Raw genomic sequence first — 51,440 nt, 5'->3', positions numbered from 1 at the left:
GTACGTCCCGGATCGCTGGCCTTGCCCGGCAACTGTGCGGCGATCCGCTCAAATTGATCATCCCGCAGCCACATGCGTACCATCCTGACTCCACTCAAAAGTCAGGATATGAGCACAAGCAGCCATGCGTGAACAGCCCCTTTGTAAGCGATTGAACGTAAACGGAAAATTTGCGAATGCATCCCGATGGCATTTCGACGTCAAGTGATTGTCAACAGCCCCTAGTACGCAAAGGCTGGATCACCGCTGCGCGTCTTTGAGGAATTGCAATCGCGATAGCCGCCGTGCTTTGGTTCGGCGTGCTTCGATGGCTACCCGCCAGGACGGCTGCACCGTTTGCCAACCTGACTGTGATTAGTGGGCGAGTTGTTGTGGATCGCTGCTATTTCGGCGGTCGAAATCCCGTGAATTCGTGCTACCGATTAATAAGAGATGGCAAACGCGCCGCGCCGTTCGTTTCGAAAGAACTCGTTGATCGAAGTCTCGGTAGAACAATAGACATTGCCACCTCGCCCGTAGGGACCATGTGGATCGATCCGGCTGTCGCGCAGAAAGATCCTCGCGGGAGCGTCTATCAGCTAGCCATTGACGGTGTAGTCGTTCCGAATATGTCCTACGACCAAATTGTCGGGCGTATTCGGACATTCGAAATGCTTGGGCGGACCCTCGATCGGGCACTTGGCTCTCTTGTTGCTCTGCTCGTGATTGCAGCATCGATTGCGTTTTTAAAGTGCCGTCGGCTGGGCTGAGCACGGCGAAGCCCTGCGATTCGGCTTGCGATTAGCCGTATCGCGTTGCCACGGCCTGCCCGCTCAAGCCGGGTCCCGCCCCGGCGGGCGTCTTACTTTCTGGCAACAGCACCAGAAAGTAAGCAAAGAGTGCCGCCCGGCGTTCGCGGTCAGACACTGCGTGTCTGACTTCCCTGCGCTGCTCGCGAAGTCGGGCGGCTGCGGAACTCGCGCCGGACTAAGCCCGCCGCTCAGACAGTCCTCGCCGTCGGCGCTGCGCGCCGATCCCCCGACCCCGCTGCGCGGCTCGGCGCTCTCGACGGGACCCAAGGTCAAAACCGTCGGTGTTTCAACGTGCGTTGCGCATTCGTGGCGTCGATGCAGCGAAGCGGAGCCCAACTCAAACGCAGCTCCCGGATTCCGGCCGGAGGCCTGCATCCGCGCTGCATGAGGAGCACAACGGTTAAACGTCGACGCTTTTCCAATCCCCTCTGAAACGCCGAGCAGCGCAGAAGCATCGGGTTCCGACGCGTAGCGGCGGTGGCGAGGACTGTTTGAGGCCCACAGGGCCGAGTTCCGCAGCCACCCGATGCTTCGAGCAGCGCAGGGCACCCCTTGCGCAGCAAGGGGCGTTGAAGCGGGGCGACTTTCTTTGGGTACTTTCTTTGTTCGCACAAAGAAAGTACCCCGCCCGCCGGGGCGGGTCCCGGCTTGAGCGGGAAGGCCGCCGCAGACCGGCAGCGCAGATCGCAAGCCAAAGCGTTGAGCTTCGCGACACGAAGCACCAGCACGCGCCCAGCGCGCCGCTTGCTAGTCCCCCCAAGCCATGCCACCCGAAATCCAACAAGAAACCCAAGCCCCCGACCCCGTGCAGCGGGTAATCAAGATCCGCCGCGGCCGTCGCATTGCCGGCGAGGCGATGACGTGCTTCGCGCTGTCGGTCTCTGGCAGACCATCATGGCCGCCAAATCAAATGCTTACAGATTCTTCTTCAAGAAGGCTTCGACCCTAGCCCAGAAGTCGATCCGTGTTTTGCTCATTGCCCAACCGTGACCTTCATCCTGGTAGACAACGAGATCGGCAAGTGGATTGTGCTCGCGGATCGCTGCATACATCGCGTTGCCGTGCTCTATCGCGACTCTGGAATCCTCTCGCCCATAGGCCATGAGGAGCGGTTGCTTGATCTGCGCCGCAAAATTCACTGGAGAGACACTCTTCAACATGTCGGCATCGCGATCTGGATCCCCAATCAAAACCTTTAGGTCATAGTTCCGAGCATCCGACGAGATGTCACTCAGCCGATCCTGATACAGGTATCGAATGTCTGAAACCCCCACCCATTCAAAACCGCAGCGAAACAATTCTGGGTTCTTCGCCAACCCCATCAATGTGGCGTAGCCTCCGTAGCTAGCCCCTGCGATTGCCATGCGTTTAGGATCCGCGACGCCACTGGCAATGGCCCACTTGGCTGCATCAGCCAAGTCATCCTGCATTGCAAGTCCCCATTGCTTCCAGCCTGCTTTGAAGTGTGCAAAGCCAAAACCGGTGCTTCCGCGAAACTCGGGTTCAATGACGACATAGCCCCTCGATGCGAGGAACTGTGCCTCATCGGACCACTCCCAAGTAGCACCCCTCGCCCACGGGCCGCCATGGACAAGGACAACGGCAGGACGCGGTGCCTTGCTCTCACCAGCAGGCAGTGTCAGGTACACGGGGATCGATAGTCCGTCTCTCGCCACAAAGCGATGGAGTTCTCGGGTCCCAACCTGCTGCGGTTTGATTGACGGGCGTGATGCCCCAAGGAACCGCGGTTTGTCGTTCGCCCCGCCCACTAGCCAGAATGACACAGGCTGGCGGTCAGATACGGCGCTGATCAGATAGGCAGGCGACTCGCTGCAGTTACCACATGCGAGATGGTTGATCGTAGTCGGCAGGTACTCGTCCACGCTCTTCTGAATACTGACCATCTTGGGGTCGGTCCACGTTGTGCCCCACGCGTCGCTGAGATGGCGGAAGCCAAGCAATCGATTGGCGCGGCGATCAAATATGGGATATCCATTGAAGTCGTACCCTTCGATTTCGATGATCGCTTCACCTTCGGGTTTTCCTGCCTCTCGACCAAGTTTGTAAATTGCGCCTAAATCCCCTTTGGAGGCCGTTACATAAAGGTCCTTGCCGATTACGAATTTGGGCTGAAAGCCTTCACCCGAGAAGGCATCGAAATCCCCAATCGTGCGCCAAGCCTGGCCTTCTCTGATATGGATGCGATGACGCCCCTTATCCCATGCCTCGCCCGCCACCACTTCGTTTTGCGCATTTAAAGTCCAGCGAGAGATCCGCTCTGGCTGTTTTCCATCAAGCAGATCACGCAGTTCCAGCGTCTTGGTGTTTAGCCTGAACAAGCGTTCTGCCGTAATTTCCCAAACAGCCCGATCAACAATCAAGCGGCTCACCAGCACGTCGTCGGAACCATCGTGGAACGAGCCCTCAATCTGGTAATCCCACGGCAACATGCGTCGCTTGATCGTCGTTCCAGTAGTCTCTTGCTCATAGCCACCGCTCGCAGTTCTCAACTGCTTCCTGCTTTCACCATCCCGATTTACCGCGAACACCGCACCATTTGCTCGCCATGATGCGCCGCCCCGTACCGACGTCCGGTAGTACAAGCGGTCGTCGTTGATCCATCCCATATCGCTGACATCGGCGTCATTGAAGCTGGCAACTGTGTGCACCGATTTGAGCGTTGCGGTATCAAGAACAAGCAATGCTGTTCGGCCGTCACCGTTGATCCGTTGAATCGCGAGATGCTTGCCGCTTGGCGAAAGTTCAGCGCCGAGTACCGCGGACTCCGATTCGCCAAAGAAGTCCGGCACGCTCGGGGGTGAGACTTCAATCGAAGCGCCGTGAGTCGTCGAGTTCATGGCAAACAAGCACAGCGTCAGCGTGAAATACAGAAACCTCATGGGAGTTCTTTCATGGCCCGCCGATCGCCAGCATCCAGCGCATAGGCGGGCAAGGGTTGAAGGGGCGTGGGTGGCTCAACTTCCTGCTCAGACTGGATCTTATTGATGTGGCTATTGCTCCGCGCGGCAATGGATCACAAGCCGGCAGCATGGCCAAACGAATAGAGAAACCCGGCTGACATATTCAAACCTCGCGAAAGAGGCCACGACAGCGGAGGATGACCATGCAAGGGCCGTAGGTTGGGTTGGGTTGGGTTGGGCGCGGCGAAACCCAAAGTCAAATCCTCCCGCCACCAGATCACTACGGTGCGTTGTCCGGCGTCCCACCCCGGCTTGAACGGGAAGGCCGCCGCGAGCCGGCAGCGCACATCGCGAGCCAAGGCGTTGCGCTTCAAGAGGCCCAGCGCCAAACAGGCCAAAGCCCGGCGCGCCGCTTGCTAGTCCCCCCAAGCCATGCCACCCGAAATCCAACAAGAAGCCCAAGCCCCCGCTCCCGTGCAGCGGGTGATCAAGATCCGCCGCGATTACAACAGCTGGGTCGCGCGCGAAACCATGGAGGACTATGCGCTGCGCTTCACGCCGCGCAGCTTCCGCCGCTGGAGCGAGTTGCGGGTGGCGAACACGGCTTTTGGCGTGGCGTCCTTTTTGGTGCTTGAGGCGGTGGGCGCCACCATGTTGGTGCAAGCGGGCTTCATCAATGCACTGTTTGCGATCATCGCGACCGGACTGATCATCTTCCTCGCCGGCTTGCCGATCAGTTTCTACGCCGCCCGCTACGGGCTGGACATGGATCTGCTCACCCGTGGTGCAGGTTTTGGCTACATCGGCTCGACGATCACCTCGCTGATCTACGCTTCCTTCACCTTCATCTTCTTCGCGCTTGAGGCGGCGATCATGGCCTATGCGCTGGAGATGGCCTTCGGCATTCCGCCGGCATGGGGTTATGTGATCTGCGCGCTGGTGGTGATTCCGCTGGTGACGCACGGCGTCACGACAATCAGCCGCTTGCAGACGCTCACGCAACCGGTGTGGCTGGTCCTGCTGGCGCTGCCCTTCATCTTTGTGCTGTGGCACGAGCCGACTGTGCTCAAGGGGTTGGCGAACTATCCCGGGGCTGATGGGCAAGGTGGCAGCTTCAGTGTGCCGCTGTTCGGTACTGCCCTGGCGGTGGGCATCGCGCTGATTACGCAGATGGGCGAGCAGGCGGACTACCTGCGCTTCATGCCCGAACGCACGGCCGCCAATCGTTGGCGCTGGCTGGCGGGCGTGGTGATCGGCGGGCCCGGCTGGGTCGTGCTGGGCGTGGCGAAGATGCTGGGGGGCGCCTTGCTGGCGTGGCTGGTGCTGCGCAACGCGGTGCCCGCCGAAAAGGCGGTGGACCCGAACCAGATGTACCTGATCGGCTTCTCGCATGTGTTCAGCGCACCGGGCTGGGCGCTGTGGGCCACCGTGCTGTTCGTCGTGATTTCGCAGTTGAAGATCAACGTCACCAACGCCTACGCCGGTTCGCTGGCATGGTCCAACTTCTTCGCGCGGCTCACCCACAGCCACCCCGGCCGGGTGGTGTGGATGGTGTTCAACACGCTGATCGCGCTGATGCTGATGGAGCTGAATGTCTTTCAGGCGCTGGGGCAGGTACTGGGGCTGTACTCGAACATCGCAATCAGCTGGATGATGGCGGTGGTGGCGGATCTGGTGATCAACAAGCCGCTCGGGCTATCGCCGCGCGGCATCGAGTTCAAGCGCAGCCACCTGTACGACATCAACCCGGTGGGCGTAGGCAGCATGGTGATCGCCTCGGCGGTGAGCATCTCGGCCTGGGTGGGGCTGCTGGGCCCGGCGCTGCAGCCCTTCGCATCCTTCATCGCCATCACCACGGCGCTGGTCTGCTCGCCGTTGATTGCGTGGGCCACCGGCGGCAAGTACTACCTTGCGCGCGCGGCCGAACCGCGCAGCGCCGGCGCACACCGCTGCTGCATCTGCGATCGCGAGTACGAGTCGGACGACACCGCCCACTGCCCCGCCTACCAGGGGCCGATCTGTTCACTGTGCTGTTCGCTCGACGCGCGCTGTAACGATCTGTGCAAGCCGCACGCGCGACTCTCATCGCAGTGGAATGGCCTGCTGCGCAGCCTGTTGCCACGCGCCGTGCTGCCGTATGTGGATACCGGGCTGGGGCACTACCTGCTGCTGATGGCAGGTATCGTGCCTTTCCTCGCCTTGCTGATGGGGCTGCTCTACTACAACGAATGGGTGGTGATCAGCAGCGTGGATGCCGCCCTGCTGCCCCATCTGCAGCAGAGCTTCATCAAGGCGTTTGCCGCCTTGCTGCTGGTCAGCGGTGTGGTGGCCTGGTGGATGGTGCTCACGCACAAGAGCCGGCAGGTGGCGCAGGAAGAATCCAACCGCCAGACGGCGGCGCTGATGCAGGAAATTGCATCGCACCGCCGCACCGACGAGCAGTTGCAGAAGGCGCGGCAGGTGGCGGAACAGGCCAACCTGGCCAAGAGCCGCCACATCACCGCGATCAGCCACGAACTGCGCACGCCGCTCAACAGCATCCTCGGCTACGCACAGATCCTTGACGGTGACGAAGCGATACCGCCGCATCGGCGGCAGGCGGTATCGGTGATCCGGCGCAGCGGCGACCACTTGCTCTCATTGATCGAGGGCACGCTGGATCTGGCGCGGATTGAAGGCGGCAAGCTCACGCTCGACATCCGCGCGCTCGACTTCCCCGCATTCATTTCGCAGATCGTGGCGATGTTCGAACTGCAGGCCCACAACAAGGGCCTTGCCTTTCACTTCGAGCAGATCGGCGAGTTGCCTCCGGTGGTGCGGGCAGATGAAAAGCGGCTGCGCCAGATCCTCATCAACCTGCTTGGCAACGCGGTGAAGTTCACGCAGCGCGGCGAGGTGCGCTTCCGCCTGCGCTACCAGCGCGAGATGGCGCTGTGCGAAATCATCGACAGCGGCCCCGGCATCGCGCCCGACGAAGTCGAACGCATCTTCGAGCCTTTTGCGCGCGGCCGGGCGGCCAGCCAGGGGGGCGCCGGCGGCACCGGGCTCGGCCTGACCATCACCCGCATGCTGACCGACCTGATGGGCGGCGAGCTTTCGGTGAGCAGCAAACTCGGCCACGGCAGCACCTTCCTGGTTCGGCTCTTCGTGCCGCAGGTGCATGGCCTGCAGGCGGTGCGTGCGCGCGCGCATGCGCATCGCGTGGGCTATGTGGGCGTGCGGCGCCGCATCCTGATCGTGGACAATGAACGGGTCGACCGCGAACTGCTCAGCAGCATCCTCGCGCCGCTCGGTTTCGAGCTTGCCGAGGCGGCCAACGGCTACGAATGCCTCGAGCGTGCAAGCGAGTTCAAACCCCACCTCGTCTTCATGGATCTGGCAATGCCCGGCATCGACGGCTGGGAAACCCTTCGTCGCCTGCGCGAGCAAGGCTGCGACGCCAGGTTCGCCGTGCTCTCGGCAAACGCCTTCGACCGCGGACTCGAAAACGAGGTCGGTTTGCCGGCCGAGGACTTCCTCGTCAAGCCGCTGCGGGTGCAGCATCTGCTGGACTGGATCGGCAACAAGCTCGCGCTCGAGTGGGTCAGCACCGAGTCGCCGGCCCGGCCAGACTCCCCCAAACCCGCGCCCCCAACGCCGATGCGCTACCCTGACGAAGCCGCCCTCGCAGCGCTGGAATCAGCGATCACGCTAGGCTATCTGCGTGGCATCCTCGACACCCTGAGCACGCTCGAAAACCATGACGCGGCTTACCTTGAATTCGTTCGCGTGATGCGCGACCTGGCACGAAAATTCCAGTTCGAACCCATGCAGGAAATCATTCGCAAAGCGCGCAGCGCACAACACGGGCTGAACCATGCCGATCAGTGATCGCGCCGGCGTCGTGCTGATCGTCGACGACGTCCCCGAAAACCTTGCCTTGCTCCACGATGCGCTCGACGAAGCCGGCTACACCGTGCTGGTCGCCACCAACGGCCACGATGCGCTGATGCGCGCACGCCAGAGCCTGCCGGACGTGATCCTGCTCGACGCGCTGATGCCCGGCATCGACGGTTTCGAAACCGCGCGGCGCCTGAAGGCGGACTTCGCCACCCAGGCGATCCCGATCGTGTTCATGACCGGGCTGACCGAAACGGAACATGTCGTGGCGGCCTTCTCCGCCGGCGGCGCCGACTATGTGACCAAGCCGATCCGGCCGCAGGAAGTGCTCGCCCGCATCGCCGCGCACCTGCAGAACGCGCGCCAGATGCGCCAGGCACGCAGCGCACTGGACGCGTTCGGCCAGGCAACCGTCGCCGTCCGCGCGGCAGATGGCAAGCTGGTATGGCAAACGCCACTCGGGCGCGAACTGCTCCACGCCTACTTCGGCACCGAACGCAACGAAACGCCGCCGCGCCTGCTCGAATGGATCGCCGCCGCCGAGGCCGCACGCCGCGAGGGGCGGGAGTATGCCCCGCTACTCGTCAGCACCGAATCACGCCGCCTGCTCGCCAGCTTCCACGACCAGACCGGCGACGACGAATGGCTGGTGGTGCTGCGCGAAGAGAACGACGCCTCCGCGATCGAAGCACTGATCGCCGCCTTCCGCCTCACCACGCGCGAGGCCGAAGTGCTCTACTGGGTGGCGCAGGGCAAGACCAGCCCGGACATCGGCGCCATCCTCGGCAGCAGCCCCCGCACCGTCAACAAACACCTCGAACATGTGTTCGAGAAACTCGGCGTGGAAACACGCACCGCCGCGGCCAACCTCGCGCTCAAACGGATCCGCCTACGCGCTGACAACGGTGTTGGCTGAGATCAACAACGGCCAGCCAGTAGCCGCGGATTCCACACGATCATTGATCCGTGCTTTTGCTGGCCGACGTCGCTTTTGCGGTGAACAAGGGGTTGCGCCCGGCGCAGCGGCTGCGAGCCCACCGGACGCGACTTCGCACCATCTTCAGGTAAAGCGTTGCTGCGCAAGCGCAGCGCGCCGGCGGGGCGAAGGCTCAAACGCGCGGCGCGAAGCGGGTTTCAAGCCCGACGAGGACTGATCGAGGAAGGATCACGCCTGGGTTTGGGCAAGCGCGCTTTGTGCTCGGCGCAACCAGTCGCGGTTGATTGATCGTGCATGGGAATGCCAATGCGCAGCATCCGTAACGACCTCGCGGTACAAGGCGCTGGCGCGCCCGATCTCGCCTTGACTCACGAGCCAGTCTGCATAGCGGCACTTGGTCTCGGGCCCGTTTGCGACCCGAAGCGCACGCTCAAACGCATCGGCGGCACGATCAGGGCTTGCCAAGGCGCATGCGCGCGCAAACGCGAGCGACAGATCCGGATGGGCACGACGCTCTGGCTGCGCGGCAAAAAAGGCGTCGAGCACCCGCAACGCGGCAACGCCGTCATCGGTCGCCAACTGCGCGCAAACCAAGCCTTGAACGACAGCAAGGTCTTCCGCAAACGGCCCCTGCGCGGCCTGCTCATAGTGCTCGCGTGCAGCGCGGACATCCCCGGCATCGAGCAGGGCCCGCGCAAACTGCAAGCGGTTATCGACGGTCGGGGTGCGCTCAAACGCCTCACGGGCAATACGTAGCGCCCGCCCCGGGTCAATCGTTTTGACTACCAGCTTTCCTGCGGCCCGCGCACCACGACTATGGCGCGCTTCGGGCAAGTAGATCGCAAAGAAATAGGCAATGCTGCCGAGCAAGGGGAAGGCAAACAGGATCATCAGCCAGTAAAGGTTCTGTCCCCGCCGAATGGCGTGGATACCGAAGAACAGGGCAACGATCAGGTGGAATCCGATTCCGAGAATAGGCATGTTGTCAGCGTCCGCGTGGTCGGGACGAGATGGGAGGGAAGGCCTGAATGATGACAAAGATGCCGCGCCGGCGCTTGTGCGCAATCAACCCGCCCCATAGACAGTCAGCGCCGGATGCTCGGGCGCAACCTCCGCGATCGTCGCGTTGATCAGGCGCCGCGCGATCGTGATCTGGTGCGGCAGCGGCGGCAGCGCATCGATCGGGAACCAGGCGGCATCGAGGATCTCGGCCGGGTCGGCGACGATCTCGCCGCCCGCCCAGTCAGCCACAAAAGCGATCATCAGCGAATTTGGGAAGGGCCAGCACTGGCTGCCGAAGTAGCGCAGGTTCTTGATGCGCAGACCGACTTCCTCGAACACCTCGCGATGCGCGCAGTCCTCCACCGACTCGGAAGGCTCAACGAAGCCGGCCAACGCGCTGTAGATCACGCCGGGGAAGCGCGCACCGTGCGCCAGCAACAATTCACGCCCGGCAGGGCCGTCACGCTTGACCAGCACCATCATCGCCGGTGCAAGCCGCGGGTAGGCGATCTGCCCGCAGGCCGGGCAACGTTTGGCGCGGCATTCGTCGAAAGCTTCGTTTGCCGCGCCGCATGCGCCACAGAATCGGTGGCTGCGTTCGAAGTCGAGCAGTTGCTGCGCGCGCCCTGCGATGGCGAGCAAGGCTTCAGGCAAGCGATTGAACAGGCTGCGCAAGGGTTCGGCCGAAAAGCCCGGCGGCAGTTCTTCGCACTGCGTATGCGCAACCCAACAGCACGCCTTACCGAGACGGCCGACACCGCGCACCTGCGAAGCGTCCACCCCCAGGCTATGCAGCGCGGGGGCTGTCACCAGCTCAGCCGCCCCTTCTGCGCCGGTAATGACCAGCCCTTGGTGATGAAAGATGAACCAGAGCCCCGCCTCGGCAGGGCCGGCGTACGGAAAGCTCACCACTTGGAAAGTTTCAGGTAGCAGCATCGGGCTTGCGTGACGGGGTCGGCCTTACGGCAAACCTCGGATATTGCCTCAGGCGTATTCGTCCTGCCCGGCTAGCTCCACCCGCCCCTTGCCGGCGCCCTTGGCGCGGTACATCGCGGCATCTGCGGCGCGGACCAGGACGCGGGGATCGGAATGCCTTGACTGAGCGAGCGCGACGCCCACGCTGGCGCCCACCTGAACCGTCCCGCCGGCAAGATGGATCGGCTCGGAAATCGTGCGAATCAATCGCTCGGCGAGGGCGCGCGCTTCGCCGGCACCGTCCGAAGTGCTCGCAAGCAGCGCGAATTCGTCGCCCCCCAGACGTGCAACCAGATCGCCTTGACGCAAGGCACGCTGCAAACGCTGCGCGACCACCTTGAGCAGTGCGTCGCCGGTGTCATGGCCAAAGTTGTCGTTCACTGCCTTGAACCCGTCGAGATCGACAAACAAGACCGCAAACGGGCTGCCTTGCGCATGGCGCCGCTCAAGCTGTTGGTCATAGGCGCGCCGATTTGCCAAACCGGTGACGGTGTCGCTCAAGGCCGCATCGCGCAAGGCATCGGATTCAGCGCGTGCGGCCGATACATCCTGCGCCACATAGACGATCGACGCGGCACGCCCGGCACGCCCGACCGGCGTGCCCGACAGCAACAACCAGGTGTTGCGCTGGCTGCCGCGCACCCGCGCCTCGACGTTCTTGAGGCCGGAGGCTCCGGCAAGATCAAGCAATTGGCCAAGCGGTTGTCCAAGTACGAGTTTGCCGGGCTGATCGAGCAAACTCATCATGGCAGCATTGGCGTATTCGACCAGGCCTTCCGAGTTCGCAACGAAGACAGGTACTGCGACTTTGTCGATTGCGGCGCTGCGCCATGCGGCCAGGCGACGCGCCTCGAAAAACCTGCGCATTGCCCGCTCGGCCAGCAATTGCCCCGTAATCACAAACGCGGCAGCCGGAAATGCCACGCTGGAATACGCCACCACATGAAAACCGTCGGGGATCCCGCTGAGGGCATGCAACACAAGCGGCGCCACGGGCAACGCCAGGTTGAGGGTGAGATTGACCCGAAACGGGAACACGAAGCTCACGACCGGCGCGAGCAGGTAGAAGAACATGAAGCCCGGCATGCCAAGCAAGGCGCCCTGGGTGATCTTGTCGTGCACGACACAGAGCAGCAGCTCGATCAGCACGGTGCAAAGCGCCGCGAGCCAGGCCCCGACATCGCTGCGGGCATAGAGCTTGACGCTCAACGGCACCACCAGGCTTAGCAAGACCATCGCAATGCGCACATGCAGGGTGTCCATCGCATGGGGAGGGTCCACGCCCCATTCCCAGCCCCACATGGCCGCCGTCAGTGCAGGCGTGAACAGCGAGGCGTGGAAAGCCAGGCCGCGAAACTGTTCGTACTTTTCTGCAAGGAAGGGGTCGGAAAAACGTTCGCGCATTGGGCGGTTCGGCTACGGGTTATGCACATAACGACGCCTCGTCGCGTTTCTTGAGCGGCACCAGTGGCTGCATGGCAGGTGGCGCAAGGCACCGCGCGCCCCTACGCAATCTGACGTATTCCGCGATCCGGCCGCCGGCCCTACTGTGGCACCGCAGCATCCCCACTCACCCCGTTACTCCAAATCCGAATCGAGGAAGAGCGCTCATGAGCACCCGCCGCAATTTCGTCAAAATGACTGCGCTGTCCGCCGCACTGGCGATCAGTGGTTTCACCTCGCTTGCCGCACAGGCGGCCGACACGATCAAGGTCGGCATCCTGCATTCGCTGTCGGGCACGATGGCCATCTCGGAAACGGCGCTGAAGGAAACCGCGCTGATGGCGATCGAAGAGATCAACGCCAAGGGCGGCGTGCTGGGCAAGAAGCTCGAACCGGTGGTCGTTGACCCAGCCTCGAACTGGCCGCTGTTCGCCGAGAAGGCACGCCAGCTGCTGTCGAAGGACAAGGTCGCCGTCACCTTCGGCTGCTGGACCTCGGTGTCGCGCAAGTCGGTGCTGCCGGTCTACAAGGAACTCAACGGCCTGCTGTTCTACCCGGTGCAGTACGAGGGTGAAGAGCTTGAGAAGAACGTGTTCTACACCGGCGCCGCGCCCAACCAGCAAGCGATTCCGGCAGTGGAATACCTGATGAGCAAGGATGGCGGCGAAGCCAAGCGCTTCGTGCTGCTGGGTACCGACTATGTGTATCCGCGCACCACCAACAAGATCCTGCGCGCCTTCCTCAAGAGCAAGGGCGTTGCCGATACGGACATCATGGAGGAGTACACCCCCTTCGGGCACTCCGACTACCAGACCATCATCGCCAAGATCAAGAAGTTCGCCTCTGAAGGCAAGAAGACCGCGGTGGTGTCGACGATCAACGGCGACTCCAACGTGCCCTTCTACAAGGAACTGGGCAATGCCGGCCTGAAGGCCACCGATGTGCCGGTCGTCGCCTTCTCGGTGGGTGAAGAGGAGCTGCGTGGCGTCGATACCAAGCCGCTGGTCGGCCACCTCGCCGCATGGAACTACTTCCAGTCGATCAAGAACCCGACCAACGACGCGTTCATCAAGGCTTACCGCGACTGGGCCAAGAAGAACAAGCTGCCGAAGGCTGAAACCGTGGTCACGAACGACCCGATGGAAGCCACCTACATCGGCATCTACATGTGGAAGCAGGCGGTCGAGAAGGCCAAGAGCACCGATGTCGACAAGGTGATCGCCGCGATGGGCGGGCAGACCTTCAAGGCACCGTCTGGCTTCACGGTGAAGATGGACGAGAAGAACCACCACCTGCACAAGCCGGTGTTCATCGGCGAAGTGAAGGCGGACGGCCAGTTCAACGTGGTGTGGAAAACCAAGGGCCCGATCAAGGCGCAGCCGTGGAGCCCGTACATCCCCGGCAACGACAAGAAGAAGGACGAGCCGGAAGGCAAGTAATCGCCTGAACGCAGTACCGATGCCGCAGTGCAGTCGCGCTGCGGCCCTCGCGGCCGGTGCCCTCGTCAGGGTGCCGGCCGCCACCCCGAAATCGAAACGGCCCCATCATGATCAGACGCCTGATCCTGCTCGCGCTTCTTGCCCACCTGACCTGCCTGCCGGCCTTTGCGGCGCTCGATCCCGCGCAGCTTGCGCGCCTCGGCGCCGAAGACTCGGACGAGAAGATCGCCGCCATCGCAGCACTCGCCGGTGCCGACCCCGAAGCGATGCTGCCCATCTTCAAGGCGATGTCGGAAGACGCGCTCTACCTTGCCGGCGACACGCTGATCCGGGTTGAGGGCGACAACTACATCGACGCTGCCAGCGGCAAGACCCTTACTCCGCCGCCGGACAACATCGAATCGATCACGATCAACAACCGCGTGCGCCGCACACTCGACGGCGCCCTCGCCGGCCTGCGCCTGTTCGCGGCCGAGCGCGACGTGCGCCTGGCAGCGGCGAAAGAACTCACCGCTTCCGCCAGCGCTGAAGTGCTGCCCCTGCTCGACAAGGCGCTCGCCAAGGAAGCAGACCCGCAGATCAAGCAACTGCTCGTGCTCGCGCAAGCCAAGGCGAGCCTCGGTTCACCCGACGCGGCCGCGCGCCTTGCCGCGGTGAAATCGCTTGCCGACAGTGCCGACCCCGCGGTGCGCCAACTGCTCGCCGCGATGCTCGACAAAAGCAGCGGCAGCTACAGCGAACCGGACGAAGCCGTGCGCATCGCCGCCGTCGCATCGCTCACCCAGATCGAACGCCGCATCGCGATCGGCGAGAACCTCGGCCGCGTGTTCACCGGCGTCTCGCTCGGCTCGATCCTGCTGCTTGCCGCGCTGGGCCTCGCCATCACCTACGGCGTGATGGGCGTGATCAACATGGCGCACGGCGAACTGCTGATGGTGGGCTCCTACACCACCTGGGTCGTGCAGGGTCTGTTCCGCAGCTACGCCCCGCAGTGGATCGACGCCTATGTGCTGGCGGCGATCCCGCTCGCCTTCATGGTCGCCGCACTGGTGGGCGTCGCGATGGAACGCCTCGTGATCCGCCACCTCTACGGCCGCCCGCTCGAAACCCTGCTCGCCACCTGGGGCCTGTCGCTGGTGCTGATCCAGGCCGCGCGTGTGATCTTCGGGCCGCAGAACCAGGAAGTCGCCAACCCCACCTGGATGAGTGGCGGCATCGAGCTCTACGCCGGCGCCATGCTGCCGCTCAACCGCATCGCGATCATCGGCTTCGCGCTGTTCGTGCTGCTGATCGTGTGGCTGATGATGCAGAAGACGCGGCTCGGCATGTTCGTGCGCGCGGTGACGCAGAACCGCGCAATGGCCGGTTGCGTGGGCGTGCCGACGCGGCGCATCGATACGCTGGCCTTCGCGATCGGCTCCGGCATCGCCGGCCTCGGCGGCGTGGCGCTCTCGCAGATCGCCAACGTCGGGCCCGACATGGGCCAGGGCTACATCGTCGATTCCTTCCTCGTCGTGGTGCTCGGCGGTGTCGGCCAGCTCGCCGGCGCGGTGTGGGCAGCGCTCGGGCTGGGCATCGTCACGAAATTCCTCGAAGGCTGGGCCGGCGCGGTGATCGCGAAGATCCTCGTGCTGCTCTTCATCATCGTCTTCATCCAGAAGCGGCCCCAAGGTTTGTTCGCCCTCAAAGGGCGCTTCGTGGAGAACTGAGCATGCGCACGCCACTGACCATTCGATTCCTCACCGCCATGCCACGCAGCGGCTGGATCGCGCTGGCGATCTTCGCCCTTGTCGCCTGGGTGCTGGTGCCAGTCGCGCACCTGGCCCTGCCCGAAGGCCACCCGCTGCATGTATCGGACTACTTCGTCACGCTCACCGGCAAGGTGCTCTGCTACGCCGTGGTTGCGGTGGCGATGGATCTGATCTGGGGCTACGCGGGCATCCTCTCGCTCGGCCACGGTCTGTTCTTCGCGCTCGGCGGCTACGCCTTCGGCATGTACCTGATGCGGCAGATCGGGCGCGACGGCAGCTACAAGAGCGATCTGCCGGACTTCATGGTCTTCCTCGACTGGAAGGAACTACCCTGGTACTGGGTCGGCAGCGACAGCTTCCTCTGGGCGCTGGTGCTGGTGGTTGTGGTGCCGGCCGCGATTGCCTGGGTGTTCGGCTACTTCGCCTTCCGCTCACGCATCAAGGGCGTGTACTTTTCGATCATCACGCAGGCACTCACCTACGCTGCGATGCTGCTGTTTTTCCGCAACGAAACCGGCTTCGGCGGCAACAACGGCTTCACCGACTTCAAACGCATCCTCGGTTACTCGATCACCGCGCCGGAAACCCGGCTGGTGCTGTTCGGCCTCTCGGCGCTGCTGCTGATGTGCACGCTGCTGCTCGGCCGCTACCTGGTCACCTCGAAGTTCGGCCGCGTGCTCGCGGCGATCCGCGATGCCGAATCGCGCGTGATGTTCATCGGCTACAACCCGCTGCACTACAAGCTTTTCATCTGGACGCTCTCAGCCGTGCTGTGCGCGCTCGCCGGCGCCTTGTACGTGCCGCAGGTGGGCATCATCAACCCCGGCGAGATGAGTCCCGCGAACTCGATCGAGATCGCCATCTGGGCGGCGGTCGGCGGGCGCGGCACGCTGATCGGCCCGGTGCTCGGCGCCTTCACCGTGAGCCTCGCGAAGAGCTGGTTCACCGTGAGCTTCCCCGAGTACTGGCTGTTCTTCCTCGGCCTGCTCTTCATCCTCGTCACGCTGTACCTGCCGGAAGGTCTGGTCGGGCTGTGGCGGCGCATTCGCGGCGCGCGCGACAAGGCGCCGACCGCTGCGAAAAGCGAGCCGGCCCAAACCTCCAAGGACGACTCGCGCCTTCCGCCCGACGCCGCAACCAAAGGAGCCTCAGCATGAAAGTGGGCACCCTCGAACACGCCGATCCGAACCAGCGCGAGCAATGGGAAGACGGCGCGCCCAGCGGCCGCATCATGACGCGCGGCGAGCTCGATCTCTCGCACAAGGTCATCCTCTACCTGGAAGACATCACCGTCAGCTTCGATGGCTTCCGCGCGCTCAACGCGCTGACGCTGACGATCGATGCCGGCGAGCTACGCTGCATCATCGGCCCCAACGGCGCCGGCAAGACGACGATGATGGACGTGATTACCGGCAAGACGCGGCCCGACGCTGGACGCGCCTTCTTCGGCCAGACGATGGACCTGACGCGCATGCGCGAGCCGGAAATCGCCCATGCCGGCATCGGCCGCAAGTTCCAGAAGCCGACCATCTTCGAGCAGCACACGGTGTTCGAGAACCTTGAGCTGGCGATGAAAACCGACAAGCGCGTTTGGCGCAGCCTGCTCGCGCAACTCACCGGCGAGCAGCGCGACCGCGTTGCGGAAACGCTCAAGCGCATCCGCCTCACGAGCGAAGCGGATCGCCCCGCCGGCCTGCTGTCGCACGGCCAAAAACAGTGGCTTGAGATCGGCATGTTGCTGATGCAGGAGCCGCGCCTGCTGCTGCTGGACGAGCCGGTTGCCGGCATGACCGACGAGGAAACCGAACGCACTGCGGAGCTGTTCGTGTCGCTCGCCGGCGAGCATTCGCTGATGGTGGTCGAACACGACATGGCGTTTGTGAAAGCGCTGGGCGGCAAGGTCACCGTGCTGCATGAGGGCAGCGTGCTGGCCGAGGGCGATCTGGAAACGGTGCAGAACGATCCGCGCGTGATCGAGGTCTACCTTGGCCGCTGATCTGCCCGCCCCCTCTGCCACAGCGGCGCCGGGCCTGCTACGCTGTGCACATGGTCACCGCTACCGGCAAGTTCGACTATTTCCTCTGGCGTACGTCCCTCAAATGGAAGGACGCGGTCGCCGCTGCTTCGGCGGTGGTCGACAAATGGAACACGCTGACGCCCTTCGTGCAGAGCATCGATCAGCGCGACGGGGTTTGGATTGCGCGCCACGGCTCCACCGCGGCGCCCTTCTTCCAGTTACGCGAGGATTCGCTGCGCGGCTCGGTGCCGCGTGTCGGCGACCCGCTCGCCGCGCTGCTGATGCTGTGCCTGGTGCGCGCCCACGGCGACAAGTTCCGCCTCACCTTCACCGACGGGCAACCGATCGACGCAGCCAAGTTGGTGCCGGAAGAACTCGCAGCACTCCTGCCGCACGCCAATCACGCGGTCTTCCGCAAGCTGCTGATTGCCGGCAGCGAACCGCCCGCACCGCCTCCGCCGCCACCCGCGGCCTGATCGGTAGTCCCCCTCAATCGAACCATCCGCTGCGCGCGGAGGGTTCTGCACGTTCCCACACTCCATACGGGGCCTGACGATGCTGAACGTCTCGCAACTCAATCAGTACTACGGCGGCAGCCACATCCTGCGCGATCTGTCCTTCGAAGTGCCGACCGGCAAGGTGACCACGCTGCTCGGCCGCAACGGGGTCGGCAAGACCACCCTGCTGAAAACGCTGATGGGGCTGGTGCCGGCCAAGACTGGTTCGGTCACCTTCGGTGGCGCAGACCTCACGCGCAGCGCTTCGCATGCCCGCGTTCGCGCCGGCATCGGCTATGTACCGCAGGGGCGGGAGATCTTCCCCCGCCTGACGGTCGCCGAGAATCTGCAGATGGGCCTGGCGACGAAGTCCGCCAACGCACAGGTGCCCGAGCGCATCTTCGAGATGTTCCCGGTGCTCAAGCAGATGATGAAGCGCCGCGGCGGCGACCTTTCCGGTGGGCAACAACAGCAGCTTGCGATCGGCCGCGCACTTGCCGCTGGCCCGAAGCTGCTGATCCTCGACGAGCCGACCGAGGGCATCCAACCCTCGATCATCAAGGACATCGAACGCGCGATCCGCGCGCTGGCCGAATCCGGCGAAATGGCGATCCTGCTTGTCGAGCAGTACTACGACTTCGCCCGCTCGCTCGCCGACCAGTACATCGTGATGGAGCGTGGCGAGATCGTGATGCGCGGCGAAGGTAAGAACATGGACGCCGACGGCGTGCGCGAGCGGCTGTCAGTCTGAGTCTTACCCGTGCGCGCTCTGCCGCCGCCCGCGATGGGCGGCGGTGCCCGTAAAGGCATCGCCGACAAGACGTAATCTCCTGCCCTCGCCGCGGCTTCTCCGTCGCGCAAGGCCTATCCGCCTTACCCCGTCGTCGTCCTCCAGCTAAAGAAGTCGCCCCCCGATCCGATAAGCCTTTGAGATCACCGCGCTCGTTGATGAAGGTCTGGGGCGGTTCGCTTCGGGCTGGCCGACGCCGCCGCGCGGATTTTTTGCATGCCCCGCTCCGCTGAAGGCGCAGCGGACGCAACCGGAGGCCGCAATCTCGCCACGAGGGGTACGACACACATGCAGACCGTGCTTCTCATTGACGACGAACCGGCCAACCTGGCTGTGCTCGCTGACGTGCTCAGCGCACAGTATCGTGTGCGCGCCGCCACCTCTGGGCGACTGGGCATCGCGGCCGCAACGTCAGCACCGACGCCGGACCTGATCCTGCTCGACGTGATGATGCCGGACCTGGACGGCTACGCAGTCATCAAGGCGCTGCAAGCGGAGGCAACCACCCGCCAGATCCCGGTGATCTTCGTCAGCGCCCTCAGCGACGAGCACCACGAAGAATACGGGCTCAAACTCGGAGCGGTTGATTACATCTACAAACCGATCAGCGCTGCGGTGGTTCAGGCCCGCGTCGCCGGGCAACTCGAACTCAAGTCCGCGCGCGACCGGCTGACAGCGCAAAACGCTGAACTCGAAGCGGAGGTTGCGCGCCGAGTGGACGAAATCGCAGCGATTCAGGAGGTCGGCATCCAGGCTCTCGCTGAACTGGCAGAAACCCGCGACCCGGAAACCGGCAACCACATTCGACGCACCAAGGCCTACGTGCTGGCGCTGGCGGGTGAGCTGCGCGCGCACCCGCGTTTTTCCCATGCGCTCGCCGGCAATCGGATGGCCCTGCTGGGGGCATCAGCGCCACTGCACGACATCGGCAAGGTCGGCATTCCAGATCTGATCCTGCTCAAACCGGGCCCCCTGACCAAGCAAGAGCGCGCACTGATGCAGACCCATGCGGCGCTTGGCGCCGATGCCATTGAGCGCGCCTTGCACCACGGTCATCGCTCGGTCGATTTCCTCAACATTGCCAAGGAAATCGCGCGCTGGCATCACGAGAAGTGGGACGGCTCCGGCTATCCAGACGGACTCGCGGGCGAGCAAATCCCGGTCAGTGCCCGGCTGATGGCTTTGGCCGACGTGTTTGATGCGCTGGTCTCGCCCCGCATCTACAAACGCGCCCATCCCTTCGAGCAAGCCTGCCGCGCCATCGAAGCCGAACGCGGCACACATTTCGACCCGGATGTGGTCGACGCATTCGTGGCATTGCGCGCCCAGTTCAAGGCAATCGCGGCGCTCTACGCGGAAGCGCCGCAGGCGCCGGCGTAAGGAGAAAGGCGATGTCCAAGGGTCGGCCTGCGCCAGAACATGCTCAATTGCTGCTGCACGACGATGGCTCGCTTGCCAGCTGGAATGCCACCGCGATTGCGCTGTTCGGCTTTGATAACGCTGAATTGCGTGGCAGGCCGCTGACGGCCTTTGTCTCGGCCGCGGCGGGCGGTGTTTTGCCGACACTGCCAGCGCCCGACGACGGGGTGTTGCGAGTGGTCGTGCACCACAAGGATGGTAGGCGCATTGCCGGCGAGCTGCTCGCCGAGTCGATGCAGACAGCAGCCGGCGCCCGGCAAACCCTCGTCCGCATAGGGGTGAATTCGATTACTGATGGCGCTGCCGCGCGAAGCCGGCGTCGTGCAGATCGCTCGCTGCGCCTGTTGCGTGAGGTGAACCACGCGATCGTCACTGCGGACGACGAATCACGGCTGCTGACAACAAGCTGCGACCTGGCGGCAAGCATCGGCGGTTACCTGATGGCCTGCATCGGCGTGCCGCTGCCCGACGAACATCGTTCGGTCGCGATCGTTGCCGCCGCGGGCTTGAACACCAGCTATCTGGAGACAGCCGACATCCACTGGTCGGATGATGCCCGCGGCAACGGGCCGACCGGTACGGCAATCCGGGAGCGCCGGGTGGTGGTCAACAACGACACACGCTCAGAGTCGGGCATGAATCCGTGGCGGGACGATGCGATCGCCCGGGGATTCCTGTCGTCGGCCGCCGTTCCGTTGGTGGCGCATGGCGAGCTGTTCGGTGCCTTGGCCCTTTATGCCGAGGACGCGGGGGCGTTCGACGAGGATGAACTGGCGCTGCTGGAGCAGATCGGCGCCGACATCGCCTGGGGCATTGCCGCACTGCGCGAACGCGGCCGTGCAGAGAGAACGCTCAAAGAGTCCGCTCGACTTGAACGCCTGCTAAGCGAATCGCAGCGCATTGCGCATATCGCCAGTTGGGAATTTGATCCCGCGTCGCGCCGTTTGTTCTGGACCGACCAGATGTACGACTTGCTGGGGGGCGATCCGTCCGAGCGGATCGAGACCGCAGCCCAGTTTGCCGGACTGTTCGTTCCGGAAGATCAGCAGAACTTTACCGTCTGGCTTGACCAGCTAGCGGCCGGACTCCCGCTCGGCGAGATCGAACTGCGAACGGCCAGAACCGGCGCGCAAGCGCGCTTCGTGCTGATGCGCGGCGAACTTGAAGTCGGCAAAGGATCCCGTGAGCGCAAGGTGATCGGTACGGCCATCGATGTCAGTCAGATCAAGACCATCGAACAAAAAGTGAAGGCGGCGCTGACCGAATCAAGACGCTTCAGGGATGTGCTCGATCAGGTGCCTGCCTACATTTACCTGAAAGACGCGCAGTCGCGCTATCAGTATGCCAACAAGGCAATCCTCGATCTCGTGGGATGCTCTGCCAGCGCAATTGTCGGCAAGGACGCGCGGGATTTCTTCCCGCCCGAAACCGTCGCGCAGCTCAGCGCCGCCGACCGGCGAGCGCTCGGCGGAGAGCAGACCGTGGATGAAATCTGCGTCGTTAATCCGCAAAGCGGGGCAACGAGCTTCTACCTTGACGTCAAGACACCGATTACCGATCCGGATGCGCCCGGCACCGTCTGGGGCCTGTGCGGTATATCGACCGACATCACCGAGCGGAAGATCGCACAGAGCCACCTGGAATCCTCCGCGCGCCGGGCCCATGCCCTGCTTGAACTGCCACGCCAAGCCGAGACGCTGGACGAGAAGACCTTCATGCAGTTGGCGGTTGAACACGCCGAGACGCTGACAGGCAGCGTTGTTTCCTTCATCCATTTCGTCAATGACGACGATGAGTCGCTCGAACTGATCACCTGGTCCAAGAACACGCTCGAAAACTATTGCCACGCCGCATTTGAAAACCACTATCCGGTCAGCCAGGCGGGCATCTGGGCCGACGCCATCCGGGAGATGAGGCCGGTCATCTTCAACGACTACCCCGCTTGCCCACACCGCCGGGGTCTGCCGGAGGGGCACTCACCCCTGAGCCGATTCATCTCGATACCGGTGATTGAGAACGGTCGCGTCGTGATGATCACCGGGGTGGGGAACAAGCCCAGCGCTTACGACGATCAGGACGTTGAAACCGTCCAGCTGGTCTCCAATGAAATCTGGCGCATCGTGCAACACCGCCGCTCGGTGGAGCGCCTGCGGCAGAGCGAACTGCGGCTCAGTGAAGCGCAGGCCATGGCCCGCCTTGGCCACTGGCAGATCGACCGCAGCGGCGCAGGCGCCAACTGGTCTTCGTCGATCTACCAGATTCTCGGCGTTCCTGAAACGGACAATACCCCGCGCTTTGACCGCTACGCGACACGCTTCACCCACGAGAGCTGGAGCACGCTCGCCCGCCACCTTCAACGCTGCATCACCGACGGCACCGCATTCGAATGCGATGTCGAGCTATCGAGCGGCGGTATCGACAAGTGGGTCACGGTGCGCGGCCTCGCCGTGCGGGACGCAACAAGCCAGCTTGCCGGGGCACGCGGCACCATCCAGGATATTTCCTCGCGCAAACGGGCCGAGCTGGCGGTTGCGCGCAGCGAAGAGCTGATGCATGTGCTGATGGACCAGGCGCCGATGGCAATGGCCATGCTCGATCGCTCAATGCGCTACGTCGCCTTCACGCAGCAATGGCGAATCGACTTTGGCATCACCGAGGCCAACCTCGTCGGCCGATCGCACTACGAGTTCTTCCACGACATTCCTGACGAGTGGCGCGACGAACACCTGCGCGCCCTCGACGGCGAACACATCCTCAAGGAGGAGGACTACTTCCGCCATGCCGACGGCCGCGAGCAGTGGCTTCGCCGACAAGTGCGGCCGTGGTATCACGCGGATGCCACTGTCGGTGGCATCGTCCTGTCCAGCGAAGACCTCACCGAACGCGTCAAGTCACAACAGCTGATCCGCAAGCTCTCGCTCGCGATTGAGCAAAGTCCGGCAAGCGTCGTGATTACGGATACCGATGGCCATATCGAGTACGTGAACCCCGCGTTTCTGGCGGCCACTGGCTATCTGCGTGAAGACGTGCTGGGCAAGAACCCGCGGATCCTGCAGTCAGGAAAGACCCCGCAAAGCACTTACACCCAACTGTGGGACGCGCTTCAGGCGGGTCAGGCGTGGCAGGGCGAATTCGTCAATCGGGACAGGGACGGTGAGGACTACGTCGAGTTTGCGCATATCGCCCCGCTGCGCCAGGCCGACGGGCGAATCACCCACTATGTCGCGGTCAAGGAAAACATCACCGAAAAGAAACAGATGGGCTATGAGCTGGATCTCTACCGCCTGAACCTGGAGCATATGGTCGAGACCCGCACCCAGCAGCTTGCGGAAGAGAAAGCACGCGCGGAAGAGGCGGGCAAAGCAAAGAGCCGCTTCCTGGCGAACATGAGCCACGAGCTTCGGACACCGCTGAACGCAGTACTCGGCTTTGCCCAGATCGCCTATCGCGAAGTGCAACAAGACAAGGCCCGGCTGACCCTGCGCCGGATCATCGACGCGGGGCAACTGCTCAGCGGCATCATCAACGACATCCTCGACTTCTCGAAAATCGAAGCGGGCAAGCTTGAGCTGCTGATCGATGTTGTCGACCTGCGCTCACTGATCGAACAGTGTCGCAGCCTCGTCACGGTAAAGACCAAACAGAAAGGGCTCGTCTTCACCATCAGCGCCGACGAAGGCTTGCCCGCAAGCTTTCACGGCGATGCTCTGCGCTTGACCCAGGTGCTCGGCAACCTGCTCTCGAACGCAGTGAAGTTCACCGAAAAGGGAATGGTGGAGCTCGCGATCAAACGCGACGGCGACACGCTCCACTTTGCGGTTCGCGACACCGGAATCGGGATCGATGCGGACCAGCTTGCGCGGCTCTACCAGCCCTTCGAGCAACTCGATGCCAGCGCTACACGCAAGTTTGGCGGCACCGGCCTGGGGCTCTCGATCAGTCGGCGACTCGTCTTGCTGATGGGCGGCACGCTTCAGGCAAGCTCCACGCGCGGCGTCGGCTCCTGTTTTGAAATCGCGATCCCGTTACGTCATCCTGAGGGCCACTTCCAGGCGGCAGCGAACCCCCTGGCAGCCGTGGGCGAAGCCACAGTCCAGGGGCAGCGCCTCACGGGCCTCGCGATCCTGGCGGCCGAAGACAACGACGTCAATCGCCTGGTGCTCGACGAGTTGCTCAGTACCGAAGGCTGCAGCTTGCACATCGTTGAAGACGGCGCCCTGGCCGTCGACGCGATCAGGGCCAAGGGCGCCCAGGCCTACGATCTGGTTCTGATGGACTTGCAGATGCCGGTGATGGATGGTTACGAGGCTACCCGCCAGATCCACGCACTTGCGCCGGATCTGCCGATCATCGGTCTCACCGCTCACGCGCTTGAAGAGGAACGCCGGCGGTGCCTTGAGGCGGGCATGGTGTCGCATGTCGCCAAGCCTTTTGATATCGAAACGCTGATTGCCTGCATCCTCAAGCACTGCCTGGCCGCTGAGCCGCGCCCGCATTCCCCGCCAATGGCTGCCACGCCCGCAGCGCAGCCTGCCGCCACGCCGAAAGCCGGCACCGAGAGCGCATCATCCGATCACTTCCGCCAGAAACTGACGGCACTCACCGTAGCGCGGCTAGACCGGAGCCTGCAGGACATCCGCGCAGCGGCAGCCCGCGCTGACGGACCCATGCTGGCGACCATCGCGCACAGCATCAAGGGCATGGCGGGCGACTTGATACCGGCAGACCTGCGCTTGCAGGCATCCCGGGTGGAATCCGCCGGACGCGCCGGCGAGGCCAACTCGGTCGCCGAGGCACTCGCGTTCTCCGTGCGGATCGAAGAGGTATTGATGGCACTGCGCGCCGTCCGCGAAGCAACACCTCAGCCGGCCGCCACAGCCCAAGCCCTTGTCCTTGATTGGAGCGCGGCGGGGCGCTTGCTTGATGAGCTGGAAACCCTGATCAGCGAATCGGACACGCGCGCCGCCGTGCTGCTCGACGACAACCACCGATTACTGCAACACGCATGCGGCAAAGCGGCCGACACCTTGCGCGAGGCGCTCGATCTGTTCGACTTCGGCGCCGCGCAACACGCGCTCGAAACCATGCGCAGGCACTGCAAAGACCATCTGAAGGGGCAGTCATGACTTCGCCGGCAATGCAATCCAAAGACTCACCCGGCTCGAGCACCATCCTGATCATTGATGATCAGCCCGAGAATCTGATGGTGCTGTCGAAGATTCTTCAGCCACGTTACCGCGTCCTTGCGGCGCGGTCAGGTGCCGACGCGTTCGCCATCGCAAAGCGGCATGCCAAAATCGATCTGGTGCTGCTCGACATCATGATGCCGGAGATGGACGGCTACGAGGTCTTGCGCCGCCTGCATGAATACCCGTCGGTGGCGGGCGCTCCGGTGATCTTTGTCAGCGCGCTGTCCGATGAGCCCTACGAAGAAAAAGGTCTCAAACTCGGCGCGGTGGACTACATCACCAAACCGATCATGCCTTCGATCGTCCTCGCCCGGGTCGGCATACAACTCGAACTCAAGGCGGCGCGCGATGCGCTGGCGAGCCAGAACGAACTTCTGGAAGCAAAGATCCAGGAACGCACTCACGCCTTGCGCGTTGCACTCGAAACCACAAAGAACCATCACGCCGCACTCAAGAAGACCTATTTCGGCACGCTGCTGGCAATCAGCGCAATCACCGAGATCCGCGGCGGTGACATCGGCGAACACGGTCGTCGGGTTGCCGACCTGACGCGCGGGCTCTCCAAGCATTTCGATCTGGACGAAAGCGAGGCTCAGGCGGTCTTTGTCGCCAGCCTGGTGCACGACGTCGGGCTGATCGGCGCCTCGGACGATCTGCTTGCTTCACCGATCAGCATGATGAACACGCAACAGCGCACCGAATACCACACCCACCCGAGCGTGGGCGCCACCGCACTCAGAAAGGTCGAGCAACTGCGCGAGGTTGCTGAAATCATCGAGTGCCATCACGAACACTTTGATGGCCGTGGATTCCCGGCCGGGCTGGTCGGGCTATCGATTCCGATTGGCGCTCGCATCATTGCCGTCGCCAGCGACTACGACGATCTGCGCAGCGGCAAGATGACGGGCAAACCCTGCTCGGTCAAGCAGAGCTTCGAGTTCATCTCCGACGCCCGCGGCACGCGTTACGACCCCCGTGTCGTGGATGCACTCGAAGTGCATTTGGGCGACGAACTTCGCAGTTCGATCATCGAGCTGCGACTTTCGCCGTCGCAACTGCAAGAAGGCATGCTGGTGACACGCGACCTTCTCCATTCGGATGGCTTGTTGCTGCTGTCTCGCGGCTCGATCATGACCCGGCCGGTCATCAAGCAGTTGAGCGCGCTTGAGAAGGAAACCGGCGGAAAAATGTGCATCTTCGTCGCCAAAAAGCCGACCCAGGACGCGCGCTGATCGCGCCACGGCTACGCCAAACGTTCGGCAAGGCCCGCGTCAAGAGCCACTGAAAGCCGAACCAGCGCACCGAAGCGCAACCCGAGCGCGCCATCCACACACCAACCCCTCCCTGCTGCGCGGCGATGCAGGGCAAGACCTGAATCCGAACGCAAAGGTCGCAGGCAATCGGATGTCAGCGTGGTTAATCCACCCATAAGCAATCAACAGCCCGACTTGATTGTTTCTGCTATCAAGCGATTCCATTGTTCGATCTAAATGCTTTTGTGTGATGCATCAAAGACTTGCGTAGAGTTCGCTCCATACCTCACGAAAAGGAGATCGCAACATGATGATGCTTGCACTGACCGTACCGCTCGTGATTCTTGCCGCATGGCCCAAGCACGACGATATCGCCGAGTTTCTTGAGAAGCTCGATCAGGAAGAGCGCGCGGAGTAAGCGCAGACGGCAAGTACAACGCCGCTTTGCCAAGCCGATTCGGCACCGAATAAACAAGAAAGCCCACCTCTCGGTGGGCTTTCTTTTTGGTTCCTTGTTGAAGCAACCGCTTCCTGGAACCTGAGGTTTGCGTGCCAGGCACGCGGGCGACACGCAGTCGCCGGGGGCTGCGCCCCCAATGGCCCGCTCAGGGCCCTGTACTGAAGTGCTACGCCTTGACGTTGATCACTTGTCCGATAGTCTGTCCGTTGAGATTCGTCGTTTGGGTTGGCTGCCTCACCTGTTCGGTCTGTTCAGACCGATCACGTTCGGACTGCTGAGCCTGACGCGTAGTGGCGGCTTCCCTGGCTTGAGCAGCCTGCTGCGCATCGGGTGTCTGGACGACGCTCCCCGAAAGGGGACTTACCTCCATTGGCCCTCCTTCGCTGAACCGACCGATACGAACTTACCGGCCTGTTTGTAATATAGGCAGAACAAATCCGTTGCACAGGGGTACGACGTGCCGCGTAGTTATAAAAAGTGTGTCATCTCGTGAGACCGCATCCGTGACCCAGAGCCAAAACCCTTCAAACGCGCCTGAGGCCTCGCCGCTCGGCAAAGCCGTGAGCTATTGCGACCAATACGCGCCGCAGCTTCTGTTCCCGATTCCGCGCAGCGGAAAACGGGCCGAAATCGGGCTTGGTGAAGACCTGCCCTTCACCGGCCACGACCTCTGGAACGCCTACGAACTATCGTGGTTGAACGCGCGCGGCAAGCCGATGGTCGCGCTCGGCACCCTGCAAGTCCCGGCGCAATCCCCCTGCCTGATCGAGTCCAAGTCGCTCAAGCTCTACTTCAACAGCTTCAATCAGACCCGATTCGAGTCGGTCGATGCGGTGCGCAGCACGATCATGCGCGACCTGTCTGCCGCGGCCGGCGCGCCGGTGCTCGTGCAGATCGAGACGCTCGATTGCCGCCCGCAGCGCGAGCTGGCCTACCCCGAAGGCGTGCTGCTCGATACGCTCGACATCGCAATCGACACCTACGAACCGCGGCCCGAACTGCTTCGCGCAAGCGGCGCCCAGGTGGACGAGACGCTGTATTCGCATCTGCTCAAGTCGAACTGCCTGGTGACCGGCCAGCCCGACTGGGGCATGCTGGTCGTCCGCTATCGCGGTGCAAGCATCGATCGCGAAGGTCTATTGCGATACATCTGTTCCTTTCGCACCCACAACGAATTCCACGAACAATGCGTCGAGCGGATCTTCGTGGACATCACCCGCCAATGCAGCCCGGATCGCCTTGAAGTCTGGGCGCGCTACACCCGGCGCGGTGGGCTCGACATCAATCCATGGCGATCCAGCATCGCGCTTCCCGGCCCCGGAAACCAGGGCGAAGTCCGGCAGTAAACATGTCGCACCAAGTCGGTGCCACGCGCTTGACGCCTTCATTGCCGCGCACCCGGACGGTGCGGTTGCACGCTGATGGATGGCGCGCTCCCCCGGGCTCTGCCTCGCACTCAGACGTCACCCTTCGATGGCCCGAGTCTTGCTCAAGTAAAGGGATGCGGGCGAACACCCAATCCTTGCAGAGAGCAGAGAAAACTGACTGCGTGCCGGCTGCCGGCTTGTGCGGCGCCGGCCACGCGGCAAACCCGCAGGCCTGGCAAGCGCGCCTCGCCCTGGAGTTTGAGCGGAGGGAAGCCCGCACGGTGCTCAGCCGGCGGGAGCACTTCGGCCCGCTGCGGGTCCAGAAGGCCCTGTACCCCGAAGGCGACGCGCTCAGTCACGCGATTCTTCTACATCCGCCCGCCGGCATCGCCGGCGGCGACACACTGGATATCGACGTCACGGTCGGCCCCGGCGCCCAAGCGCTGCTGACCACACCAGGCGCCGGGAAGTGGTATCGCGCGGACGGCCGTCGCGCCCGGCAAGACATACGCCTCAAGCTCGCCACCGGCGGCAGCCTGGAATGGCTACCGCAAGAGAGCATGGTGTTCGACCATGCCGACGGCCTTGCCACGCTCGACGTCCAGCTCAGCGGCGATGCCCGCTTTGTCGGTTTCGACCTCTGGTGTCTCGGGCGCCGCGCCCGCGGCGAGCGCTTTGAGCATGGGCGCATGCAAACGCAGGTACGCATCAGCCGCGACGCCCGGCCGGTGTTCGTCGAACGTGCCGTCCTGCAGGGGGGCGAAGCTCGGCTTGCCTCACCCACTGCGCTCGGTGGCGCCACCGTATTCGGCAGCCTGCTGATTGCGGCGCCTGTTATCGACGCCACGCTGCTCGACATCTGCCGGACGGAGAACCCGGCCGAGGGGCGGGGTGCCGTGACACGGCTTCCCGGCCTGCTGGTCGCGCGCTATCGTGGCGACGACGCCGAAGCCGCACGCCACTGGTTCGCCCGCCTCTGGGCGCTTTCCCGGCCGACACTGCTTGGCCGCCCGGCCTGCCCACCCCGCATCTGGAACACCTGATTTCCGCGAGAACCCCATGGAACTGACGCCCCGCGAAAAAGACAAGCTGCTGATCTTCACCGCCGCACTGCTGGCCGAACGACGCCGTGCGCGCGGGCTCAAGCTCAACTACCCGGAAGCGGTCGCCTTCATCTCCGCCGCCATCATGGAAGGCGCGCGTGACGGCCGCACCGTCGCCGAGCTGATGAGCTTCGGCACCACGCTGCTCACCCGCGACGATGTGATGGACGGCATCCCCGAGCTGATCCCCGAGATCCAGGTCGAAGCCACCTTCCCCGACGGCACCAAGCTGGTCACGGTGCACCACCCGATCATCTGACTCTCACGCACTCAAAAACGCCATGGAAGACAAGATCGAACACGCCCGTCTGCTCGCCCGCTTCAAACTCCAGGTTCGCCGCCAGCTCGACCAGAGCATCGACCTCGACCGACTGGTGCAGGACGCTGAATACGCCCGCACCCGTCTTGCCGAAATCGAAGACCTGGCCGAGGACGAGGAGCTGCTGGTGATGCTGCTGACCCTGCGCGACGTTCTAGTGCCGCGCAAAGCGGCCCCCATCGCCGTGGCCGAAGCATCGCCGCCGCCGAAGACCGCCGAATCGCGCAACTACAAGTTTGGGGCACGAGGCTGGTAAGACCATGCAGATCGAACGGCTGACGCCGGCCCGCTTCGCGGCCCACCGCGATGCCCTCGCAAACCTGCTGATCGACGCTGTCGAGGGGGGCGCATCGGTCGGCTTCGTGCTGCCGATCAACCGCGAAACCGCTTTGGCTTGGGTGGACGGGCTCGCCGCGTCCGTTGCCGACGGCTCTCGCATCATCTGGCTCGCGTTCAAGGCAGGGCAAGCGATTGGCACGGTACAGCTCGAACTCGCCACGAAGCAGAACGGTCGCAACCGCGCTGAAGTGCAAAAGCTGTTGGTGCTGCGCAGCGCGCGCCGGCTGGGTGTGGCCCGCGCATTGATGGCCGCACTGGAGGAGAGCGCGCCGCCCTTGCAACGCGGCCTGCTCTACCTCGACACCGAAGCCGGATCGCCGGCAGAGGATTTTTACCGCAGCCTTGGCTGGCAGTACGCCGGCGGCCTGCCCGATTACGCCTGCTCGCCCGATGGCGTGTGGGCCGCCAACGCGATCTACTACAAGACCCTGTTCCGGAGGAACCCCGCATGATTCCCGGAGAACTCGACACGCCCGAAGGCGACATCGAACTCAACGTCGGCCGGCCGACGATCACGCTGGTCGTCGCCAACACCGGCGACCGCCCAATCCAGGTCGGCTCGCACTACCACTTTGCCGAAACCAACGCCGCGCTGGACTTCGACCGCGCCGCCGCGCACGGCTTCCGCCTCGACATCGCTGCGGGTACCGCAGTGCGTTTCGAGCCGGGCCAGACCCGCACGGTCACGTTGGTCGCGCTGGCGGGCGAACGCAAGGTGTTCGGCTTCCGCGGCCTGGTGATGGGCGCTCTTGAAGGGGAGTCGGGAGTCGTGAGTGGGGAGTAAACCCACCCGCAGCGCCCTGCTCACCACTCACCACTCCCTACTCCCGATACGACCATGACAAAAATCTCCCGCCGCGCCTACGCGGAAATGTTCGGCCCCACCGTCGGCGACCGCGTGCGCCTCGCCGACACGGAACTGTGGATCGAAGTCGAGAAGGACTTCACCCTCTACGGCGAGGAAGTGAAGTTCGGCGGCGGCAAGGTGATCCGCGACGGCATGGGCCAGGGCCAGAAGCTCTCGCACGAAGTGGCCGACACGGTGATCACCAATGCGCTGATCCTCGACCACTGGGGCATCGTCAAGGCCGACATCGGGCTGAAGGACGGCCGCATCGCCGCGATCGGAAAGGCCGGCAACCCGGACATCCAGCCCGGCGTGACGATCCCCATCGGCGCCGGCACCGAGATCATTGCCGGCGAGGGCATGATCATCACCGCTGGCGGTATCGACACGCACATCCACTTCATCTGCCCGCAGCAGATCGACGAAGCGCTGATGAGCGGCGTGACGACCATGCTGGGCGGCGGCACCGGGCCGGCCACCGGCACCTTCGCCACCACCTGCACGCCAGGGCCCTGGCACATCGCGCGCATGCTCGAAGCGGCCGAGGCCTTCCCGATGAACCTCGGCTTCCTCGGCAAGGGCAACACCTCGCTGCCCGGCCCGCTCGCCGAGCAGATCGAAGCCGGCGCGATCGGGCTCAAGCTGCACGAAGACTGGGGCACCACGCCGGCCGCGATCGACAACTGCCTCGCGGTGGCCGAGCAGTACGACGTGCAGGTCGCGATCCACTCCGACACGCTCAACGAATCGGGCTTCGTCGAAGACACCGCCGCCGCCTTCAAGGGCCGCACCATCCACACCTTCCACACTGAAGGCGCGGGCGGCGGCCATGCGCCGGACATCGTCAAGCTCGCCGGCCTGCCCAATGTGCTGCCGAGTTCGACCAACCCGACGCGGCCCTACACCGTGAACACCATCGACGAGCATCTGGACATGCTGATGGTGTGCCACCACCTCGACGCCTCGATCGCCGAGGATGTGGCCTTCGCCGAGAGCCGCATCCGCCGCGAGACCATCGCCGCCGAAGACATCCTGCACGACATCGGCGCGATCTCGATGTACTCGTCCGACTCGCAGGCCATGGGCCGGGTTGGCGAAGTGGTGATCCGCTGCTGGCAGACCGCGCACAAGATGAAAGTGCAGCGCGGCGCGCTGCCGGGCGACGGTGAGCGCAATGACAATTTCCGCGCCAAACGCTACATCGCGAAGTACACGATCAATCCCGCCATCGCGCACGGCATCGCGCATGAGGTCGGTTCGATCGAAGTCGGCAAGCTCGCCGATCTGGTGGTGTGGAAGCCTGCCTTCTTCGGCGTGAAGCCCAGCCTCATCATCAAGGGTGGCATGATCGCCGCCGCTGCGATGGGCGACGCCAACGCCTCGATCCCGACCCCGCAGCCGGTGCACTACCGCCCGATGTTCGGCAGCTTCGGCCGTGCCCTGAAGACCTCGGTGATCTTCGTCTCGCAGGCTTCGCTCGACAACGGCAGCGTCGCGAAGCTCGGGCTGTCGAAACCGTTGGTGGCGGTGAAGAACATCCGCGGCGTCACCAAGTCGCACATGATCCATAACGACTGGTGCGGCCGCATCGACGTGGACGCAGAGACCTATCAGGTGCGTGCCGATGGCGAGCTGCTGACCTGCGAACCGGCCAGCTCGCTGCCGATGGCGCAGCGCTACTTCCTGTTCTGATCATGGTCACCGTCGCCGACCTTCGCATCGTACCCGCCGACCCCGGCGAGCCGGCGATCCGTGACCTCATCGCTGAACTGGATGCGCTGATGCATTGGCTCTACCCGGCTGAGAGCAATCACCTGCTCGATGTCGATGCACTGCGTAAGCCGAACGTGCGCTTCTTCGCCGCGCAGTTGGCGGGGGATGTGGTCGGTTGCGGCGCGTATCTCGCCTGTTCGGATTATGCCGAGATCAAGCGCATGTTCGTCGCGCCGCGCTGCCGTGGTCTGGGCATCGCACGCCGTATGCTTGCCACGCTGGAAGCCGACGCAGTAGCGGCCGGTCTGCCGTTCGCGCGGCTAGAAACCGGCATCCACCAACCCGAAGCACTGGGCCTCTACGAGCGCGCCGGCTACTGCTACCGGCCACCCTTCGGCGACTACGCTGAAGATCCGCTCTCGGTGTTCATGGAAAAACCCCTCGCGGTGGCGGAGCCCTGAGCATGGAACTGCACGCCTGGGCGATCTTCGCCTCCGCCTATCTCGCCACCACGATTTCGCCCGGCCCGAACGTGCTGCTGGTGATCCGCAACAGCCTGCTGTTCGGTGCGCATGCACGGCTGCCGACGATTCTCGGCAACCTCACGTCGCAACTGGTAATCGTGGTGCTGATCGCCCTGGGCGTCGGCTCCTTGATCGCGGCCTTCCCGCCCTTCTTCACGGTGATGAAGTTTCTCGGCGCAGGCTACCTGATCTGGCTTGGTCTCAAACAGTTTGCGTCGGCCAGGGCGAGCGCAGGCGCCCCGGAAGGCGCCGCGAAAGCGCCAGCACTTCGCAGCAAGCGCGCCTTGTTCGCCGAGGCCTTTGTGGTCTCCAGCGGCAACCCCAAGACGCTGGTTTTCCTTTCGGCCTTTTTGCCGCAGTTCGTCGACCACCAGGCACCGCTGGCGGCCCAGTTCGCAACGATGTACCTCACGATCGCCACCACCGTGCTGATCGTTCACTGGATCTACGCGCAATCGGCGAGCCGACTTGGCGAACGCGTGCAGATATTGGGCATCGGCCGCATCGTCAAACGACTTGGCGGCACGCTCTTCGTCGGCATCGGCATCAAACTGGCGATGAGCGAGCGGCCATGAAGCATCTGCCAGCCATCCCGCCAACGCACCCACTTACCCGCGACGAACGACCATGCTGCTGATCGAAACCCTCTACACCGGCGATACCGCGCCGACTGAAAAACTGGTACTCAATTTCGACGCCCGCACCAAGAGCCGGCTGCGCACCGCGCTGGCCAACGGCGAGGAAGTCGGCCTCTTCCTGCCGCGGGGCACCATCCTGCGTGGCGGCGATCTGCTGCTGGCCAAGGACGGCCGCGTCGTCGAAGTGGTGTCGGCACCCGAGTCGCTGCTCGAAGCACAGTGCGCGAGCGCGTTCGAACTCGCCCGTGCCGCCTACCACCTTGGCAACCGGCACGTGGCGGTACAGGTGGGGGCCGGCTGGCTGCGCATCCAGGCCGATCATGTGCTCGAAACCATGCTGGTCGGACTTGGCGCCACCGTGCGCAAGGTCACCGCCGCCTTCGAACCGGAAGCCGGTGCCTACGCCCACGGCCACCACCACAGCGAGCGCGGCGCCACCGAAGCGAAGATCCACATGATGGCGGGCGGTGCGTGAGTTCGCTTGCCGCCCTCACCCGCCTGCTGCATCTGGCCAGCCCGGCTCTGCCGGTGGGCGCGTTCAGCTATTCGCAGGGGCTCGAATGGGCCGTGGAGTGCGGCTGGGTCACCGACGAAGCCGGCACCCGCGTATGGATCGGCGACCTGATGCGCTACGGCATCGCGCGCTGCGAAGCCCCGGCGCTGGTCGCGATGATGCGCGCCTGGCGCACCGGCGAAGTGAACGAGGTGCTGCGGCTCGATGCCGAATTCCTCGCTACGCGCGAATCCATGGAGCTGCGTGCCGAAACCGTGCAGATGGGCTACTCCTGCGCCCGCCTGCTGCGCGAACTCGACACCCTGCCCGCCTTCACCCGCCAGGCGCTGACCGGCATCGGCGAGCTTTCCTACCCTGCCGCCTGGTCAGCCGCCGCGGCCGCCTGGACCCTGCCGCCCGAAGACGCTGTCGTCGCCTACCTGTGGGCGTGGCTGGAAAACCAAGTGATGGCAGCGGTGAAGATCGTGCCGCTCGGCCAAAGCGCCGGCCAGCGCCTGCTCGTCGCCCTCGGCGAACCGATTCCCTCGCTGGCACGCGCTGCGATGACGATCGCGCCGGACGAATGGGAGAACTTCACGCCAGGGCTGGCGTGGGCGAGTGCGATGCACGAGACGCAGTACACGAGGTTGTTCAGGTCATGAACGGCGGCATGTACTTCTTCCTCACGGCTTCGATTCGGTTACCACTGTTTAACGGTGTGTCCGATGAAGCCGGGTCCCGCCCCGGCGGGCGGGGTACTTTCTTTGTACGAACAAAGAAAGTACCCAAAGAAAATCGCCCCGCTTCAACGCCCCTTGCTGCGCAAGGGGTTCCCTGCGCTGCTCGAAGTATCGGGTGGCTGCGGAACTCGGCCCTGCGGGCCTCAAACAGTCCTCGCCACCGCCGCTACGCGTCGGAACCCGAAGCTTCTGCGCTGCTCGGCGTTTCAGAGGGGAAGGGAAAAACGTCGACGTTTGACCGCTCGTACCGCTCGTGCCCAGCCCCGGACTACGCTGCGCTGCATCCGGGCTACGAAGGCGTGGTGCACGGTGAAACTGCGACGGTTTTGACTTCGGGTCCCGTCGAGAGCGCCGAGCAGCGCAGCGAACTCGGGGCATCGGCGCGCAGCGCCGACGGCGCGGACTGTTTGAGGCCCGCAGGGCCGAGTTCCGCAGCCGCCCGACTTCGCGAGCAGCGCAGGGAAGTCAGACACGCAGCGTCTGACCGCGAACGGCGTAAGCGGGGTTTCGCGGAGCACTGCTCCGCGCCGCTGGAGCGGGCAGTGTGTGCAAACACTGCACTACTTCGGGTGCCCTTCTCTTTGGTTCCTTTCTCTTGGGCAAGCAAGAGAAAGGAACCCGGCCGCCGGGACGGACTCCCGGCCAACGTGCCGCTGTACTGGGCAAGCGCCAGCCTGCGGCACAGCCAACAAACAAATCCAAATCCATGACCACCCAACAAGCCCTCCGCGTCGGCATCGGCGGCCCCGTCGGCTCCGGCAAGACCGCCCTGACCCTTGCGCTGTGCCAGGCACTGCGCGAAAAGTACAACATCGCCGTCGTCACCAACGACATCTACACCGCTGAGGATGCGCAGTTCCTCGTCCGCAACGAGGCGCTGGCGCCGGAGCGGATCATCGGCGTGGAGACCGGCGGCTGCCCGCACACCGCGATCCGCGAAGACGCCTCGATCAATCTAGAAGCGATCGACCGCCTGAACCAGCGCTTCGCGGGACTGGAGATCATTTTCGTCGAGTCGGGGGGCGACAACCTCGCCGCGACGTTCTCGCCAGAACTCTCCGACCTGACGCTGTACGTGATCGACGTCTCGGCCGGCGACAAGATCCCGCGCAAGGGCGGGCCCGGCATCACGAAGAGCGATCTGCTGGTGATCAACAAGATCGACCTGGCCCCGCTGGTCGGTGCATCGCTCGAAGTGATGGACCGCGATGCGAAAAAAATGCGCGGAGAAAAGCCGTTTGTTTTCAGCAATCTCAAATCCGGGCAAGGACTTTCAGACATCATCGCCTTCATCGAAACCCAGGGCATGCTTGCCCCCGCCTGACCTTCCAAGGAGAACACCCATGCGACCCATCCGCCCCCTGCTCGCTGCCGGCCTCGTCATGGCTTCGGGTACCGCGCTCGCCCACCCCGGCCATGAAGTGCTGAGCCTCGCAAGCGGGCTCGCCCACCCCTTCGGCGGCGCCGATCACCTGCTGGCCATGCTGGCGGTCGGTCTGTATGCGGCCCGCCAAGGTGGCGCGGCGCGCTGGGCGCTGCCCGCAGCCTTCGTCGGGGCGATGCTTGCTGCGGCGGCACTGGCCAATGCCGGCATGCACCTGCCCCTGGTCGAGTTCGGCATTGCCACCTCGGTGCTGGTACTGGGCCTGATGATCGCGGCCTTGGTGCGCTTGCCGCTTGCGCTGTCGCTGCCGCTGGTCAGCGTATTTGCCCTGTGCCACGGCGCGGCCCATGTGGCTGAGAAGGGCAGCGCGGGTTTGCTGGCTTATGCCGTCGGCTTCGCGCTTGCCAGCGCAGCCCTGCACGGCCTTGGCTGGCTGTTGGGCCGCCAGTTGCCGCAAAGCGATCTGGGCAAGCAAGTCCAGCGCGTGGCCGGTGGCGCCATTGCCATCGCGGGCGGCGTTTTGCTCGGCGCCTGAGCGCAGCCGATCTGTCTGGCCCGTCAGCGCGGCGATTGACACCCGCCGCGCTGCGGCCCGATGCTGGAAGCGATTTCACGCGGAGGGCCTCACATGCTGTCCTGGATCGCACGCCTGCTCGGCAACGCTCGGCGCACCACCCCACCCGCAGATACCGAAGCGCCAAAGAACGCCCATGCGATTGCCAAGCCGCACCCGGTAGCGGCCACGCCCGAAGCCGATCCCGCCGCCGCCGAAGGTGCCTTGCTGCAGCAAGTACTGCTCGACCGCCAGCGGCGCAGCACCGGTTACCTGTTTTCGCTGCAGGAAGGCCACGGCGCCCAGATTGCCGCACAGTCCACGCGCGTCCGCGCGCTGCTCGATGACATCCTGATTGCGCGTCTGCTCGCGCTTGCCGAGCACTGGCCGGGGCAGCGGCGTGCCTGGCTGGCCATTGATGAAGGCGCGCTGCTTCACGGTTCACTGCCCCGGCTCGCGTCACTGCATGCGGTATTGCGGCTTCACGCGTGCGACGCCGAACAGGCGGCGGCGCCGGATACGATTTCCCGCCTGCGGGCGCTGCAACGCGCCGGCCTGCAGATTGCCCTGGATGCATCGCCCGGATCGCCCTGGTTCGAATCGCTTGCCTGGCTTGCCGACCGCTTCGTGCTGGATTTCGCCAACCCGCCCGAAACCCTGCAGCGCTGGCATGCGCAGCTTTCAAGCCAGTACCCGCTGGTGCCGCGCACGGCCATTGCAGTCGATACCCTCGATGCGCTCGACGCCGCGTGGAAGCTCGGTTGCAGCGAAGCGAGCGGCGCCTTTTCGCAACTGCGCGGCGACTGGCAGGGCAACCGGCTCGCGCCCGGCCTGCTGCATGCCGCGGCTTTGCTGGCGCGGGTTGGCGCCGATACCGAGAACAGCGAGATTGCCGCCGCGCTCAAGCAGGACATGGCGCTCTCGTACCGGCTGCTGCGCTATGTGAACACCGCATCGGGCGGCTTGCAGCATTCAATCGGCTCGATCGAGCAGGCCTTGCTGCTGCTCGGCCGCGAACAGCTCTACCGCTGGCTCGCGCTGCTGGTCTGCGCCAGTGCCAAGCGGCCTGACGGCGATGCAATGATGGAGACGGCGCTGGTGCGCGCGCGCATGCTCGAACAACTGGGCGACAAGATCGCGCCGGCGGCGCGCGACGATCTCTTCGTCACCGGCTTGTTTTCACAACTCGACATGCTGCTGCAGGTACCGATGCGCACCGCGCTCGAACCGCTCGCGCTCACGCCCGCCGTGCGCGAAGCCTTGCTCGAACGCAGCGGCCCCTGCGCCGACTGGCTGGCGGTGGCCGAAGCCGGTGAGGCCGGCGACCCGGTCGCGCTGCTGGTGGCCTGCCGCAAACTGGGCATTCCGGCGATGCGCGCCGCGGGGGCGCGCCTGGCGGCGCTGGCGTGGGTGCATGCGCTATCGGCAGAACCCGCCGTCGCGGAGACTTAGTCTTCGAGGCGGCGATCGGAAAGCTGGTAGAGGATGTCCGGCAAGCCCTCTTCGTTGTCTGCCGCGCCGCCTTCGCGCTTGAGCAAGACCTCGAAACCACGCCGCTCGTAGAACTGGCAGGCGCGTGGGTTGTCGCGGAAGCACCAGAGCCGCACCGGGAAGGGCAGCTCGCACACCGCGTAGCCGAGCAAGGCACTGCCGATGCCCGAATCAACCGCCTCCGGGCGCACGTAGAGTTGATCCACCCAGCCGCAGCCGCCCCGTTCCGCCAGCGCGCAAAAACCCAGCACGCGCGCGCCACGTTCAGCTACCAGTACGTGGCCGCAGGGGATCAGGTGCAAGGCCACCCACTTGCGGATCGACTCGTTATCGTGCGCCAGCGGGATCGCGGGCATCAGGGTTTTGCGCGAACTGAGCAGGACGTCGGCCACGGCGGCCGCATCGCGGCCTGTCGCGGGGCGGATGTTCAGCATCCGGCTTTACACCGCGGCGACGCTGGGCGCGCCATGACGCAGAACGCCCCCCAACCGCGCCGCAGCCACGGAGCACGCGATGGCGCTGAGCGCCAGCACCAGCCGCGTATCGAGCATGATCAGCGCTGCACCAACCAGGGCCACCGCCACGTTTGCCAGGCAGAAGGTGGTCGATAGCAGACCCATCACCGCGCCCTGCCCGTGGCGATCAAACGCCTGCGACCAGTACACCGGCATCGAGGTGCCGTAGATTGCGAGTGGCGCGCCGAGCAGCACGATCACAACCAGGCCCGGCATTTCCAGCCCGCTCGCGAGCACCGCGAACCCGGCAGCGGCGCACCAGGCCATCGCGCGCGCCGCCCCGAGCGGCCGATAGCGGGCGCCGATGCGCGGCCACACGACCGCGCTCATCAGCGTCATCACCGCACAGAGCGCGGCGGTAACCCAGGAAATACCAGTTGGCCCAAGCCGCGCGAACTCGACCAGCCAGAGCGGATAGAACTCGTAGAAACCGTTGAGGCCAAAGGTGAAGGCGAGCTGCAACCAGAAGATCCGCAGCACCGCCGGGTCTTCCAGCAAGCGGAAGGCGTGCTGCTCGCGCGCAAAGGTGAGCCAGCCACGGCCGCTCAAATCCACCTTGGCGCCGGTGTTCGGCACCAGCCAGGCAAGCAGCACGAGCGCCGGCAACATCATCGCCGCCGCCACCACAAAGGGCACCCACGCCCCGAGCGGCATCAGGAATCCGCCCAGCAGCGGCCCGACCAGCCAGCCGATGTAGAGCGAAGCATTCACCATCGAGAACGATCGCGTCTTGTCGATCTGAGGATGCAGATCCGCGGCAATCGCGCGGGCGATCGCAGCATTGCCTTCGCACAGGCCGGTCGCAAAGCGCGCGAGCGCGAACAGCGGGAAGTTCTCGCTTACCAACGCAAAGGCGCTCAGCGCGTAGCCAAGAATCGCAAGTGTCAGCGTCGCCAGCATGATGCGGCGGCGCCCGTAACGGTCGGACATCGGTCCCAGCACCAGACTGCCGAGCAGGATGCCGAAGGGGTTCAGCGCGATCGCGATCCCCAGCAGCAGCTTCGGGTTGAGCCCGGCCCAGTGGGTGAAACCGTTGACCGGGCCATCGATGAACAGCGGCGAGAGGATCGGGTACGGCAACGCGACGCCCACGGTGGACATCAGGGCGACGCAGCAGACGGAAAAGAGGACCAGGCGCGGGTGACGCATGAAGTGGAGGCGCCGCGAATCGTTGTGCGATCGCGGCGCTGGCTCGTTTAATTGTTGAGTATTTTACTCAACAATGGCCGGATTGGCGAGCCGGACGGCGCCGCGCGGGTAGCGCGGCCACCGCCGTGAGCCCTGCATGCGGCGGATCACGCCGAAGCAGGGGCGGGTTGGTCGAAGCTTGAAATCCTTTGCGTTGCCCGAGCGACTGCGCTGACCAAGGCGAGAATCGCAGCGGTCGTGACGTTGCCGTGCAGGCCGGCGCCAAACGCGCTGCCCGGTACGCCGTCCATCGCGATCTCGACGAAGGCAATCGCGCGCGCATCGGAGCCCGCCGTCAGCGAGCGCTCCTCGAAGGACACGACGCGCACCGGCAATCCCAGCGCATGCACCGCGGCGTCGAGCGGGCCGTTGCCAGTGCCCTCGCGGCGCGTTTCCACGCCGCCGTCACGGGTGACGAGGCGGATGCCCTGCTGCTCACCGGCCTCGAACAGATGATGTTCGACATAGGCCGGCGACTCGGCCGCGAGGTAGGTCTCGCGGAAAATGCGCCAGAGTTCGGACGCAGTCACTTCGCGGCCCACATCATCGAGATGGCGCTGCACTTCGGCAGCGAACTCCACCTGCATGCGGCGCGGCATCGCAACGCCGTAATGCTCTTCGAGCAGGTAGGCGATGCCGCCCTTGCCCGACTGGCTGTTCACGCGGATCACCGATTCGTAGCTGCGGCCGAGATCCTTGGGGTCGACCGGGAGGTAGGGCACTTCCCAGATCGCATTTGGGTCCTGCACCGCGAGGCCCTTCTTGATCGCATCCTGGTGCGAGCCGGAGAAGGCGGTAAACACGAGGTCGCCCACATACGGGTGGCGCGGATGGATCGGCAACTGCGTTACCTCTTCCGCCACGCGGGCGACCGCGTTGATGTCGGAGAAGTCGAGTTTCGGGTCGACGCCCTGGGTGTAGAGGTTGAGCGCGAGCGTCACGAGGTCCACATTGCCGGTGCGCTCGCCGTTGCCGAAGAGGCAGCCTTCGATGCGATCGGCACCCGCCATCACCGCGAGTTCCGCCGCCGCCACCGCGCAGCCGCGATCGTTGTGCGGATGCACGCTGAGGATGATGCCGTCGCGGCGCGCGAGATTGCGGTGCATCCACTCGATCTGGTCGGCGTACACATTCGGCGTCGCGCCTTCGACCGTCGCCGGCAAGTTGATGATCACGCGCTTTGCGGGCGTCGGCGCCCACACCGTGGTCACCGCGTCGACGATCTCCTTGGCGAATTCGAGTTCGGTGCCGGAAAACACTTCCGGGCTGTACTGGAAGGTCCAGTCCGTCTCCGGCCGTTCGGCGGCGAGTTGCTGGACGAGCTGCGCGCTCTCCACCGCGATCGCCTTGGTGCCCTCACGATCGGTGTTGAACACGATGCGGCGGAAGTTCGGCGCAGTGGCGTTGTAGAAGTGAACAATCGCGCGGCGCGCGCCGGCAAGCGATTCAAAGGTGCGGCGGATGAGGTGTTCGCGCGCCTGGGTCAGCACGCCGATCGTCACGTCATCCGGAATGTGGCCGCCTTCGATGAGGGTGCGGACGAAGTCGAAATCGGTCTGCGAGGCGGAAGGAAACGCGACTTCGATTTCCTTGAAGCCGACCGCGACGAGGGTCTTGAAAAGCTTGAGTTTGGCGGCGCCGGACATCGGCTCGAAGAGGGCCTGATTGCCGTCGCGCAAGTCGGTCGAGAGCCAGATCGGCGCCTCGGTGATCACCTGATCCGGCCAGCGGCGGTCGGCAAGGCGAACGGGTTCGAATGCTCGGTACTTGGTGGCGGGCTGCTTCAACATCGTTTTCTCCTGGATGCGCTTTCGATACGGTGGTTTCGAGTCGCGGCGCGGGCCCCGATCAGACGGACACCCGGACTGCCAGGCTGCCGCAATTGCACGGCCCGGCAGTCGGTCAGCAGTCGTAGCGCAAACATCAGAAGCATCAACATCGGGGAGTCCTCGGGATCAGGGAAGCCGCCGGCGGACGCGCGAAGACGCACGAATCCCGCAAGGCGGAGGGGTACTGCTCAACAGGAGGGGTTGGGATTTAGATGCGCGCGGGGCGCAGCAGTCGGCCCAGACCCAGGAAGTGGGTCAGGGAGATCAGGCTCAGCAGGAGAGCGAGGGCCGAAAGCGAAAGCATGGCCCGACAATAGCGGCGCGCTTGCCTTGCCGTCAAGCATCGCGCCGATAGCCACTGCCAATTGGCCCTGCGTCAACGTCGCCGCCTGCCGGGCGTTCAAGGCAGTGGGAGCATCGCGGCCCCGCCCGCGCGGATGTGGACTCGGCAAGGGCCGAGTTGTTGCGCTAGACTGGCCCGGCTGCTCTAACCACCCTAGAGAGGATCAAGAGACATGAAACGCATTCTGACCATCGTCGCCATTGCCGGCGTGCTGTCGTCCGGCGCTGCGCTGGCCAACGCAGACTTGGCCAAGGCAAAGAATTGCATGGCCTGTCACGCTGTCGACAAGAAGGTCGTCGGCCCAGCCTACAAGGACGTCGCCGCCAAGTACAAGGGCGACAAGGCCGCCGAGGCCAAGCTGATCGAAAAGGTCAAGAAGGGTGGTGCTGGCGTTTGGGGCAATGTGCCGATGCCGCCGAACCCGCAGGTCAATGACGCGGAAGCCAAGCAACTGGTGCAGTGGGTCCTGAGCCAGAAGTAAGCCGGGCCCGCCAGACAAAAAACCGGCCAGATGGCCGGTTTTTTGTTTCTGCACACCGGATACGCGGCATTCAGGCTGCGACCATTTCCGTCTTGATCTTCGACTTCGACTTGAGCTCGTTGCAGCGATTGCACCACCAGTTGCTGGCGCCGCAAGCCGCCACCTTCTCAAGCTCGCTGCCGCAGTCGCCGCACTCACCGCGTACCTTGTAGAGCGCATTGCAGGCCTCGCAATGCCAGAGCTTGCCCCGCGATTCCAGCGGCGTTCCATGTTTGGGACACAGTCGTTCCATCTTGCTCACCCGAATTGCAAACTGTCAGCAAAAGCCACGGCGGCGACCAGCGCCTTGCTCACATCCCCGGCGCGCAGCTTGAGCTTGGCGATCTGTTCGGCCAGTTGGGCGGGATCAAGGCGTTCGCAAGCAAGCGCCAGATCCAGGAAGGGCTTGTACATGCCTTCACCGCGCAGCAGTGCATCGGTGATGGGCTCTGGCAGTGTCATCTCGGCCAGCACGGCCTCGGGTGTGGAGCCCAGCAGCACATGGATCAGCGAAAACGCGCCGGTGATAAAAAGGTTATCGACCTCGCGCTTCTCGACGAAGGCCGCGCCGATCAGCTCCATGAAGCGGCCGCGCGCGATCGCCGCCTGCATCAGGGCGGGCGCCAGCGGATCCTTGCTGGCGGATACCAGCAGCAGCGAAAGCCACTTGTTGAGTTTGTCCATACCCAGGATCGTGACCGCGTGGCGGAAGGACTGCACCTCGACCATCAGGCCGAAAGCCGGCGAATTGATGTAGCGAAGCAGCTTGTATGAAAGCGCCACGTCGAGCTTGAGCGCCGCCTCGATGTCCTTCACCTCGGCTTCGTTCCGCACCAGGTTGAGCAGGCGCACGATCTGCGCGTGCGAGGGCGCAAGCTCTTTGGCGGCCGTCACCCCGCGCAGGAAGAACCAGCCGGAAGCCCCGTCGTAGCCATTCTTCACCGCCTGCGCAAAGGCCTGCAGATCGGGCAAGCCAGTGGCAATGGCAATGCCGGGGAAACCCTCGGGCGTTGGCGTCTTGTTGGCGTCAGCCAGCACGAAACGGAAATCCGCCCCTTCGGGGACTGCCATGCCCGGCTGGAACCATGACAGGCAAACATTGATCCCAGCCTCCTGCAATTGCGGAATCAGGGCACGGGTCTGCTCGTAAGCAAGCGCCGGCGCCGGGATCTCGATCATGGTGTTGGGCGGCATCTGCCACGCCATCAGCTCGGCCGTGGGCACAAGGCGCCCCAGGCTGACGAAGACCGTGTGGCTGGCCGGCCAGGTCTCAGCCAGCGCGTTCAGGGTGGCCACGGCAAGCGGCACGCTGGGCGCGTGTACCACGAGCCGGTTTGCAGTGATCGAGCGCTGCTTGTTAACGACCGGTTCGCGGGTGATCAGAACAGCTTGGCTCATATTCGCGCAGTTTCAGGTAGAAGTGCTGTCGGATGAAAAACTGAATGCGTCGGCAAAAAACTCGTCGGCCGGCAAACCGCAATGCGCGGTGAAATCAGCCCGCGCAGCGTCGATCATGGGTGGCGCCCCACAAGCGTAGACCTGCACGCTGCTCATGTCCGGAAAATCCTCGCGCGCGGCCAGGTGAACCAGACCGGTGCGGCCCTGCCAGCCGGCCTCAGGTTTATCGGATATGACAGGGACAAACTTGAATCCGGGCAGCACGCCTTCCCATTCGCGGGCCAGATCGAACATGTAGAGCCCGGCACGATCACGCGAGCCCCAGTACAAAGTCACCGGGCGCTGGTTGCCCGTCGCGATCATGTGCTCGATCAGCCCCTTCATCGGCGCAAATCCAGTGCCGCCGGCCACCATCACGATCGGTTTGGCGCTCTCGCGCAGGTAGAAGCTGCCCAGCGGCCCCTCAAAGCGCAGGATGTCGCGCTCTTTCATGGCGTTGAAAACATGGCCGGTGAAGCTGCCGCCTTCGACAAGGCGAACATGCAACTCCATCTCGCCCTCCCGCTCGGGCGCGTTCGCAATCGAAAAGCTGCGCCGCTTGCCGCCGGCAAGCAGAAAGTCGATGTACTGCCCGGCAAGAAAACGGAAGGTATCGTTGGCCGGCAGCTTGAGCGTCAGCACGATCACATCGTCGGCGGCGCGGTCGATACGCTGCACCCGGCACGGCAGTTTCTTGATCGGGATGTCGGTCAGGCGGCGCACGTCACGCACTTCCAGCACCAGGTCGGAGGTCGGCTTGGCGCAGCAAAACAGCGCAAAGCCGGTTTCCCGTTCGGCCACCGGCAAAGAGGTTTCCGGCGACTTGCCGTGATCCACCGAGCCTTCGAGCACGCGACCTTTGCACGAACCGCAGGCGCCGTCGCGGCAGCCATAAGGCAACATCAGCCCGGCGTCGAGCGCGGACTGCAACACAGAGGTATCGGGATTGGCCGCGAATTCGAGACCGGATGGTTGAATTTTAACGTGATGTGACATGGGATTCTTGAGCTTGACGGCAATGCGATAATCCCCGGATGGTAGCCCAACCGAAACCGAAACGCCGCCCCGCCCGCCCCGCCACCGGCTTGCGCCCGGCCGGCCGCATTGCACGGCAACGGGTGCTGATCATCGGCAGCGGCGACGTGGCCGCGCGCGCGATCCCGCTGCTTGTGCGGCACACCCGCGTGTTCGCAGTAGTACGCCGGGACGACGCAGCCAGGTGCCTGCGCGCACTGGGCGCGGTGCCACTGCGGGCGGACCTGGACGAAGCCCGCAGCCTGCAGCGCCTGTCTGGCCTTGCCCCAAGCGTGTTGCACTTTGCCCCACCGCCCGACCGCGGTGACAGCGACCCGCGCAGCCGTCGCCTCACTGCGGCCCTGGCACGCCGCAGCCTGCCAAGGCGCCTTGTCTACATCAGCACCACCGGCGTCTACGGCGATTGCCGCGGCCAATCGGTGCCGGAGACCCGCCCGCTGCGCGCCAGCACCGCCCGCGCCAAACGCCGGGTCGCGGCCGAACGCATCCTGCGCAACTTTGCCCGCCGCAGCGGCTGCCGCCTCGCGATCCTGCGCGCGCCGGGCATCTACGCGGCCGAACGCCTGAATCTGGCAAGGCTCGAACGCGGTGACCCGGTATTGCCGGCCGGCGAAGACGTGTTCACCAACCACATCCATGCCGACGACCTTGCACGGCTTGCGATCCGAGCGCTGTTCCGGGGCGGCAATTGTCGGGCGTGGAATGTGACCGACGATTCCGAGCTGCGCATGGGCGAGTGGTACGACCGCATGGCGGACACCTTCGGCCTGCCGCGCCCGCCACGCGCAAGCCGCAGCGAGCTCGAACGGGTTCTCAGCCCGATGATGCTGTCCTTCATGTCCGAATCGCGCCGGCTCGACAACACCCGCATGCACCGCGAGCTTCGCGTGCAGCTGACCTACCCCACGGTCGATGCCGGGCTGGCGCAGGCACGCGCCTGGTTCGACCTTCAAAAGGAAAACTCCCGATGATGTACATGTGGCTCAAAGCCTTTCACGCCTTTTTTGTTGTCAGCTGGTTCGCCGGCCTGTTCTACCTGCCGCGCATCTTCGTGAATCTGGCGATGGTGCCGGCCGACAGCCACGCCGAGCGCGAGCGCCTGCTGCTGATGGCGCGCAAGCTCAAGCGCTTCATGCTGCCGCTGATGATCGGCACCTGGATCTTCGGCCTCGCGATGATCTTCTACGGCGGCAAGGAAGCTGCATATGGCTGGATGTCGCAGGGCTGGCTGCACGCCAAGCTGTTCATCGTTCTGTTACTGACCGGCTACGACGGCTACTGCAGCCGCCTGCTGCGCGACTTTGCCGCCGGCCGCAACACCAAGAGCCACGTCTGGTTCCGCGTCTTCAACGAACTGCCGGCGCTCGCGCTGCTGTTCGTCGTGATCCTCGTGATCGTCAAACCCTTCTGAGGCCGCGCTGCCATGACCGAAAACTTCTTCGCCCCCTGCCCGCGCGGCCTTGAAGGCCTGCTTGCCGACGAACTGACGGCGCTGGGCGCGCAGTACGTGAAGCCGGTGCACGGCGGCGTGGCCTTTGCCGGCGACTGGCCGCTGTGCTGGCGCGTAAACCTTGAAAGCCGACTCGCCACGCGGGTGATGTGGCGTGTGGCCGAACGCGGCTACCGCAGCGAGGAAGACATCTACGACCTTGCGCGCGAACAGCGCTGGGAGCAGTACTTCAAGGTCGATCGTACGCTGCGCATCTACGTCACCGCGATCCGCTCACCGCTGCGCAGCCTCAACTTCATCACGCTGCGGATCAAGGATGCGGTCTGCGACCGCTTCCGCGACCTGCTCGGCGCCCGCCCGTCGATCAACACCGAATCGCCCGATGTGCGGGTGCACGCCTTTCTCACCGCCGAAACCTGCACGCTCTACCTCGACACCTCGGGCGAATCGCTCACGCGGCGCGGCTTCAAACGCGCCAAGCACGAAGCCCCGCTGAAGGAAAACCTCGCCGCCGGCATCCTTAGCCTGAGCGGCTGGCAGCCCGACGAAGCCCTGCTCGACCCGATGTGCGGCAGTGGCACCTTCCTCATCGAAGCCGGCCTGATGGCGCTGGACATTCCGCCCGGCGCGGAACGCGATTTCGGCTTCGAACAGCTCAAGAGTTTCGATCCGACTGCGTGGCAGCGGCAGCGCACCATGGCCCTGCAACGCCGGCGCCCGGCCAGCGATGTACGCCTGTACGGCGCCGACATTGACCGCCGCGCCACCGACGCCGCCGGCTACAACCTGCGCGCAGCGGGCCTGGACGATCTGGTGCAGTTCCGCACCAGCGACATCCTCGACCTGGAAGCACCAGAAGACAGTGGCGTGCTGCTGTGCAACCCGCCTTACGGCGTGCGCCTGACTTCGCCGACGGCGGCGGGCGAGCGGCGCCATGCAGAGGAAGAAAACGCGGAAGCGCAGAGCGAACTGGCCGGCTGGTATCCGCACCTGGGCGACCACCTCAAGCGCGCCTTCCCGGGCTGGCGCTGCCTCTTTTTCAGTGGCGACCCGGCGCTGCCGAAGAAGATTGGCCTCAAGGCCAGCCGCCGCACACCGCTGATGAACGGCGACATCGACTGCCGCCTCTACGAATACCGTGTCGTGACCGGCTTCAACCGCGACAAGCCGCCGGCCGCCAAGGACTAGGCCAGCCCGACCACCGCAGCGCGCGGCACCAGCTTCACCGGTGCGGCAGCCAGGCGCCGCGCGAGCGCGCGGCGGCGGCGGATGGGCCAGTGCTCGTAGAGCCACAACTCTGCCGGGCGCCACATGGCCACCCAGGCAAAAATCGTGAAGCTCTCGCGAATCCCGCGCGCAAGCTGTGAGGGCGATTCCGCATCGATGGCATTGGCGATCGCCAGCAGGATCACGACAAACACCAGACCAACCGCCGTCGCCGTTCGCGCTGCGGCGAACAGGCGGGCGAGCTCGCGCGTGCGCGCCGCATAGTCCAGTTCGAAGTGGCCGCGCAGCGCTGCGCACACGGTGGCTTCACGGCTCAGATCCGCCGGATCGACGATCAGTTCGATCCGCAGCGGTGCCCGGCGCGGCAGCGGATATGCGCCTTCGTAAAGCCGGAACGCGGTGGCATCGTCGATCCGCTTTTCAAGCAGCGCGCTGCCCTCAACGGCCAGCAGTGCATCGACCGAGCGCAACTCGACACTGATCAGGATGGGTGTCGCGTTATCCGGCATTGCGCCTCCGGGGCGTGGCAACTCAGTCGATCAACATGCTCCGGGCATTCATGCCCTCGGCGGCAAATTGCTGCAGCAGCTCGTTCTGGTGCGCGAAGTCACGCGTTTCCATCTGCAGGATAACCTCTGTCTTGCCCACCGGCACATGCAATTCGCCGCGTCGGTGTTCAACATGGCGCACGTTGATGCCCAGCGCCGCAACCGTGCGCAGCAAGGCCAGCAAACGGCCAGGGCTGTCCGGGATGGTGACCGCGACACTCATCAGGCGCCCGCTTGAGGCCAGCCCGTAGTCGATCGAACGCCCCACCAGACTCATGTCGATGTTGCCGCCCGAGATAACGACCACCGCGCGATCGTCCGGCCGCAGGCGGACCTTGCCGCGCATCAGCGCCGCCAGGCCCACCGCGCCAGCGCCCTCGGCGATCGTGCGGGTGCGCTCAAGGGTAGCGACAATCGCCTCGGCAATCGCGTTGTCGTCCACCGTCACGATCTCGTCCACAAAGCGCGCGATCAGGGGCGAGGTAAAGCGCCCGGGCGCCTTGACCTTGATGCCGTCGGCGATGGTGTGGGCGCCCGGCGCAACCGGCTCGAACTGGCCGTCAGTCAGAAAGTGGCGGTAAGGCGCCACGGTTTCTGTCTGCACGCCGATGATGCGGATATCCGGCCGCTGCAGCTTCAGCGCCAGCGCGATGCCCGAGAGCAAGCCGCCACCGCCCAGCGGCACGACGGCCACCGTCATGTCGGGGCAGTCTTCAAGCATCTCCAGCCCGCACGAAGCCTGGCCGGCAATCACATCCTGATCGTCGTAGGGATGCATGAAGGCCAGGTCCTGCTCCAGCGCGATACGGTCGGCCAACTCGCGCGCCTGCTCCAGGTTCTCGCCATGCAACAGGATCGTCGCCCCCATGCGGCGGCATGACTGCACCTTGGTGATCGGCGCGTTTTCCGGCATCACCACGGTTGCCGGCACCCCCGCACTGGCGGCCGCGCGGGCCACCCCCTGCGCATGGTTGCCGGCCGATACCGCAACCACGCCGCGCAAGCCCGGGCGCGTGGCCATCAGGCGGCGCATCTTGTGGGTGGCGCCACGGATCTTGAACGAACCGGTGCGCTGCAGGTTCTCCATCTTCAGCCAGACGGGTGCGCCCATCTCCTCGCTGAGCATGTCGTTCTGCCATTGCACCGTGCGCAGCACGGCGTCGGAAATGCTCCGGGCAACGGCCTGCAGGCTGGCAAGTTCAGGGACAAGGCTGGCGGGATCGTCTTGCGCGTTCTGGCTCATGGCGGCTCGCGGTTGGATCGGCCGCACCGGGTGGGCGCCGCCGCAAAACGCCGGATTCTGGGCCTGCCGGCCGCACCAGGGCAAGCACACGGCGGGCCGCAGCGCGCCACCACCAAGAGCGCATGGCTTCGGCATAGAATTGAAATCCCGCTACGCCCGGAGCCCCCATGCAGGCTTGGTTGCTGGTTGCCCTGCTCGCGCTTGCCCTGCTTGCCGCGACGCTCGCCCTGCTGCGCGCACGCAAAGACGCGCGGGCAAGCGCGGGTAGCGTTGCCGTAACGCAACACGAGCTCGAGCGCCTGCAGAACCTGTCGGCCTTCACCGCCGACTGGCAGTGGGAACAGGACGCCGAACTGCGCTTCACCCGCTTTTTTGGCGGCACGATCTCGCGCCACAAGGTGCCGGTAGAGCACCTGCTGGGCTACCGCCGCTGGGAGATCCCGGGCCTGATCTGCGACGCCGACGAAATGGCGCGCCACCGGCGCACGCTCGAGGCCCACGAGGCCTACTACGACTTTGAGTACGGCGTGCAAACCCCGAGCGGCGACTTCCGCTGGTATGTCAGCAGCGGCAAGCCCGAGTTCGACGCCCAGGGCCGGTTCACCGGCTACTTCGGCTACGCGCGCGACGAGACCCGCCGCAAGCTGGCTGAACGCGCCGTGCGGGCAAGCGAGCGGCGGCTCGCAGACGTGATCGACGCGCTGCCGGTGGCGCTGGTCGTGCTCGACGCCGAAGGCCAGGTGCAGCTCTGGAACCTTGCTGCCCAGCGCCTGTTCGGTGTACGGCGGGAGGACATCATCGGCCGCAGCGCATCGCGCGATATGCGTGACACCATTGCCGCCGCAATGGGTGAGCACCTGCTGCATGCCGCCGAACCCACCGCGCAGATGCCGCGCAGCGAAGAGATCCGCTGCGAAACGGTGCGCGGCCAAGCCATGTGGCTGCACACGCTGAGCGTTGCGCTGCACGACGAGACTGGCGCCTTCAGCGGCACGATCCGGGTCGTGCAAGACATCACCGCGCGGCGCAATGCCGACGACAAGGCGCGCCGCGAACACACCGATCTGGACGAAGCGCAGCGGATTGCCGCGCTCGGCTCGCTGCGCTGGGTACCCGGCACCCAACTGGCCCATTGCTCAAGCCAGTTGCTGGCGCTGCTCGACCTGCCGCCGGGCGAAGTCGACCAGCCGATCCGGCGCGTTCTGCACCAGATCAGCCGCGCCAGCCGCCACGAACTGTTCGAGCAATGGCAGGCGCTGCAGAACGGCGGCCTGTCGATGGAAGCGCGCTGTGAAGTCCGCCACCGCAGCGGGCGGCATCTGCTGGTGCGCGGGCATATCGAATCGGGAAGCGGCAACGATCAGCTGCTGCGGGTGACCGCAACCGATGTCAGCGAACTCGAACAGGCCCGTGCCGCCGCCGCCGGCGCGCGGCAGCTCTTCGAGGCGCTGTTCGAACACAGCCCGGTCGCCTTGAGCCTGACCGACATGCAACGCACCACGCTGGTCAAGGTCAATTCGGCCTGGCGCAGGCTCTTTGGACTCAGCTCGGATGACGTCGAGGGCCACACCTCGCTCGATCTGGGGATCTGGTGCAATCTCGACGAGCGACAGGAGGTGATCCGCCGCATCGAGACCGACGGCCGTGTCGACCGCATGCAGGTGCATGGCCAGCCGCGCAACGGGCCGCCGATCATCGTTGAAATGTCCGGCACCACACTCAACTCGGAAGGCCGGCATCTGCTGCTCACTTCGGTGATCGACATCACCGCGCAACGCATGCTGCAGCGGCGCGTCGAGTCGATGAACGAAGAACTTGAAGCACGGGTTGA

General features: G+C 64.5%; 42 protein-coding genes (1 of these 42 running past the window's edge). 30 read left to right on the top strand and 12 right to left on the bottom strand.

Translation table 11 applies throughout. The annotated features are described in order from the left end of the window. Window positions 1-1,705: 1,705 nt before the first annotated feature. Entirely contained in the window at window positions 1,706-3,691 is a 1,986-nt protein-coding gene (locus OPU71_RS15315) for an alpha/beta hydrolase family protein (RefSeq protein WP_267728882.1), read from the bottom strand. A 504-nt stretch (window positions 3,692-4,195) separates the two neighbouring features. Here OPU71_RS15315 and OPU71_RS15310 point away from each other — a divergent pair. Both OPU71_RS15310 and OPU71_RS15305 read left to right on the top strand, forming a co-directional pair. Then, window positions 4,196-7,582: an ATP-binding protein gene (locus tag OPU71_RS15310; protein WP_267728881.1), complete on the top strand. Its 3,387-nt coding sequence runs from the start codon at window positions 4,196-4,198 to the stop codon at window positions 7,580-7,582. Continuing rightward, a complete protein-coding gene (locus OPU71_RS15305) occupies window positions 7,569-8,507 on the top strand; it encodes a response regulator transcription factor (protein ID WP_267728880.1) in 939 nt (312 codons plus the stop codon). Before OPU71_RS15310 ends, OPU71_RS15305 begins: the two co-directional genes overlap by 14 nt. A 249-nt stretch (window positions 8,508-8,756) precedes the next feature. Here the strand turns inward: OPU71_RS15305 and OPU71_RS15300 are convergent, their stop codons facing one another. The 3 genes from OPU71_RS15300 to OPU71_RS15290 form a co-directional block, all read right to left on the bottom strand. Then, window positions 8,757-9,509 (bottom strand): hypothetical protein, encoded by a 753-nt coding sequence (locus OPU71_RS15300; RefSeq protein ID WP_267728879.1) that lies wholly within the window; start codon window positions 9,507-9,509, stop codon window positions 8,757-8,759. Between the two features lie 84 nt (window positions 9,510-9,593). After that, a complete protein-coding gene (gene nudC / locus OPU71_RS15295) occupies window positions 9,594-10,466 on the bottom strand; it encodes an NAD(+) diphosphatase (RefSeq protein ID WP_267728878.1) in 873 nt (290 codons plus the stop codon). Between the two features lie 48 nt (window positions 10,467-10,514). Further along, window positions 10,515-11,909 carry a sensor domain-containing diguanylate cyclase gene (locus OPU71_RS15290; RefSeq protein ID WP_267728877.1) on the bottom strand — a complete coding sequence of 465 codons (1,395 nt, stop codon included), beginning with the start codon at window positions 11,907-11,909 and terminating at the stop codon, window positions 10,515-10,517. Between the two features lie 206 nt (window positions 11,910-12,115). Here OPU71_RS15290 and urtA point away from each other — a divergent pair, with 206 nt between their 5' ends. The 23 genes from urtA to OPU71_RS15175 all read left to right on the top strand — a co-directional run bounded on the left by urtA (window position 12,116) and on the right by OPU71_RS15175 (window position 38,235). After that, window positions 12,116-13,387, top strand: a complete 1,272-nt coding sequence (gene urtA / locus OPU71_RS15285; RefSeq protein WP_267728876.1) for an urea ABC transporter substrate-binding protein — start codon at window positions 12,116-12,118, stop codon at window positions 13,385-13,387. A 107-nt stretch (window positions 13,388-13,494) separates the two neighbouring features. After that, the gene (urtB, locus tag OPU71_RS15280) at window positions 13,495-15,096 is read left to right on the top strand and encodes an urea ABC transporter permease subunit UrtB (RefSeq protein WP_267728875.1); all 1,602 of its coding nucleotides are present in this window, start codon (window positions 13,495-13,497) and stop codon (window positions 15,094-15,096) included. Window positions 15,097-15,098: 2 nt separating this feature from the next. Beyond that, complete coding sequence (urtC, locus tag OPU71_RS15275) at window positions 15,099-16,295, top strand: urea ABC transporter permease subunit UrtC (protein ID WP_267728874.1); 1,197 nt, start codon at window positions 15,099-15,101, stop codon at window positions 16,293-16,295. A 74-nt stretch (window positions 16,296-16,369) separates the two neighbouring features. Continuing rightward, complete coding sequence (gene urtD / locus OPU71_RS15270; protein ID WP_324256071.1) at window positions 16,370-17,134, top strand: urea ABC transporter ATP-binding protein UrtD; 765 nt, start codon at window positions 16,370-16,372, stop codon at window positions 17,132-17,134. Between the two features lie 50 nt (window positions 17,135-17,184). Next, a complete protein-coding gene (locus tag OPU71_RS15265) occupies window positions 17,185-17,631 on the top strand; it encodes a hypothetical protein (RefSeq protein ID WP_267728872.1) in 447 nt (148 codons plus the stop codon). Window positions 17,632-17,710: 79 nt separating this feature from the next. Then, complete coding sequence (urtE, locus tag OPU71_RS15260) at window positions 17,711-18,403, top strand: urea ABC transporter ATP-binding subunit UrtE (protein WP_267728871.1); 693 nt, start codon at window positions 17,711-17,713, stop codon at window positions 18,401-18,403. Window positions 18,404-18,730: 327 nt separating this feature from the next. Further along, entirely contained in the window at window positions 18,731-19,822 is a 1,092-nt protein-coding gene (locus tag OPU71_RS15255) for an HD-GYP domain-containing protein (protein ID WP_267728870.1), read from the top strand. Window positions 19,823-19,833: 11 nt separating this feature from the next. After that, entirely contained in the window at window positions 19,834-24,987 is a 5,154-nt protein-coding gene (locus OPU71_RS15250) for a PAS domain S-box protein (protein ID WP_267728869.1), read from the top strand. Further along, entirely contained in the window at window positions 24,984-26,282 is a 1,299-nt protein-coding gene (locus OPU71_RS15245; protein ID WP_267728868.1) for a response regulator, read from the top strand. The genes OPU71_RS15250 and OPU71_RS15245 overlap by 4 nt, the downstream gene beginning before the upstream one ends. A 984-nt stretch (window positions 26,283-27,266) precedes the next feature. Further along, the gene (gene queF, locus OPU71_RS15240; protein WP_267728867.1) at window positions 27,267-28,109 is read left to right on the top strand and encodes an NADPH-dependent 7-cyano-7-deazaguanine reductase QueF; all 843 of its coding nucleotides are present in this window, start codon (window positions 27,267-27,269) and stop codon (window positions 28,107-28,109) included. A 203-nt stretch (window positions 28,110-28,312) separates the two neighbouring features. Then, entirely contained in the window at window positions 28,313-29,173 is an 861-nt protein-coding gene (locus tag OPU71_RS15235; protein WP_267728866.1) for an urease accessory protein UreD, read from the top strand. Window positions 29,174-29,189: 16 nt separating this feature from the next. Next, on the top strand, window positions 29,190-29,492 hold the full coding sequence (locus OPU71_RS15230; protein ID WP_267728865.1) for an urease subunit gamma: 303 nt from the start codon (window positions 29,190-29,192) through the stop codon (window positions 29,490-29,492). A 22-nt stretch (window positions 29,493-29,514) separates the two neighbouring features. Next, window positions 29,515-29,808 carry a hypothetical protein gene (locus OPU71_RS15225; RefSeq protein ID WP_267728864.1) on the top strand — a complete coding sequence of 98 codons (294 nt, stop codon included), beginning with the start codon at window positions 29,515-29,517 and terminating at the stop codon, window positions 29,806-29,808. Between the two features lie 4 nt (window positions 29,809-29,812). Further along, window positions 29,813-30,343, top strand: a complete 531-nt coding sequence (locus tag OPU71_RS15220; protein WP_267728863.1) for a GNAT family N-acetyltransferase — start codon at window positions 29,813-29,815, stop codon at window positions 30,341-30,343. Beyond that, a complete protein-coding gene (locus tag OPU71_RS15215; RefSeq protein WP_267728862.1) occupies window positions 30,340-30,675 on the top strand; it encodes an urease subunit beta in 336 nt (111 codons plus the stop codon). Before OPU71_RS15220 ends, OPU71_RS15215 begins: the two co-directional genes overlap by 4 nt. Before the next feature lie 54 nt (window positions 30,676-30,729). After that, window positions 30,730-32,430 (top strand): urease subunit alpha, encoded by a 1,701-nt coding sequence (gene ureC / locus OPU71_RS15210; RefSeq protein WP_267728861.1) that lies wholly within the window; start codon window positions 30,730-30,732, stop codon window positions 32,428-32,430. Between the two features lie 2 nt (window positions 32,431-32,432). Continuing rightward, entirely contained in the window at window positions 32,433-32,912 is a 480-nt protein-coding gene (locus tag OPU71_RS15205; protein WP_267728860.1) for a GNAT family N-acetyltransferase, read from the top strand. Window positions 32,913-32,914: 2 nt separating this feature from the next. Continuing rightward, window positions 32,915-33,550, top strand: coding sequence for a LysE family translocator (locus tag OPU71_RS15200; protein ID WP_267728859.1), 636 nt, complete (start codon window positions 32,915-32,917; stop codon window positions 33,548-33,550). Window positions 33,551-33,602: 52 nt separating this feature from the next. After that, window positions 33,603-34,088: an urease accessory protein UreE gene (gene ureE / locus OPU71_RS15195; RefSeq protein WP_267728858.1), complete on the top strand. Its 486-nt coding sequence runs from the start codon at window positions 33,603-33,605 to the stop codon at window positions 34,086-34,088. Continuing rightward, window positions 34,085-34,768, top strand: a complete 684-nt coding sequence (locus OPU71_RS15190) for an urease accessory protein UreF (RefSeq protein ID WP_267728857.1) — start codon at window positions 34,085-34,087, stop codon at window positions 34,766-34,768. The genes ureE and OPU71_RS15190 overlap by 4 nt, the downstream gene beginning before the upstream one ends. A 784-nt stretch (window positions 34,769-35,552) precedes the next feature. Beyond that, a complete protein-coding gene (gene ureG, locus OPU71_RS15185; RefSeq protein ID WP_183635969.1) occupies window positions 35,553-36,170 on the top strand; it encodes an urease accessory protein UreG in 618 nt (205 codons plus the stop codon). 19 nt (window positions 36,171-36,189) lie between these two features. Continuing rightward, window positions 36,190-36,765 carry a HupE/UreJ family protein gene (locus OPU71_RS15180; RefSeq protein ID WP_267728856.1) on the top strand — a complete coding sequence of 192 codons (576 nt, stop codon included), beginning with the start codon at window positions 36,190-36,192 and terminating at the stop codon, window positions 36,763-36,765. A gap of 93 nt (window positions 36,766-36,858) precedes the next feature. Continuing rightward, window positions 36,859-38,235, top strand: coding sequence for an EAL and HDOD domain-containing protein (locus OPU71_RS15175; RefSeq protein ID WP_267728855.1), 1,377 nt, complete (start codon window positions 36,859-36,861; stop codon window positions 38,233-38,235). Here the strand turns inward: OPU71_RS15175 and OPU71_RS15170 are convergent. The 3 genes from OPU71_RS15170 to leuA form a co-directional block, all read right to left on the bottom strand. Continuing rightward, window positions 38,232-38,708: a GNAT family N-acetyltransferase gene (locus OPU71_RS15170; RefSeq protein ID WP_267728854.1), complete on the bottom strand. Its 477-nt coding sequence runs from the start codon at window positions 38,706-38,708 to the stop codon at window positions 38,232-38,234. The genes OPU71_RS15175 and OPU71_RS15170 overlap by 4 nt on opposite strands. Before the next feature lie 6 nt (window positions 38,709-38,714). Further along, window positions 38,715-39,938 carry an MFS transporter gene (locus tag OPU71_RS15165; protein ID WP_267728853.1) on the bottom strand — a complete coding sequence of 408 codons (1,224 nt, stop codon included), beginning with the start codon at window positions 39,936-39,938 and terminating at the stop codon, window positions 38,715-38,717. A 146-nt stretch (window positions 39,939-40,084) separates the two neighbouring features. Then, window positions 40,085-41,767 carry a 2-isopropylmalate synthase gene (gene leuA, locus OPU71_RS15160; protein WP_267728852.1) on the bottom strand — a complete coding sequence of 561 codons (1,683 nt, stop codon included), beginning with the start codon at window positions 41,765-41,767 and terminating at the stop codon, window positions 40,085-40,087. Between the two features lie 554 nt (window positions 41,768-42,321). Here leuA and OPU71_RS15155 point away from each other — a divergent pair. Continuing rightward, window positions 42,322-42,630: a c-type cytochrome gene (locus OPU71_RS15155; RefSeq protein ID WP_267728851.1), complete on the top strand. Its 309-nt coding sequence runs from the start codon at window positions 42,322-42,324 to the stop codon at window positions 42,628-42,630. Between the two features lie 70 nt (window positions 42,631-42,700). On the opposite strand, the gene OPU71_RS15150 is transcribed toward OPU71_RS15155, so the two are convergent. From OPU71_RS15150 to OPU71_RS15140, 3 genes are read right to left on the bottom strand one after another with little or no spacing between them, the layout of a single operon-like run. Further along, window positions 42,701-42,922 carry a zinc ribbon domain-containing protein gene (locus tag OPU71_RS15150; RefSeq protein ID WP_267728850.1) on the bottom strand — a complete coding sequence of 74 codons (222 nt, stop codon included), beginning with the start codon at window positions 42,920-42,922 and terminating at the stop codon, window positions 42,701-42,703. A 5-nt stretch (window positions 42,923-42,927) separates the two neighbouring features. Next, window positions 42,928-44,067, bottom strand: coding sequence for an EAL and HDOD domain-containing protein (locus OPU71_RS15145; protein ID WP_267728849.1), 1,140 nt, complete (start codon window positions 44,065-44,067; stop codon window positions 42,928-42,930). 12 nt (window positions 44,068-44,079) lie between these two features. Beyond that, complete coding sequence (locus OPU71_RS15140; RefSeq protein WP_267728848.1) at window positions 44,080-45,102, bottom strand: CDP-6-deoxy-delta-3,4-glucoseen reductase; 1,023 nt, start codon at window positions 45,100-45,102, stop codon at window positions 44,080-44,082. Between the two features lie 38 nt (window positions 45,103-45,140). Here OPU71_RS15140 and OPU71_RS15135 point away from each other — a divergent pair, with 38 nt between their 5' ends. The 3 genes from OPU71_RS15135 to OPU71_RS15125 are packed head-to-tail and all read left to right on the top strand — an operon-like array spanning window position 45,141 to window position 47,779. Next, window positions 45,141-46,112, top strand: coding sequence for an NAD-dependent epimerase/dehydratase family protein (locus OPU71_RS15135; protein ID WP_267728847.1), 972 nt, complete (start codon window positions 45,141-45,143; stop codon window positions 46,110-46,112). Beyond that, on the top strand, window positions 46,109-46,552 hold the full coding sequence (locus tag OPU71_RS15130; protein WP_267728846.1) for a CopD family protein: 444 nt from the start codon (window positions 46,109-46,111) through the stop codon (window positions 46,550-46,552). The genes OPU71_RS15135 and OPU71_RS15130 overlap by 4 nt, the downstream gene beginning before the upstream one ends. Before the next feature lie 12 nt (window positions 46,553-46,564). Continuing rightward, the gene (locus OPU71_RS15125; RefSeq protein WP_267728845.1) at window positions 46,565-47,779 is read left to right on the top strand and encodes a THUMP domain-containing class I SAM-dependent RNA methyltransferase; all 1,215 of its coding nucleotides are present in this window, start codon (window positions 46,565-46,567) and stop codon (window positions 47,777-47,779) included. Here the strand turns inward: OPU71_RS15125 and OPU71_RS15120 are convergent. Beyond that, on the bottom strand, window positions 47,776-48,327 hold the full coding sequence (locus OPU71_RS15120) for a hypothetical protein (protein WP_267728844.1): 552 nt from the start codon (window positions 48,325-48,327) through the stop codon (window positions 47,776-47,778). The two genes, OPU71_RS15125 and OPU71_RS15120, sit on opposite strands and share 4 nt — an antisense overlap. A gap of 22 nt (window positions 48,328-48,349) precedes the next feature. Further along, window positions 48,350-49,609, bottom strand: coding sequence for a threonine ammonia-lyase (ilvA, locus tag OPU71_RS15115; protein WP_267728843.1), 1,260 nt, complete (start codon window positions 49,607-49,609; stop codon window positions 48,350-48,352). A gap of 167 nt (window positions 49,610-49,776) precedes the next feature. Here ilvA and OPU71_RS15110 point away from each other — a divergent pair, with 167 nt between their 5' ends. Next, window positions 49,777-51,440, top strand: the 5' portion of a protein-coding gene (locus OPU71_RS15110) for a PAS domain S-box protein (protein ID WP_267728842.1). 829 nt of this gene lie beyond the right edge of the window; only the first 1,664 of its 2,493 coding nucleotides appear in the window; the start codon lies at window positions 49,777-49,779; the stop codon falls past the right edge of the window.

It is taken from the genome of Niveibacterium sp. 24ML (genome assembly GCF_026586805.1).
Lineage (GTDB): Bacteria > Pseudomonadota > Gammaproteobacteria > Burkholderiales > Rhodocyclaceae > Niveibacterium.
The sequence above is the reverse complement of the archived record's forward strand: the minus strand, read 5'-3'. Positions and strand labels throughout refer to the sequence as shown.

Coding starts and splice junctions, on each gene's coding strand:
- OPU71_RS15150 (WP_267728850.1), bottom strand. CDS start 42,922: ATGGAACGACTGTGTCCCAAACATGGAACGCCGCTGGAATCGCGGGGC.
- OPU71_RS15200 (WP_267728859.1), top strand. CDS start 32,915: ATGGAACTGCACGCCTGGGCGATCTTCGCCTCCGCCTATCTCGCCACC.
- OPU71_RS15130 (WP_267728846.1), top strand. CDS start 46,109: ATGATGTACATGTGGCTCAAAGCCTTTCACGCCTTTTTTGTTGTCAGC.
- OPU71_RS15305 (WP_267728880.1), top strand. CDS start 7,569: ATGCCGATCAGTGATCGCGCCGGCGTCGTGCTGATCGTCGACGACGTC.
- OPU71_RS15220 (WP_267728863.1), top strand. CDS start 29,813: ATGCAGATCGAACGGCTGACGCCGGCCCGCTTCGCGGCCCACCGCGAT.
- ureE (WP_267728858.1), top strand. CDS start 33,603: ATGCTGCTGATCGAAACCCTCTACACCGGCGATACCGCGCCGACTGAA.
- OPU71_RS15125 (WP_267728845.1), top strand. CDS start 46,565: ATGACCGAAAACTTCTTCGCCCCCTGCCCGCGCGGCCTTGAAGGCCTG.
- ureC (WP_267728861.1), top strand. CDS start 30,730: ATGACAAAAATCTCCCGCCGCGCCTACGCGGAAATGTTCGGCCCCACC.
- urtD (WP_324256071.1), top strand. CDS start 16,370: ATGACGCGCGGCGAGCTCGATCTCTCGCACAAGGTCATCCTCTACCTG.
- urtB (WP_267728875.1), top strand. CDS start 13,495: ATGATCAGACGCCTGATCCTGCTCGCGCTTCTTGCCCACCTGACCTGC.
- OPU71_RS15250 (WP_267728869.1), top strand. CDS start 19,834: ATGTCCAAGGGTCGGCCTGCGCCAGAACATGCTCAATTGCTGCTGCAC.
- leuA (WP_267728852.1), bottom strand. CDS start 41,767: ATGTTGAAGCAGCCCGCCACCAAGTACCGAGCATTCGAACCCGTTCGC.
- urtA (WP_267728876.1), top strand. CDS start 12,116: ATGAGCACCCGCCGCAATTTCGTCAAAATGACTGCGCTGTCCGCCGCA.
- urtC (WP_267728874.1), top strand. CDS start 15,099: ATGCGCACGCCACTGACCATTCGATTCCTCACCGCCATGCCACGCAGC.
- OPU71_RS15300 (WP_267728879.1), bottom strand. CDS start 9,509: ATGCCTATTCTCGGAATCGGATTCCACCTGATCGTTGCCCTGTTCTTC.
- OPU71_RS15135 (WP_267728847.1), top strand. CDS start 45,141: ATGGTAGCCCAACCGAAACCGAAACGCCGCCCCGCCCGCCCCGCCACC.
- OPU71_RS15225 (WP_267728864.1), top strand. CDS start 29,515: ATGGAAGACAAGATCGAACACGCCCGTCTGCTCGCCCGCTTCAAACTC.
- OPU71_RS15180 (WP_267728856.1), top strand. CDS start 36,190: ATGCGACCCATCCGCCCCCTGCTCGCTGCCGGCCTCGTCATGGCTTCG.
- OPU71_RS15315 (WP_267728882.1), bottom strand. CDS start 3,691: ATGAGGTTTCTGTATTTCACGCTGACGCTGTGCTTGTTTGCCATGAAC.
- OPU71_RS15145 (WP_267728849.1), bottom strand. CDS start 44,067: ATGAGCCAAGCTGTTCTGATCACCCGCGAACCGGTCGTTAACAAGCAG.
- ilvA (WP_267728843.1), bottom strand. CDS start 49,609: ATGAGCCAGAACGCGCAAGACGATCCCGCCAGCCTTGTCCCTGAACTT.
- urtE (WP_267728871.1), top strand. CDS start 17,711: ATGCTGAACGTCTCGCAACTCAATCAGTACTACGGCGGCAGCCACATC.
- OPU71_RS15170 (WP_267728854.1), bottom strand. CDS start 38,708: ATGCTGAACATCCGCCCCGCGACAGGCCGCGATGCGGCCGCCGTGGCC.
- OPU71_RS15215 (WP_267728862.1), top strand. CDS start 30,340: ATGATTCCCGGAGAACTCGACACGCCCGAAGGCGACATCGAACTCAAC.
- OPU71_RS15230 (WP_267728865.1), top strand. CDS start 29,190: ATGGAACTGACGCCCCGCGAAAAAGACAAGCTGCTGATCTTCACCGCC.
- OPU71_RS15290 (WP_267728877.1), bottom strand. CDS start 11,909: ATGCGCGAACGTTTTTCCGACCCCTTCCTTGCAGAAAAGTACGAACAG.
- OPU71_RS15205 (WP_267728860.1), top strand. CDS start 32,433: ATGGTCACCGTCGCCGACCTTCGCATCGTACCCGCCGACCCCGGCGAG.
- ureG (WP_183635969.1), top strand. CDS start 35,553: ATGACCACCCAACAAGCCCTCCGCGTCGGCATCGGCGGCCCCGTCGGC.
- nudC (WP_267728878.1), bottom strand. CDS start 10,466: ATGCTGCTACCTGAAACTTTCCAAGTGGTGAGCTTTCCGTACGCCGGC.
- OPU71_RS15265 (WP_267728872.1), top strand. CDS start 17,185: ATGGTCACCGCTACCGGCAAGTTCGACTATTTCCTCTGGCGTACGTCC.
- OPU71_RS15155 (WP_267728851.1), top strand. CDS start 42,322: ATGAAACGCATTCTGACCATCGTCGCCATTGCCGGCGTGCTGTCGTCC.
- OPU71_RS15245 (WP_267728868.1), top strand. CDS start 24,984: ATGACTTCGCCGGCAATGCAATCCAAAGACTCACCCGGCTCGAGCACC.
- OPU71_RS15175 (WP_267728855.1), top strand. CDS start 36,859: ATGCTGTCCTGGATCGCACGCCTGCTCGGCAACGCTCGGCGCACCACC.
- OPU71_RS15255 (WP_267728870.1), top strand. CDS start 18,731: ATGCAGACCGTGCTTCTCATTGACGACGAACCGGCCAACCTGGCTGTG.
- OPU71_RS15120 (WP_267728844.1), bottom strand. CDS start 48,327: ATGCCGGATAACGCGACACCCATCCTGATCAGTGTCGAGTTGCGCTCG.
- OPU71_RS15140 (WP_267728848.1), bottom strand. CDS start 45,102: ATGTCACATCACGTTAAAATTCAACCATCCGGTCTCGAATTCGCGGCC.
- OPU71_RS15165 (WP_267728853.1), bottom strand. CDS start 39,938: ATGCGTCACCCGCGCCTGGTCCTCTTTTCCGTCTGCTGCGTCGCCCTG.